This is a genomic window from Pseudomonas sp. NPDC098740, from assembly GCF_044760065.1.
Taxonomy (GTDB): domain Bacteria; phylum Pseudomonadota; class Gammaproteobacteria; order Pseudomonadales; family Pseudomonadaceae; genus Aquipseudomonas; species Aquipseudomonas rossensis.
Map to the genome: position 1 here is coordinate 8,848 of NZ_JBIWAM010000031.1, position 55,985 is coordinate 64,832.

Genomic DNA, 55,985 nt, shown 5'->3' on the forward strand with positions numbered 1-55,985 from the left:
CTGCCGGCGCGACCGTTGATGATCGCGGCGGTCGGGAAGTCCGGACCGGGGATGTATTGCATCAGCTCATCGATGGTCAACTCAGGGTTGTCGATGAGTGCCAGGCAACCGTCGATGACTTCACCGAGGTTGTGCGGCGGGATGTTGGTCGCCATGCCCACGGCGATACCGCTGGAGCCGTTGACCAACAGGTTGGGAATACGGGTCGGCATGACCGCCGGGATCATTTCGGTGCCGTCGTAGTTCGGCACCCAGTCCACGGTTTCTTTGTGCAGGTCAGCCAGCAGCTCGTGCGCCAGCTTGGTCATGCGCACTTCGGTGTATCGCATGGCGGCGGCGTTGTCGCCGTCCACGGAACCGAAGTTGCCTTGACCGTCTACCAGCAGGTAGCGCAGCGAGAATGGCTGCGCCATCCGAACGATGGTGTCGTACACCGCGGTATCACCGTGAGGGTGATACTTACCGATCACGTCACCGACAACACGGGCAGATTTCTTGTACGGCTTGTTGAAGTCGTTGCCCAGCTCGCTCATCGCGAACAGCACACGCCGGTGCACGGGCTTCAAGCCATCGCGCGCATCCGGCAGTGCCCGCCCGACAATTACGCTCATCGCGTAGTCGAGGTAGGACTGCTTCAGCTCGTCTTCGATATTGACCGGGAGGATTTCTTTGGCCAGTTCGCCCATGAGAAGCCTGATTCCTTTTTCTGGTGAAACTTCGTCACATCCATATGGGACGAACGAAGCTCGCCGCTGCAGGCTGAGTGCCATGCACCGACTTACGACAAATCAACGAGTTATGCCATGGATCTGCGCAGTAAAGGCAGCCACATCGGGCTACCTTGGAAACCGCCGGATGTTATCACAAGAGCCGCCACGCACCTATCCCCCTGATGCGCATGGAGCATAGTTAGTTGACCGGTGACAGGCTTGAAGGGGACGAGAGAGGCTTAGAGCCTTTTCGGATGAAGAATCAAGGCCTGAATCTGGCTGATTTGTTGACTTTCAGGGCCTCATCGCGAGCAAGCTCGCTCCCACAGGGGATTGCTGTATGTCTGAGATTTCCGGCAAAACGCAGATCCCTTGTGGGAGCGAGCTTGCTCCGCGATGGCAATCTATCTGACGCCAGAGATCATCAATGCAGACGCTTGCGACACATCAACTGCGCCATTTTCGCGGTGTCCGGGCGCTCGACGATGCCTTTTTCGGTGACGATCGCATCGATCAAATCCGCCGGGGTCACGTCGAACACCGGGTTGAACGCATCGACATCCGCCCCGACCCGCTTGCCGCCGACTTCCAGCAACTCGCGACCATCGCGTTCTTCAATCGGGATGTCATCACCGCTGGCCAGGTTCATGTCGATGGTCGAACTCGGCGCCACCACCATGAAACGCACGCCGTGGTGCATGGCGTTCACCGCCAGCTGATAAGTGCCGATCTTGTTGGCCACGTCGCCATTGGCGGTGATCCGGTCAGCGCCGACGATTACCCAGGTAATGCCCTTGGTCTTCATGATGTGGGCGGCGGCGGAGTCGGCATTGAGCGTCACGGGAATGCCTTCGTTGGCCAGCTCCCATGCAGTCAGCCGCGAACCTTGCAGCCATGGACGGGTTTCGTCGGCATAGACGCGCTCGACCATGCCTTCAATGAAAGCGCCACGAATGACGCCAAGTGCCGTGCCAAAGCCGCCGGTGGCCAGAGCGCCGGTGTTGCAGTGGGTCAGAATCGCCTGGGCGTTGCCCTGGTGCTTGCGAATCAGTTCCACGCCCAGTTGCGCCATGGTCAGGTTGGCTTCGCGATCACTCTCGTGAATGGCGATAGCTTCCGCCTCCAGCACCGCCAGCGGATCGGCGTGATGTTTCAGACGCTCAAGCCGGTCGCGCATGCGGCCCAGGGCCCAGAACAGGTTGACTGCGGTCGGACGAGAATCGGCCAGCAGCGCGAAATCCTCTTCCAGCGCCGCCTGCCAGTCACCGCCTTCGGCAAACCGCGCGCGGGCCGCCAGCACAACACCATAGGCGGCACTGATGCCAATCGCCGGCGCGCCGCGCACCACCATCGAACGAATGGCCTCGGCCACGCCAGCAGCGCTGGTGTAGGCGATCCAGGTTTCCTCGAACGGCAAAATACGCTGATCCAGCAGGTAAAGGGCGCCATCACGCCAATCGATGGCCTTCACCTTCTCCGCAGCCAACAGTCGATCGCGCATCCCTCACCCCGCACTCATGAACAAAAGCCGTCGATTATAGCGATCCCCCTGCGAAGACGCTCGGGTATACTTCGCCATCCTTTACAAAAGCTCTGGAACCGACTCTCGATGCCGAACACTGCCGCTGCGCTCGACTTGCTATTGCTGCCGACCTGGCTGGTACCCGTCGAACCCGCTGGCGTTGTCCTCAAAGAGCACGCCCTGGGCATCCGCGACGGACGCATCGTATTCATTGGCCCACGTTCGGCTGCGCTGAAGCTTGACGCAACCGAAGTCCGCGAACTGCCGGACATGTTGCTCTGCCCTGGCTTGATCAATGCCCACGGGCATGCGGCGATGACACTGTTCCGTGGCCTGGCCGATGATCTGCCCCTGATGACCTGGCTGGAAAACCACATCTGGCCGGCCGAAGCCAAGTGGGTCGATGAAGCTTTCGTACGTGATGGCACTGACCTGGCGATCGCCGAGCAGATCAAAGGTGGCATCACCTGCTTCTCTGACATGTATTTCTTCTCGAAGGTTGCCAGCGAGCGCGTCCATAACAGCGGCATTCGCGCGCAAATCGCCATTCCGATCCTCGATTTCCCGATTCCGGGCGCCAGCACGGCGGATGAAGCCATTCGTCAGGGCGTCGAACTGTTCAACGATCTCAAGCACCACGAGCGTATCAAAGTCACCTTCGGCCCCCATGCACCCTACACCGTGGGCGACGAGAACCTGGAGAAAATCCGGGTGATCGCCGAAGAACTGGACGCCTCGATCCATATGCACGTGCATGAAACGGCTTATGAAGTGCAGCAGTCCGTCGAGCAGCGCGGCGAACGCCCATTGGCCCGACTTGGGCGCCTGGGTTTGTTGGGGCCGCGCTTCCAGGCCGTCCACATGACTCAGATCAGCGACGAAGACCTGGTGTTGCTGGTAGAAAGCAACACCAACGTGATTCATTGCCCGGAATCCAACCTGAAGCTGGCCAGCGGGTTCTGCCCGGTGGAGCGCTTGTGGCAGGCTGGCGTCAATGTGGCGGTCGGCACCGATGGCTCGGCCAGCAACAATGACCTGGACCTGCTCGGCGAAACCCGCACCGCCGCCTTGCTGGCCAAAGCCGTCGCCGGCTCGGCCACTGCGCTGGATGCCCATCGCGCCCTGCGCATGGCCACGCTCAACGGTGCCCGTGCGCTGGGGATAGAGGCTGACGTCGGTTCGCTGGAAGTCGGCAAAGCCGCGGACATCGTGGCGTTCGACCTCTCCGGCCTGGCGCAGCAACCGGTCTACGACCCGGTTTCGCAGCTTATATATGCCACCGGCCGTGACTGCGTGAAACACCTTTGGGTCGCCGGCAAGCAACTGCTCGACGACCGTCGCCTGACTCGCCTGGATGAAGAACAGCTCTGCGCCACCGCCAAGGCCTGGGGCCAGCGCATCAGCGGCCATACCGAATCGTAAGCACCCCGGACTCACCACCGGGGCAACAGGATTTTTCAAGTTTTAGAGGACTTAACCATGAGCAACGTCGACTACGCCGAAATCGCCAAATTCGAAGCCCTGGCCCATCGCTGGTGGGACCGCGAAAGCGAGTTCAAACCGCTGCACGACATCAACCCGCTGCGGGTCAACTGGATTGACGAGCGGGTCAACCTGGCCGGCAAGAAAGTCCTCGACGTCGGTTGCGGCGGCGGCATCCTCAGCGAAGCCATGGCCCAGCGCGGTGCCACCGTGATGGGCATCGACATGGGCGAAGCGCCGTTGGCGGTCGCGCAACTGCATCAACTGGAATCCGGCGTGAGCGTCGAATACCGGCAGATCACCGCCGAAGCCCTGGCTGAAGAAATGCCCGAGCAGTTCGACGTGGTCACGTGCCTGGAAATGCTCGAGCACGTGCCGGACCCATCCTCGGTGATCCGCGCCTGTTTCCGCATGGTCAAACCCGGCGGCCAGGTGTTCTTCTCCACCATCAACCGCAACCCGAAGGCGTACCTGTTCGCCATCGTCGGCGCGGAATACATCATGAAGCTGCTGCCGCGCGGCACCCATGACTTCAAGAAATTCATCCGCCCGTCCGAGCTCGGCGCCTGGAGCCGCATGGCCGGCCTGACCGTCAAGGACATCATCGGCCTGACCTACAACCCGCTGACCAAGCACTACAAACTGGCCTCCGACGTGGACGTCAACTACATGATCCAGACCCTGCGGGAGGAGTAAGCCGATGCGTATCAGAGCAGTTCTTTTCGACATGGACGGCACCCTGCTCGACACCGCGCCGGACTTCATTGCGATCTGTCAGGCGATGCGTGCCGACCGCGGCCTGCCGCCAATGAACGACAAACACATTCGCGACGAGATTTCCGGTGGCGCCAAGGCGATGGTCGCCGTGACCTTCTCCATGGACCCGGAATCACCGGGTTTCGAGGAATTGCGCCTGGAGTTCCTGGAGCGCTACCTCGCCGGTTGTGCGGTTCACAGCAAACTCTTCGACGGCATGGGCGAACTGCTGGCCGACATCGAGAAGGCCAACCTGATCTGGGGCGTGGTCACCAACAAGCCGCTGCGGTTCGCTGAACCGATCATGCAACAGCTTGGCCTGGCCGAGCGCTCGGCGCTGTTGATCTGCCCGGACCATGTGAAGAACAGCAAACCGGACCCCGAGCCGTTGATCCTGGCGTGCAAGATGCTCGACCTGGACCCGGCCAGCGTGCTGTTTGTGGGTGATGACTTGCGTGATATCGAATCCGGTCGCGATGCCGGCACCAAGACGGCCGCCGTGACCTATGGCTACATTCATCCAGACGATAACCCGCGGCATTGGGGCGCGGATGTGGTGGTCGATCATCCGCTGGAGTTGCGCAAGGTGCTGGATAGTGCGCTGTGTGGGTGCTGAAAATCGATTTCAAGCTTCGGGTATGTGGCGTGAATGCTGACGCCTTCGCGGGCAAGCCCGCTCCCACAGGGTTCTGGTGGCGAATACAAATTGTGTAAACACCCTCGACTCTTGTGGGAGCGGGCTTGCCCGCGATTGGCCGCGCCGCGATCTGTCTTCTGTTTTTGTGAGGTTTCTTATGTTTGATTATTCCGCCCGCCCAGAATTGCTCAAGGACCGGGTCATCCTGGTCACCGGCGCTGGCCGTGGCATCGGCGCTGCCGCCGCAAAAACCTTCGCCGCACACGGCGCCACCGTGCTGCTGCTGGGCAAGACCGAAGCCAACCTGACTCAGATCTACGACGAAATCGAAGCCGCCGGCCATCCACAACCGGCCGTGATCCCGTTCAACCTGGAAACCGCCCTGCCCCATCAATACGATGAGCTGGCAGCGATGATCGAAACCGAATTCGGCCATCTCGACGGTTTGCTGCACAACGCGTCGATCATTGGCCCGCGTACGCCGATCGAGCAGCTGTCCGGCGAAAACTTCATGCGGGTCATGCAAGTCAACGTCAACGCCATGTTCATGCTCACCAGCACCCTGTTGCCGCTGCTCAAGCTGTCCCAGGACGCTTCGGTGGTGTTCACCTCCAGCAGCGTCGGCCGCAAGGGTCGTGCGTATTGGGGCGCTTACGGCGTGTCCAAGTTCGCCACCGAAGGTTTGATGCAAACCCTGGCCGACGAAGTCGACACCGTGGCACCGGTGCGTTCCAACAGCATCAACCCGGGCGCCACCCGCACCAGCATGCGCGCCCAGGCTTATCCCGGTGAAAACCCGCTGAACAACCCGACGCCCGAGGAGATCATGCCGGTCTACCTCTACCTGATGGGTCCGGACAGCACCGGCATCAACGGCCAGGCGTTCAACGCTCAGTAACGCCTGCGCATTGCTTTTGTGCTGCGACGGCTTCCCGTCGCGGCACTCAAAGTGCGCCACAACCACACTGATGCAAGTCAAACAACTGTCACCGCGTTCGGAAAAATATTTTAAACAACTATCAACCTATTGATTTATAACGCTTTATATTCGACTGAACTGAATGGCACGACTTTCGCTCTAAATTTGCTCAGACACGCAGTGTGAAAGCAATCGGGCGGACGCCATATGAAATCACCTTCCCAGACCAACGCAATTGACTTCGATGTTGCCAAATTGCAACGCCTGGGTCTTGGTCAGCAGCCTCCCCTTCGGGAGCGGCCTGTCAACGTCGCGCAACTGCGCCAGAAGCTGAGCCTGCAGCTGCAAACCAGTCTTGAGCCGCAACGCATTCTCGGGCTCTTCTTTCGTGAAATTCAGCGACTTGTACCGCTCGACACCTTGATCTATCAGCACAAGGCCAGCGACTTGCGCCTGGAGTTCGGCCAGCGCGGCCATCATTCGATCAGCTACAGCCTCAGCCATGAAGGCGAGCACCTGGGTGACTTGGTATTCCGCCGCAATCAGCGGTTCAGTGAACAGGAACAGTGCAACCTTGAGTCGCTGCTGTCCGCATTGATGTATCCGATGCGCAATGCCCTGCTCTACCGCGCCGCCACCCAAAGCGCCTTGCGCGATCCGCTCACGGACACCGGCAACCGCATCGCCATGGATCAGACCCTGCAACGGGAAATCGAGATGGCGCGTCGGCATCTGCAACCCTTGTCGCTGCTGATGCTGGACATCGATCACTTCAAACACATCAACGACAACCACGGACACAGCGCCGGCGATGACGTGCTCAAGGCCGTCGCAGCCTCGATCAAAAGCCAGTTGCGCAACGTGGACATGGTTTTCCGGTTTGGTGGCGAGGAGTTCCTGATCCTGCTGTCCAACACGAGTCGTGAGGCGGCAGCCATGGTCGGCGAACGGCTACGATTTGCAGTGCAGGCAGAGGAATATTCGGCCGACGGCCATGCGATCGATCTGACGGTCAGCCTTGGCTGCTCGACGCTACTGCCCGGCGAGTCTGCCGAGAGCCTGTTGCGACGGGCCGACAGTGCGTTGTATGTGGCCAAGCGCGAGGGACGTAACCGGTTGGCGATGGCGGGCTAACATGCGCCAGAGCGGGCTCGCTGGTGCAGCGGCCCGCAACGAATGGGGAATTAGCGGGTAGCGCCGCGTAGCTCCCCCACCAAACCTTGCAGTCTGGCCGGTTCTGCCACTTCAACCGACACCGCAGGCCCTGCCACCAGCGTCACCCGTGACCACAACCGGCGAAACACGCCCTTTTGCGGATCGCGGCTGAAGAAACTCCCCCACAAACCCTGCAATGCCAATGGAATCACCGGCACCGGCGTCTGTTCGAGAATCCGCGTCAGCCCGCCCTTGAACTCGTTGATCTCGCCATCCGCGGTCAATTTACCCTCAGGGAAGATGCACACCAACTCGCCGTCCTTCAGATACTGATCAATGCGCGTGAACGCTTTTTCGTAGATCTGAATGTCTTCCTGACGCCCCGCGATCGGAATGGTCCCGGCCGTGCGAAAGATAAAGTTCAGCACTGGCAAGTTGTAGATCTTGTAATACATCACAAAGCGAATCGGCCGACGCACCGCGCCGCCAATCAGCAAGGCATCGACGAAGGACACGTGATTACACACCAGCAACGCCGCGCCTTCATCGGGAATCAGCTGCAGATTGCGATGTTCCACGCGGTACATGGAATGGCTGAGCAGCCAGATCATGAAGCGCATGCTGAACTCGGGGACGATGCTGAAGATGTAGGCGTTGACGCCGATGTTCAGCAGCGACACCACCAGGAACAGCTGCGGGATCGACAGTTTGACCATGCTCAGCAAGACGATCGAGACAATCGCCGAGACCACCATGAACAGCGCGTTGAGAATATTGTTGGCGGCAATCACCCGCGCCCGCTCGTTCTCGGGAGTACGTGACTGAATCAGCGCGTACAGCGGCACGATGTAGAAACCGCCGAATACCCCAAGCCCCAGAATGTCGATCAACACCAGCCAGGCGTGGCCAAAACCCAGGACTTCGATCCAGCCATGGCCGGTAACGCTGTCCGGAATTCCACCGGAATGCCACCACAGCAGCAAACCAAACACCGTCAGACCGAAAGAGCCGAACGGCACCAGACCGATCTCGACTTTGCGGCCGGACAGTTTCTCGCAAAGCATCGAACCGAGCGCGATGCCGACCGAGAACACCGTAAGAATCAGCGTCACCACGGTTTCGTCGCCGTGCATCCACTCCTTGGCATAGGCCGGGATCTGCGTCAGATAAATCGCCCCGACAAACCAGAACCACGAGTTGCCGACAATCGAGCGTGACACCGCTGGCGTCTGCCCCAAGCCCAGTTTCAACGTGGCCCAGGACTGGCTGAAAATGTTCCAGTTCAGACGCATTTCCGGGGAGGCGGCCGCAGCCCGTGGAATGCTGCGGCTGGCCAGATAGCCGAGCACCGCAACACCGATGATCGCCGTGGAGACGATCGGCGCGTAATTACTGGAGGACATCATGATCCCGGCACCGATGGTCCCGGCGAGGATCGCCAGGAAGGTGCCCATTTCCACGAGGCCGTTGCCACCCACCAACTCTTCGTCACGCAAGGCCTGGGGCAGGATCGAGTATTTCACCGGCCCGAACAGCGCCGAGTGCGTGCCCATGGCAAACAGCGCCACCAGCATCAGCCACAGGTGATCGAACATGAAACCGACCGCACCTACCGCCATGATGGCGATTTCCCCGAGCTTGATCAGACGGATCAGCGCGTCCTTGGCGAACTTTTCACCGAACTGCCCGGCCAATGCCGAGAACAGGAAGAACGGCAGGATGAACAGTAGCGCACACAGGTTGACCCAAATCGAGCGGTCACCGTCGATAGTCAACTTGTAGAGAATGGCGAGAATCAGCGACTGCTTGAAGATGTTGTCGTTGAACGCCCCGAGCGACTGTGTGACGAAGAACGGCAGGAAGCGCCGGGTGCGAAGCAAGGTGAACTGTGAGGGGTGACTCATCTTCCATGTGTCCCTGATGTTGGGTAGAGAGTGGCTGGATGCAGTTATTGGAATATCGAACGACGATCCAGGCCACACATTACCTAAAACTTGCAGGTTATTTCTTTAATCCTGCAATGCACGGCGAGACAAACAACTCGCCCCGCCAGGCGCCCTGCACTGTCCGTTTGGCGACGATCAGCCACATCACCGTCAGCAACACCACCAGCACGCAGCCGACGGCACTGAAAAACGTCAGGTTCAAGGTGCTGGCCAGTTTCAACGTCGCAAGGGAATAGACGCCCAACGGGAAGGTGAAACCCCACCAGCCAAGATTGAACGGGATGCCGACGCGCAAGTAACGCAGGGTGATGAGCACCGCGATCAGCATCCACCACAGACCAAAACCCCACAGGGTGATCCCGGCCACCAACCCCAGCCCGGCGGCGATTTCACCGATGCCCGGCAGACCGTTGGCTGCAAAGATCGCCGGCGCGTCGGCGCCCAGCAGCAACATGCCCAGCGCCCCGGTGCCGATCGGGCCGAGCGCGAGCCAGCTGGAGGCGGCCATGTTTTCATGGGGCAATTTATGCAGCGCCATGCGCAGCAACAGAATGGTCAGAATGCTGAACGCCACCGGTAAGGAAAATGCCCAAAGCACGTAGCTGGTCACCAGCACCACCAGTTGCGAATGGGCATCGGCCAGGTGCGGCGCCAACAGACCACCGCTGGCGGCCGCCACTTCCGCCGCCACCACCGGCAACAGCCAGACGGCAGTCATCTGGTCGATGCTGTGTTCCTGACGGGTAAACATCATGTAGGGAATCAGCACGCCGCACGCCACAGACATCGCCACATCCAGCCACCACAGCACCTCGGCGACATGAATCACGCCCTCGCCCCAACGCGGCAAACCGAACAAGAGAACGCCATTAATGATGGTCGCCAGGCCCATGGGGATGGTGCCGAAAAACATCGAGACCGTGGAGTGGCCGAAAATCCGCCGTGCCTCGTGAAAAAAAAGCGCCCAACGCGCCGCGTATATCGCAGTGAACAAAACGAACAGGACGATATTGAACAGCCAAAGGGCTTCGGCAATCACGTGCAAACCGGCATTTGCGCCAGGCAGCTGCGCCAGTGCCAACGCCAGCACACCGGTGCCCATGGTGGCGGCGAACCAGTTCGGCGTGAACTGGCGGATGACTTCACGCGGATGCTGCAAATGACTGAAGGGTTTGAAACCGGCTGGGGCGGTGTTGGGGCATGTCATGGTGAACTCCTGTCCTCTGTTGAGGTGGAGCTCATGGTAGGTCCGAATCGAATATCGATATAACGGGTAATATCTCTAACTGTTATCTGTTTTGCAGATATGGCGTCAAACGCTGCCTTCAGTTTCGATCACCAGGATTCTTGCCGCACCCTGCGGATGGGCAACGTGTTCGGTACCGACGTCGGCATAGAAGATATCGCCTACACCCAACATCACTTCTTTCTCCTGACCTGCTTCGCGATAACGCATCTGCACTTGACCATCCAGCACCACGAACACTTCTTGCCCCTCATTGATGTGCCATTTATAGGGCTGATCGGTCCAGTGCAAACGCGTGGTGATGCCGTTCATGTTGGCGATATCCAAAGCGCCCCAGGCACGGTCAGCGGTGAAGGATTTGCTGCGGATGATTTTCATGCGTCGGTCCGTCGAAAGGTATGGCGGTGCCAAGGCTAGCGGTCATCGAACATCGACGCCACATACTTTCATGGACTGCTGACGCATCAACGCGAACAAAGCGCCGACCGAGAGAATAATCAGCACCGCGCCGTAACCATCGGTGGTGGCCACCAGCCCGAAGGTCCGGGTCAAGTTTCCGGCCAGCAACGACGGCAAGCAGAACGCCAGATAACTGAGCACGTAGTAAGCCGACATTAACCCTGCCCGCTCATGGGCCAAGGCCAGCGGCACGACGCTGCGCAACGCACCGAGGAAACCGGCACCGAAACCGCATCCGGCCACCAGCGTGCCGACGAAAAACAGAGTCAGGCTGGCGCTGTGCACCGCCATCAGAATCAGCGCGACGCCGGCGGGCAGCAGGCTGCCGCCTAATCGCAAAACCTTGTCGGCCGGCCGATCACGCAGGGTGTAGATCATCAACGCGCCGGTCACCGTCAACACCGCCACCGTCGCACCGCCAATCAGATTTGAGGGCGATCCGGTGGCCGTGCGCACCAGAGACGGCGCCAAAGAAGCGTAAAAACCACCGAGCGCCCAGACCGCGATGTTGATCGGCAGCACCAGCCACAACGCACGCCGCGCCTGGATCGGCACATGCAGGGTCGGGCGCAGCGAGGCCCAGGCTCCCGGCTGGGGACTGACGCTTTCCGGCAAACGCCAGACGAACAGCGCTTGCATCACGAACAGCGCGAACAACACCCAATAGGTCAATTGCAACGGCAGTGGTGCGAACTGGGCCAACAAGCCGCAGCCCATGGCACCCGCCGCCATGCCCAGCAACGGCGCGACACTGTTGACCAGCGAACCTTGCTGGCGATCGGTGTCCAACAGCGCCGCACTCAGTACAGCAGTGGCCATCCCCGTAGCAAAACCCTGAAGCACCCGTGCGCCGATCAACCAGGCGACACTGTCTGCATTGATAAACAGCAGCATCGCCAGCATGTTCAACATCACAGCGGTGAAGATCACCGGTTTGCGCCCCAGGTAATCCGAGAGCGAACCGACCGTGAGCAATGCCGCCAGCAAGCTGATGGCGTACACGCCGAAAATCAGGGTCAGGGTCGCTGCCGAGAACTGCAGGTGTTCCTGGTACAAGTGATACAACGGCGTCGGCGCGGTGGAAGCGGCAAGAAAACTGAGTAAGGTGATCGCCAGGAACCACAGGCTTGAACGATTAGACGTTGAACTGGACATGAATACACTCCGCAAAAGCTAAATTTTTGCTTTTGCGGAGTGTGCGACTGGCTGACGCTTAAAGCAAATTCTTTGTGTTAAGGTCCGATGCATGGCTATTAAAGAAGGTTTACGCCCCGGCGGACGCAGCGCCCGGGTGCAAGAGTCGGTTCACTCGGCAGTCCGCGATCTCCTCGAAGAGCAGGACCGCGCCACCGTGACCGTCCCGCAAATCGCCGCGCGAGCCGGCGTCACGCCGTCGACCATCTACCGGCGCTGGGGCGATTTGTCGGTGTTGTTGGCGGACGTCGCCCTCGCCCGCATGCGCCCCGAGAGCGAGCCGGCCAATACCGGCAGCCTGCGCGGTGACGTGCGCGCCTGGGCCGAGCAGTATCTGGACGAGATGAGCTCCGAGCCCGGCCGCAACATCTTGCGCGACGTGCAATGCAGCACCACACCAGCCCTCTGCGCGACGATCATTGGTGGGCAGCTGCAGACGATTCTGGATCGTTACCCCGATCAGCCGAAGCCGAACGTCGATCGGCTGATCAACATGGTGGCGGCGCCGACGGTGTTTCGTATCCTCTTTTCAGCGGCGCCGCTGGAGGTTGAGGAGCTGCATCGGTTGATCGAGATTGCGCTGAGTCAGTGATACCGCCATCGCGAGCAAGCTCGCTCCCACAGGGATTTGTGAACGACGCAGACCCAATGTGGGAGCGAGCTTGCTCCGGGCGGCGTTCCGACGATGAGGCCTGCACAAACACCAAAGATCCAACTGGCACGCACCCTGCGACACCCCGCCGCGCCGCGACCTTGGTCGACACTGACTAACCCCTGCCATCGTGCGAGACTGTCTGTCCGGGCGGGAGTCCCGGGTGTCTTTTGTCTGGAGTTCCCATGTCGCTGTCCAGCGGGCTGATCGCCGCCGTCGCCCTGGCCTATATGGCCATCTTGTTCGCCATCGCCTTCTACGGCGACCGTCGCAGCACACCGTTGCCGCCGCGAGTGCGCGCTTGGGTGTACAGCCTGTCGCTGGCCGTCTATTGCACCAGCTGGACCTTCTTTGGCGCCGTGGGCCAGGCCGCCGAACAGCTCTGGTCTTTCCTGCCGATCTACCTCGGGCCGATCCTGCTGCTGGTGTGCGCGCCGTGGGTCCTGCAAAAAATGGTGATGATCAGCAAGCAGGAGAACATCACCTCCATTGCCGACTTCATCGCCGCGCGTTATGGCAAATCCCAGTCGCTGGCCGTGGTGGTGGCGCTGATCTGCCTGGTCGGCGTGTTGCCCTACATCGCGCTGCAACTCAAGGGCATCGTGCTCGGGGTGAACTTGCTGATTGGCGCCGGTGCCGACGCCATGGGCACTCGCGCCCAGGACACGGCGCTGATCGTGTCGCTGGTGCTGGCGCTGTTCACCATCGTCTTCGGTACCCGCAACCTCGACGCCACGGAACACCACCGCGGCATGGTGCTGGCGATTGCGTTCGAATCGCTGGTCAAGCTGTTCGCTTTTCTCGCGGTCGGCGCGTTCGTGACCTACGGCCTGTACGACGGTTTCGAGGACCTGTTCGACCAGGCCATGCTCGCCCCACGTCTGGAAGAATACTGGAAGGAAACCATCAACTGGCCATCGATGGTGGTGCAGACCGGTGTGGCGATGATGGCAATCATCTGCTTGCCCCGGCAGTTCCACGTGACCGTGGTGGAAAACATCGACCCTCAGGATCTACGTCTGGCCAAATGGGTGTTTCCAGCCTATCTGGCGCTGGCGGCGCTGTTCGTCGTTCCTATCGCCCTCGCCGGTCAGATGCTGCTGCCGAGCTCGGTACTGCCGGACTCTTTTGTTATCAGTCTGCCGCTGGCCCAATCCCATCCTGCCCTGGCGATGCTGGCGTTTATCGGTGGCGCCTCGGCGGCGACCGGCATGGTGATTGTCGCCAGCGTGGCGTTGTCTACCATGGTCTCCAACGACATGCTGTTGCCTTGGTTGCTGAGGCGCAACAACGCCGAGCGGCCGTTCGAAGTGTTCCGCCAGTGGATGCTCTCGGTGCGCCGAGTGAGCATTGTGGTGATTCTGCTGCTGGCCTACGTCAGTTATCGCCTGCTCGGCTCGACGGCGAGCCTGGCGACCATCGGCCAGATCGCCTTCGCCGCCGTGACCCAACTGGCACCGGCCATGCTCGGCGCCCTGTACTGGAAACAGGCCAATCGTCGCGGTGTTTTCGCCGGTCTCGCCGCCGGGACGTTCCTGTGGTTCTACACCTTGATCCTGCCGATTGCCGCCAACAGCCTCGGCTTGTCGTTGAGCAGTTTCCCTGGCCTGGCATGGTTACACAGCAACCCGTTGCACCTGCCGATTACCCCGCTGACCCAAGGCGTGGTGCTGTCTCTTGCGGGCAACTTCACGTTGTTCGCCTGGGTGTCGGTGCTGTCGCGTACGAGGGTTTCGGAACATTGGCAGGCGGGTCGCTTCATCGGTCAGGAAATCAGCGCCCGTCCCAGCGCCCGTTCGATGCTGTCGGTGCAGATCGACGATTTGTTGCAGCTGGCCGCACGCTTCGTCGGCGAAGAACGCGCCCGTCAGAGTTTTATCCGCTTCGCCTACCGTCAGGGCAAAGGCTTCAACCCGAACCAGAACGCCGACGGTGAATGGATCGCCCACACTGAACGCTTGCTGGCCGGTGTGCTGGGTGCTTCTTCGACCCGGGCGGTGGTAAAAGCCGCCATCGAAGGCAGGGAAATGCAACTCGAGGACGTCGTCCGAATCGCCGACGAAGCCTCGGAAGTGCTGCAATTCAACCGCGCGCTGCTGCAAGGCGCGATCGAGAACATCACCCAAGGCATCAGTGTGGTCGACCAGTCGCTGAAACTGGTGGCCTGGAACCGGCGCTATCTGGAGCTGTTCAACTACCCGGATGGACTGATCAGGCTTGGCCGCCCGATTGCCGACATCATTCGCTACAACGCCGAGCGCGGCCTGTGCGGCCCCGGCGAAGCCGAAGTGCACGTCGCCCGCCGCTTGCACTGGATGCGTCAGGGCCGCGCCCACACATCTGAAAGACTTTTCCCAAATGGCCGTGTGATCGAGCTGATCGGCAACCCGATGCCGGGCGGCGGTTTTGTCATGAGTTTCACCGACATCACCGCGTTCCGTGAGGCTGAGCAAGCGCTGACCGAAGCCAACGAGGGCTTGGAGCGACGGGTCACCGAGCGGACCCACGAACTGTCGCAACTCAACGTCGCCCTGACCGACGCCAAAGGCACCGCGGAGTCGGCCAACCAGTCGAAAACCCGTTTCCTGGCGGCGGTCAGCCACGACTTGATGCAACCGTTGAACGCTGCGCGACTGTTCTCGGCCGCCCTTTCCCACCAAGACGACGGCTTATCCGGCGAGGCGCAGAAACTGGTCCATCACTTGGACAGTTCACTGCGCTCAGCCGAAGATTTGATCAGCGACCTGCTGGACATTTCCCGCCTGGAGAACGGCAAGATCAATCCTGATCCCAAGCCTTTTGTGCTCAATGAACTGTTCGACATCCTCGGTGCCGAGTTCAAGGCGCTGGCCCGCGACCAGGGGCTGAAATTCCGTGTCAGGGGCAGTACGTTGCGCGCCGACAGCGACATCAAACTGCTGCGACGAATCCTGCAGAACTTCCTGACCAATGCCTTCCGCTATGCCAAAGGCCCGGTGCTGCTAGGGGTTCGCCGACGCAAGGGCGAGCTGTGTCTGGAAGTCTGGGACCGTGGTCCGGGCATTCCGGTGGATAAACAGCAGGTCATTTTCGAAGAATTCAAACGCCTCGACAGCCACCAGACGCGTGCTGAGAAAGGCCTGGGGCTGGGCCTGGCGATCGCCGACGGGTTGTGTCGCGTGCTGGGTCATACCTTGCGCGTACGCTCCTGGCCGGGGCGCGGCAGCGTGTTCAGTGTCAGTGTGCCGTTGGCTCGGGCGCAGTCCGCGACCCCGACCCCGACCAAGGTCGCCGAACTCAATGGCAAATTGCTGAGCGGCGCGCAGGTACTGTGCATCGACAACGAAGACAGCATCCTGATCGGCATGAACAGTTTGCTCACGCGCTGGGGTTGTCAGGTCTGGACCGCGCGCAACCGCGATGAATGCGCGGCGCTGCTCAGCGACGGGATGCGACCTCAATTGGCCTTGGTGGATTACCACCTGGACGATGGCGAGACCGGGACCGAACTGATGGCATGGCTGCGAACCCGATTGGGTGAGCCAGTGCCAGGGGTAGTGATCAGCGCCGATGGGCGACCGGAGACGGTGGCCCAGGTGCATGCGGCGGGGCTGGACTACTTGGCTAAACCGGTGAAACCGGCGGCGTTGCGGGCGTTGCTGAGCCGGCATTTGCCGCTGTAGCGCGACAACAAAAAAGATCGCAGCCTGCGGCAGCTCCTACACGGAATTACGTACACCTGTAGGAGCTGCCGCAGGCTGCGATCTTTTGATGTTATTCAGGCAACTCGGCCAAACCATCGACATCCGTCATCGCCCGTTCCAGCAAGTCTGCCGGCAGGCTCTTGCTCGCCCGCGCGCCAAGCAACTTGAGCTGCTCGCTACGACTAACCAGATTGCCGCGGCCCTCCGTCAGCTTATTGCGCGCAGAGCTGTAGGCTTTGTCCAATTGTTGTAAGCGATTGCCGACTTCATCCAGATCCTGGATGAACAACACGAACTTGTCGTACAGCCACCCGGCCCGCTCGGCGATTTCCCGGGCGTTCTGGCTCTGGCGTTCCTGCTTCCACAGGCTGTCGATGACACGCAGGGTCGCCAGCAACGTGGTCGGGCTGACGATCACGATGTTGCGGTCGAAGGCCTCCTGGAACAGCGTCGGCTCAGCCTGCAATGCGGCGGAAAACGCCGCTTCGATCGGTACGAAAAGCAGGACGAAATCCAGGCTGTGCAAACCGTCGAGACGCTTGTAATCCTTGCCGGCCAGCCCTTTGACGTGAGTGCGCAGGGACAGCACGTGCTGTTTGATGGCGATCTGGCCGATGGCATCGTCTTCGGCCGCGACGTATTGCTGATAGGCCGTGAGGCTGACCTTGGAGTCGACCACCACCTGTTTGTCGCCCGGCAGATAAATGATCACGTCCGGCTGGAAACGCTCACCGTCCGGGCCCTTGAGGTTGACCTGGGTCTGGTACTCGCGCCCCTTTTCCAGGCCCGCGTGTTCAAGCACCCGTTCAAGAATCAACTCACCCCAGTTGCCTTGGGTTTTCTGCCCTTTCAAGGCGCGGGTCAGGTTGGTGGCTTCGTCGCTCAGGCGCAGGTTCAGCTGTTGCAGCCGCTCCAGTTCCTTGGCCAGGGAAAAACGTTCGCGGGCTTCTGCCTGATAACTTTCTTCGACGCGTTTTTCGAAGGACTGGATGCGTTCCTTCAACGGATCGAGCAACTGACCGAGGCGTTGTTGGCTGGTTTCGGCAAAGCGCTGCTCGCGCTCGTCGAAGATCTTGCCAGCCAGCTCCGCGAACTGCGCTCGCAGCTCGTCTCGCGAGCCCTGCAGGTCGTTAAGGCGCTGCTGATGGCTTTCCTGCTGCTCACGTAGCTCGGCGTTGAGCGAAGCGGCCTGGGCGTCCAGACGACGCAACTCAGCCTCTTTGCCGGCGCGTTCCAGATTCCAGGCGTGGGCGGCATCGCGGGCGTCGTCACGTTCGATCTGCAGCAGTTCGACTTCACGGCGCACAGCGGCCAGGTCTGCTTGTTTGGCGGCGTTGGCCTGGCCCAGATCACCCATTTCATCGCGACAGGCTTCGAGTTGCGCGTTCAATCCATCCTGAGCCAGATGGGCTGTGGCCAGACGCTCTTCCAGCAGTGCAACTTCTGACTGTGTGGCGCTCGCTCGCCGCTGAAGTTGCCAGGCCAGTACCAGTAACGGCAGCGCAGCGCCCGCCAGACCGAGCAATGCGCTGGTCAAGTCCATAGCCATAGCCACTCCTGCCAATGAAATAAAGCTTGAAGGTTAACCAAGGCGTCAGGTCTTGGACAGCTCAGTCTTCGATCAGCCCAAGTTCTTGCTGGGCGCGCCGATCCCCTGCCCGCGCGGCCGAACGCAGAAGGTCCTGACCGATACGGCGATCCCGGGCATTCCCGCATTCACGGCACATCAGTTGACCGAGTCGGCTTTGCGCGGCCACGACCCCTTCACGGGCTGGCTGCTTGAGCAAACGTCCGGCGAAGTGTTTGACGTTGGGGTTTTCGCCCAGACGCGGGCTGTCCAGCAGCCACTCGGCCACACGCATCGAAAAGCGCTTGGGCGGGGTTACGCTGGGAGGTGTGGAGGTTGCAGAGACTGATACTGAGCGAAACTTCATAAAGCACTGTGGGGCAGATCGGAAGGCGCGCCACTCTACTCTTTTTTTCTTACAGGTAAAGCCTAAAAAAACCCGGTACGCCCGTCCTAGAGCAAGCGCTCGGGACAATCCACAGAAGCTGTGGATAACTCAGTGGACAACCGCCCTTGAACTCTCGCAAAGCCCTATGGAATGGGGCCCGCAGTCAAACTGACGATTTTTTCACCAGCAAAAAAAAGCGATGTTTTTCATTGACTTAAATTTTGGTTACAGGCACCCACTGCGTTTGAAGGGAAGATGACAGCGGCGTGACACCCTCCGTGACTTATGTGCACAAGTATCTTCGAGGCAGTTATATCGATGCGCTTTTTCGGCGCATTTTTCGCCTGCACCTGGGGATAAACCTTGGCAAACCCATGATCCAGGCTGGTCCTGGCCCGATGAGCCGTGACTACCAATAGTCGGAATTTGTGCTATTACAGGGCAAGTCTGCGGGTCATGGCTTTTTCCGAGCGCCAATCCGGACGTTGAATGAGGGCGTTCAGAGAACTTTTTTCTAACACACTTCCCTTCTGCAATTCAATCCGTTAGTATCCGCGGCGTTAGTACCAAGCTGAAAGTCAATTCTGGTCGAACAAATCCCCCCGGTCAGCCTTCCCAAAGGAAGTCTCACCGACAAGGCGGGATCGACCACCTCGATGGTTTCCAGGTAAACCTTGCGTCAACACAGCCTTTGAATCGAAAGCAAAGGGTGTTGCGAAGCTCACTTACTCTGACCGAACCAGCCTGCAAATTGATCAGGATCTTCACCCCGGGCCCAGAACCTTTGCCCTTGATGTGTTGCCTGCCCTCCTAAGTACCTACCTGCCAGCCCAAGCGCGCCAATTTATCAGCGCTTCAAACTGGCTGCTTTGTTCCAGTCGGGTTCTTCGTTCGACCAATGGTGGTCGTCGTCACTGGAACGTTTTAATTTTGCACGGTTCTTATCCGTGTCGCTTGTAGGAACACCCAATGACTATGTCTACTCAAATCCACACCCAGGATGCCATTCGCACCCTAACCAATGCTTTTGCACCAATGAACTGCCTGATCATGGCTGCTCGCAAAGGCTGCTTCAGCTTCACTCTGGTCAACGAACACGGCATCGCTCGTCACAGCGAACGCCTGTACCCCGATCAATACTCCAGCGCCGAGCCGCTGCAGGCCGTGATCGAGCGTACCCGTCAGGCACTGGTTGCCTGATACGCCAGAAAGACTGAAAACCTCAAAAGCCTCGCTCAAAAAGCGGGGCTTTTTATTGCCCGATATTTCTCTTTTCGCTGCCACCGCCTAAGCACAAACCGATATAACGGTTATAACTCCCAGCCGGAAATATTTTAAAAACAGGCCTTTACGGCGCGAATATGACACTACACTTCAACTCAAGCGGCTTGAGCCGCTTCCGGCGAGCCTGAGTCGATTCACCCGCTGCCAAGGCCCCTTCAGGTATCGCCGACCATTTCATGTTTCGAGGGCTTTATGGGTATCGCTGCCAGCGAACTGTGCCGTTATGTGATCCGTCCGACATTGATTTATCTCGGGCGCCATAGCGCAACTGCCGAATCCCTGCTGCTGGGCGTCGCCGCCAGCCAGTCAGCCCTTGGTACTGCCCTGCATGACCGCCGTGGACACGGCCTGTACCGAATCGCCGAACCCCGCCATCAAGCACTTTGGGACCACTACCTGGCACTTGACCCGGAACGCGCAAGCCTGGTTCGCGGCCTGGCCAGCCAACATGCGTTCCTGAGTGGTCCGCACCTCGAATTGACCGTCAACCTGCGTTACGCCACAGCCATCGCCTGGCTGCTGGTAGAAGAACAGAACACCCCCCTCCCCGAAGCAGACGACCTACTGGGAATGGCCCGCATCTGGCGCCAGACCTTCCAGCCTCAAGGACGCCTGAGAGACTTCACCTGCGCCTGGCAAACCTGTGTCTCACCGCTGAATCAGGTCGCCTGCTGATCTGCTGTTTCCACAAGATCGCGCAACTGCTGCGATTTTGGTCGGATTGTCCTACAAAACCGCTCTAAATCAAGCCTCACAGCCTATAGCGCTGGGACGAAAATGTTGGTAATTTTCGCCCCGGTGATCACCAGGAGTTCTAATAATGAAAAAAGTAATGCTCAAAACCACCCTTAGCCTCGCCGTTGCCTTTGCATCCACCCAGATCTTCGCAAGTGGCTTTGCCCTCAACGAACAAAGCATCAGCGGGATGGGGACAGGTTTTGCCGGGCGATCTTCATCTGCCGACGACGCATCCACAGTTTTTGGTAACCCTGCCGGCATGTCTCGCCTCAAGCGCGAACAAGTGACCGGTGGTGTTGCATTTATCGACGCGCACACTGATATCAGTGATGCGAGCTCCAGTCCGAATAGTGGTACCAACAAAGGTGACATGGTCCCTTTCATGGGCGTCCCCATGGGCTACTACGTAAAGCCAATCGATGACCAGTGGGCAGTCGGTTTCGGCGTCTACGCTCCATTCGGCCTGGTGACCGACTACGAGAACGGCTTCGCCGGCAAATACTTCGGCAGCAAGAGCGAAGTCAAAATCGTGACTCTCCAGCCAACCGTCAGCTACGCCTTCAACGACAAGGTGTCGATCGGTTTCGGTCCGACCATCAACCGCATTGACGGCACGCTGGAATCGAACGTGTCGCTGGTGCAGGGCCCAGCGGACGGCAAAGTCAAGATCAAGGGTGACGACACCGCGCTGGGTTACAACATCGGCATCATGGTTCAAGCCCTCGAAAGCACTCGCCTCGGCCTGACCTATCACTCGAAAGTGAAGTACAAGCTCGAAGGTGACACCAAGGTCAACTACGGCGTGCTCGCGGCGCTGGGCCAGAACCCGAACCAGAAGTTCGACGCTTCGCTGGACATCACCACGCCTGAGTCGGTGGACTTCTCGGTCACTCACCAGCTGAACGATCAGTGGACCCTCTACGCAGGCAGCACCTGGACTCGCTGGAGCCGCCTGAAAGAAATCTCCGTCGAGAACGAAGGCGTTCCTGCCGCCCTGGCCGCACGCGGCTTTGGCACCATCACTGAAGAGCAGAACTGGCACGACACCTGGGCTCACGCCATCGGTGCTTCGTACCAGCTGAACAAGCAGTGGGTGCTGCGTACCGGCCTGTCGGTTGACCAGTCGCCGACCAACAACGAAAACCGCTCTCCACGCATCCCGACTGGCGATCGCAAGATTTTCAGCCTGGGCGCCGGCTGGAGCCCGACCGACGACCTGACCATCGACGTAGCGTATTCGTACCTGCGCGAAGAGTCGGTCAAGGTCAACAACAGCAACGGCCGTCAGAACTACAGCGCAGAGTATGAAAACTATGCGAACGGTTTCGGTGTTGGCGCGACCTACCGCTTCTGATGATTCACGGCGAGCCTGAACCTCTGGCCGCCTGAATTGAAAAAGCCCCGCCCTCTTGTACAGAGGCGGGGCTTTTTAACGGGTGTCGATCAGGGTTGCGAGGCCAGGGCTTTCTCCACCGCAGCGATGAACTCGGGATCGTCAGGCGTGGTCAGGCTGGAGAAATTGGCGATCACCTTGCCCTTGCGATCGACCACGTACTTGTAGAAGTTCCACTTCGGCGCGGTGCTCTGCTTGGCGATGATCTTGAACAAATGAGTCGCATCATCACCGCGGACTTTCTGCGGTTCAGTCATGGTGAACGTCACACCGTAGTTCACGTAGCAGACCTTGGCAGTCTCTTCGCCATCCTTGGACTCTTGCTTGAAGTCATTGGACGGAACACCGATCACCTCGAGCCCCTGATCCTTGTAACGCTGATTCAGCGCCTCAAGGCTTTTGAACTGCGGGGCGAAACCACAGAAGCTGGCGGTATTGACCACCACCAGCGGTTTGCCGGCGAAGCGCTGGCACAGGTCGATGGATTCCTTGGCGCGTAACTTGGGCAACGAGCCTTGCAAAAGGTCCGGGCACTCGGCCGCTTGAGCCAATCCACTAAACGCTACCAGTAACGCGGAAACTGCGAGCCAGCGCATCATCATGTCAGTGCATCCTAGAGAAATCGTCAACAACGAAGTTACTCGCCCTCACATCCTGCTAGCAAGCACCCATGCCCAGTTGCATCAACGCCAGCCCGCCCTGATGCCAGCCCCACCACGACAGGGCCAGCAGCAAGGCGCATACAGCGACGACAGCGATCCGCGGCCAGAGGCTGTTCATATCGCACTCATCTGTGTTTGCAGGCGCGCCACCGGCCGCTCACGCACCGGCCAGTTCAGGGCGGCGGCCAACAGACTCAAGAGAATCGCCACTTGCCAGATCAAGTCATAGCTCCCGGTTCGGTCGTACACCACCCCGCCCAACCAGCCGCCGAGGAACGATCCGAGCTGGTGAAACAGGAAAACAATCCCACCGAGCATGGACAGATTTCGTACGCCGAACAAGGTCGCGACGGTGCCGTTGGTCAAGGGCACCGTCGACAGCCACAGGAAGCCCATCGCCATGCCGAACAGGTACGCGGTGGTCGTCGTGACGGGCGCCCACAGGAACAGCCCGATCACCACTGCCCGCAGCAGATACAAGCCGGTGAGCAAACGCGGTTTGGACATCCGCCCGCCGAGCCAGCCCGCTGTGTAGGTACCGAAAATATTGAACAGCCCGATCAACGCCAGCACTGTCGTACCGACGCTCGCCGGGAGGTGCTGATCCACCAGATAAGCCGGCAAGTGCACGCCGATGAATACCACCTGGAAGCCGCAAACAAAAAAGCCGAACGCCAGCAGCCAGAACCCCGAATGGGAACAGGCCTCGCGCAGGGCTTCGGACAGTGTTTGCTCATGACCGAACACCGGTAGCGGCTTGTCCTTGAGCATGCTCACCAACGGCACGATCAGCGCCACCAACAGGCCCAACACCAGCAATGCCGCGGACCAGCCGAGCCAGCCGATCAACCCCAGCGTACCGGGCAACATGGCGAATTGACCGAAAGAGCCGGCTGCGCTGGCAATGCCCATGCCCATGCTGCGTTTCTCTGGCGGCACCGCGCGACCGACCACGCCAAGGATCACCGAGAACGAAGTGCCCGACAGGCCGATACCGATCAACAGGCCAGCGCTCAAGGACAAGGTCACGGCGGAATCCGACAGGCCCATGAACACCAGACCCAACGCATACAGGACACCGCCGATCAGCACCACTTTCGCGGCGCCAAAGCGGTCGGCCAGCGCGCCGGTGAAGGGCTGCGCCAGGCCCCAGATCAGGTTCTGCAAGGCAATGGCGAAGGCAAACGTCTCACGCCCCCAGCCGAATTCGGCACTCATTGGCGCCAGAAACAGCCCGAAGCCGTGTCTGACGCCCAAGGACAACGCGAGAATCAGCGCACTCCCCAACAAAACCCAACCGCACGTACGCCACATCGAGGTCATTCTTATTCTCCGGTAGCGGGTATATACCCGCTTAAGATCGGAAAAACCGGCATCACGCCAGTTCGTCCAGCAGTCGCAGCAAGGTTTCGCGTTTCTCGGCACCCAGACGGTCAATCAACCGCTGTTGCGCCGCTTCCCAAGCCGGCAAGGCCGCTTTCAGGCGTTCAACACCCGCCTCGGTGAGCATGACGATGCGATTGCGCATGTCTTCGCCCTCGACCAGCATCAGCAGGCCTTCGCCTTCCAGCACCCGTAAATTGCGCCCCAAGGTGCTGCGATCCAGCCCCATGGCCTCGGCCAACGTGGAAATACTCGGTTTATCCAGACGCTGCAGATTACACAGCAGAGAATACTGGGCAACGTTGATCCCGAAGCCGTCGAGAGCGCCGTCGTAGTGCCTGCTGACGCCACGGGCGGCGCGACGCAGGTTGATGCATAAACATTGGGAATCGAGCATGGTGCGTGTATATACCCGCGGTTGTGTTAAATCAAGTTACATGATGTGGGAAGTTCAGGAGATCGCCAATCCCACCAGCACCGCGACCTCAAGGATTTCCAGCAACGCCCCCGCCGTATCGCCCGTCGTGCCGCACAATCGGCGCAGCATCACTTGCCGCAACCAGACAAACACCAGCGCCGCCAGCACAACTGCCAACACGCCGCTGAGACCGGCAATCAAAACACACGCCAACGCACTCACCGCCAACACCTGCTTGCCCGCCAGACGTGGCAGATGATCGGCCAGCGCTTGCCCCAAGCCACCGGCACGCACATAAGGCGTGGTCAGGAACAAGCCCAGCATTGCGCTGCGTCCAATCAACGGAACAATGATCAGGACAACGGCGTGTTGCTGCTCGATCAATGCCAGCAACGCGGCGAATTTGAGCAGCAACACCAGCACCAGCGTCACCACCGCGATCGGCCCGCTGCGCGGGTCCTTCATGATCGTCAACGTGCGCTCGCGATCGCCGAACCCACCGAGCCACGCATCGGCGCTGTCGGCCAGGCCGTCCAGGTGCAACGCACCGCTGAGCAATACCCAAACCGTCAGCAACAGCGCTGCATGAAGCAACAACGGAGTGCCGAGCAACAGCCAGTTGAACGCCCACAAAATCCCGCCAAACAGCAGGCCGACCAGCGGATAAAACAGCAGCGATCGCCCCAATTCCTGTGGCGCCGGCATGCCTGGCAGACGAATCGGCAGACTGCTCAAAAATTGCAGGGCGATCCAGAACGGCAACATGGTCAGCTCGCTTCCCTTAACAACACGCCGGATTCGACCGACAGCGAAAACAACGCGCCATGCCCGACTTCGACATTGAGCAACTGCTCACGAGGCAATCCCCGCGCCTGAGCCAGCAACAAGCGCATGACCCCGCCGTGACTGATCAGCAACACCCGCTCGCCGGCGTAGGCAGCCTGCAAGCGCTCAACAGCTGCCAACACCCGCGTCGCAAAATCCACCACCGGCTCACCCTGAGGCGGCGTAAACGAATAAGGGTCGGCCCAGAACAATCCCAACGCCTCGGCATCGGTGTCCATCAGCGCGGCGGCGCTCTGCCCTTCCCAGGCGCCGAAGTGCAGCTCTTGCAGGTCTTTATCCAATTGCACCGGCAAACCCAGCTGTGCGCCGAGTTCTTCGGCGAACCGCGCACACCGCTGCAACGGCGAGCTGACCAAACGATCCCAAGGCCCCTGCTCGACCACCGCCGCGCGCATCTGCGCCCAGCCCTTTTCGGTCAACGCATCGTCGAGGCTGCCGCGCAAACCGCCACCGAGTTCGGTTTCACCGTGGCGCAACAGGTCCAGGTGCAAGGTCATGCCGGACGATCCGCTACGGCGGCCTCGGCGAAAGTCGCCATCTGCCCATGAAGGTCGCACGCCAAGCGCAGCAACGGCACGGCCAACGCCGCGCCGCTGCCCTCGCCCAGACGCAGGCCGAGGTCCAGCAGCGGTTCGGCGTTCAGGGTTTCCAGTACATGACGATGGCCCGGCTCGGCGCCGCGATGACCGAACAACAGCCACTGACGGCATTCAGGATTCAAGCGCACCGCGACCAATGCCGCGACACTGCAAATAAAACCGTCCACCAGCACCGCGATGCCTTCCTGGGCACACGCCAGATACGCGCCGACCAGTGCCGCGATCTCAAAACCGCCGAGGTTGAACAGGGTTTGCAGCGCATCGCCACGCTGAGCGCTGTGCAATGCCAAAGCGCGCTCGATAACCTGGGCTTTATGACTGACACCCGCCGCGTTCAAACCCGTGCCCGGCCCGGCCAGATGCACCACCGGGCAATCGAGCAAGGCACAGGCCAACGCGCTGGCCGCGGTGGTGTTGCCAATGCCCATCTCACCACCGATAAACAACTGCGCACCCGCCACGATGGCGCGCTGCACGCTGTCGCGGCCGGCCTGCAAAGCAAGTTCGCCTTGAGCCGGCGTCATGGCCGAACCTTCGACGAAATTCGCCGTGCCCGGACCGATGTTCAAGTGACGCACACCCGGTAAATTCAACGACGGCGTCACCGTGCCGAGGTCGACGACTTCCAGGGAGGCCCCGAGTTGCCGCGCCAACACGCTGATCGCCGCCCCACCACTGACGAAGTTGAGCAGCATCTGCCCGGTGACTTCCTGGGGAAACGCCGACACTCCTTCGGCGACCACGCCATGGTCACCGGCAAAAATCGCGATCCACAGCTGATCCAGTCTCGGCTTGACCTGCCCCTGCATCCCGGCCAATTGCACGGCCACCGACTCAAGCCGACCGAGGGAGCCGGCCGGTTTGGTCAGCTGCTGTTGACGGGCCTGCGCCTGCTCGACCGCTTGAGCATCGATCGGTTTACACGGGTTAAGCCACCAGGATTGAGTCATAACGCAGTTCCTTTCAAAGTCAGGGGCAGGCCGGCGACGGTCAGGACGACGCGTTGACAGCGCTCGGCCAACGTTTGATGCAGCCAACCGGCTTCATCGACATAGCGGCGGGTCAATTCGCCCAGCGGCACGACACCCATTCCGGTCTCGTTGCTGACAAAAATGATTTCACCCGGCAACGACGCCAGGCAGTCCAGCAATGCATCACGTTCGGCCGACAGCCGCTCGGCGTCGTCGCGCATCAGCAGGTTGGTCAGCCACAGGGTCAGGCAATCCACCAGCAGGCAACGTTCGGCACTGGCGGTTTCGCGCAGGACGCGGGCGAGTTCCACAGGTTCTTCGATCAACGCCCATTCGGCTGGACGACGGGCGCGGTGATGGGCCACCCGCTCGTTCATTTCACCGTCGAGGGGTTGGCTGGTGGCGATGTAAGTCACCGCCAGACCGCTGTCGGAGGCGAGTTTTTCGGCCAGGCGACTTTTGCCGGATCGGGCGCCGCCGAGGATCAGTTGCAGCATGGTTCATTCCTTCAAATTGGCGGTGTGGCGACGGGCCTCATCGCGAGCAAGCTCGCTCCCACAGTTGACCGCATTCCAATGTGGGAGCGAGCTTGGTCCGGGCGGCGTTCCGACGAAGAGGCCATCAAATTCACCCTAAAACCCGCAGAGCTCACGCAACAGTCGGGTATCCAGATGCTGCTCCACCAGATCCGCCAGCCGCTCGATATCGCGCTCACGCAATGCGTGATAATCCACGTCCTGCACAGCCTGCAAACCTGCCCAGCGCAACAGCGCACTGCACGCCGCGGGCGATTCAAACAGCCCATGCAGATAGGTGCCGAATATCTGCCCGTCCACACTTTGCGCACCGTCGCAGCGACCGTCGTCCAGCTGCACCGCGGCGTTTTCCAATGCCGGCCCGGTGGTGACGCCGGCATGAATTTCGTAACCGCTGACCGGCGCGTCTTCGAGCGCCAGACGCCCGCGCACATTGCGCAATTGCTTCTCTTCTTCGAGCTGGGTTTCGAACGCCAACAAGCCCAAACCGGCGCTGGAGCCCGGTGCGCCTTCGAGGCCCAGCGGATCGTGTACCTGCTCGCCGAGCATTTGCAGGCCACCGCAAATGCCCAGCACTTTGCCGCCATAACGCAGATGGCGACTGATCGCGGTGTCCCAGCCATTGGCGCGCAGATACGCGAGGTCACTGCGCACGCTTTTCGAACCGGGGAGAATAATCAGGTCGGCCGGCGGAATCGCCTGACCGGGGCCGATGAATTGCAGATCCACCTGCGGATGCAGGCGCAGCGGATCGAAATCGGTGTGGTTGCTGATGCGCGGCAGTACCGGCACCAGCACTTTCAGCACCTGGTCGGCCTTGTCGGTCTGACGCTGATCGATGCCATCCTCGGCTTCCAGGTGCAGGTCCATCACGTAAGGCAGAACGCCGATTACCGGTTTGCCGGTGCGCGCTTCCAGCCAGTCCAGCCCCGGTTGCAGCAAAGCGATATCGCCGCGAAACCGGTTGATGATGAAGCCTTTGACTCGCGCCTGCTCGCTGGGCGACAGCAGTTCCAGCGTGCCCACCAGATGCGCAAAAACCCCGCCGCGATTGATGTCGGCGATCAACACCACCGGACAATCCACGGCCTCGGCAAAGCCCATGTTGGCGATGTCACCGGCACGCAGATTGATCTCGGCCGGCGAGCCCGCGCCTTCGACCATGACCACTGGATACGCTGCGCTCAGCCGTTCATGGGAGGCCAGCACCGCTTGCATGGCGATAGCTTTGTAGTCGTGATACGCAACGGCGTTCATCGTCGTGACCGCGCGGCCATGGATGATCACTTGGGCGCCGGTATCGCTGTTGGGCTTGAGCAGCACCGGGTTCATGTCGGTGTGCGGCTCAAGGTTGGCGGCCTGAGCTTGCACCGCTTGCGCGCGACCGATCTCGCCACCGTCGGCGGTCACGGCACTGTTGAGCGCCATGTTCTGTGGCTTGAACGGCACGACGCTGACGCCCTGACGCCTGACCCAGCGGCACAACGCCGTCACCAGCGTACTTTTACCGGCGTCGGAAGTGGTGCCTTGCACCATCAACGTAGTCATTGGGTTTCCTTGGCGTAGGCTTCGAACGCTTGCGCGAGACGTGTCCAGTCAGCTTCATCGGCGGGCAAGCCGAAACGCAGGCTGCTGTTGTTCGTGAACAACCGCAGCAGAATGCCGCGCCGGGCCATGAACTCATGCAGGGCTTCGGCGCGGTCGGTGATCAGCCATTGAAACAAGGCGCAACCGCCCTGGGGCTCGAAGCTGTGCTGTTCAAGCAGCAGCGCCAGACGCTCGCTGGCCTCTTCAGCGCGAACCCGTTGCCGGGCATGCCCTTCGGTATCCAGCAGGCAGGCCTGACCCAGCACCCGCGTCGGCCCGCTGACCGCCCACGGTCCCACTTGCTCGGCCAGCAACTTGAGCAACTTGCGCTCGGCCAGCACGAAACCCAGCCGCACACCGGCCAGGCCGAAAAACTTTCCGAAAGAACGCAGCACGATCAACCCGACCTGATTGGCAAAAGGTGCCAGGCTCAGCTGCGGTGTGTTGTCCATGAACGCCTCGTCCACCACCAGCCAGCCACCACGCTGGGCCAGCCGCGAATGCCAGTCGAGCAGCCGACTTGGTGTCAGGCTCAGGCCGGTAGGATTGTTCGGGTTGACCACCACCAGCACGTCGAGGCTGTCGAGAAAGAAGTCGACTTCCTGCTCCAGCACTTCACGCACGATGTAGCCATTACGGCGCCACGCTTCAGCGTGTTCGGCGTAACTCGGCGAGAGCACGCCGACCTTGCCGGCCCGGCGCAAACGCGGCAGCAACTGGATCGCCATTTGCGAGCCGGCCACCGGCAGAACCTGAGCGGCGCCGTAATAATCACAGGCCGCCTGCTCCAGACCGTCATCGGTTTCCGGCAAACGCGCCCAAGCCCGCAACGGAATTTCCGGAACCGGAAACGGCCAGGGCGCGAGGCCGCTGGACAGGTCGAGCCAATCGGTTTCGGCGATGCCGTAATCGAGCGCCGCCTTGCGTAACCGACCACCGTGCTCAAGCATAAAATTCAGCCCCCACGCAGAGAATCAGCAACCATAACCATACCCCGCGCTGCACCAATTGCCAGCCGCGGTCGATGGAGTCGGCGTCCGCCGGTTCGCCTTCGCCTAACGGCGGACGCTGATGCAGTTCGCCGTGATAAATCGCCGCCCCGCCCAACTCGACACCGAGCGCTCCGGCACCGGCCGCCATCACCGGACCGGCATTCGGGCTGTCCCAGGTCGGACCCTGGGTGCGCCAGCATTTCAGCGCCAGTCGGGTTTTGCCCAGCAGCGCGTAGGTCAATGCCACCAGGCGTGCAGGAATATAGTTGAGGACGTCGTCGATCTTTGCCGCGGCCCAGCCGAAACGCTCGAAGCGTTCATTGCGGTAACCCCACATCGCATCCAGCGTGTTGCTCAAACGGTAGAGCACCACGCCAGGCGCGCCGGCCACAGCAAACCAGAACAGCGCAGCGAATACCGCATCGCTACCGTTCTCCAATACGGATTCGGTGGCGGCGCGGGCGACTTCGGTTTTATCCAGTTCGCTGGTCTGGCGACTGACCAGATAACTGACCCGTTTGCGCGCCTCGTCCAGATCATCGCTGCGCAGCGCCTTGGCCACCGGCTCGACGTGTTCACCAAGGCTGCGCATGCCGAGGGCGCAATAGAGCACGAGAATCTCGACGATCCAGCCGACATAGGGCGCCCAGGAAAACGCCGTGGCCAGCAGGGTCAGCGGCAACACCGCGATGACCCAGGCAGTGACGCCATGGCTGCGCCAGCCACGACCTTCACCATTGAAACGTTGCTCGATGCGGTCGGCAAAACGGCCGAACGCCACCAGCGGATGCCAGCGTTTGGGTTCACCCAGCAGCGCATCCAGCGCAACCGCGGCGACACTCAACAACGCCACACTCATTGACTCACTCCCCAATAATTTTCATACAGCAGCTCACTGAGCGGACGCGCCTGCGCCCAGCCTTCGAGTACCAGCATCGGCGCCGGATAGAATTCCTTGACCGGGCCGAGACAAAGAACGGCCAACGGCTTGGCTCCGGCGGGCAACCCCAGCAAGTCCGCCAGCGCTTGCGGCTCGAACAGCGAGACCCAGCCCATGCCCAATCCTTCAGCGCGGGAGGCCAGCCAGAGGTTCTGGATCGCGCAGGACAACGAGGCCATGTCCATTTCCGGCATCGTGCGACGGCCGAAAATGTGGCGCTCTCGATCGTCCATCAGCGCAGCGACCAGCACCTCGGCGCAATCGTTGATGCCTTCGACTTTCAGCTTCATGAATTCGTCGGTGCGCTCGCCGAGGGCTTCGGCGGTGCGGATGCGTTCTTCTTCCACCAGTAACTGGATCTTGCCGCGCAAGGCTCGATCGCTGATGCGGATGAACCGCCAAGGCTGCATCAGGCCGACACTCGGCGCCTGATGCGCAGCTTCGAGCAGGCGCCGCAGTAACTCGGGCTCGACGGTGCCGCCGCTGAAATGACGCATGTCGCGGCGTTCGCCGATGGCTCGGTAGACCGCCGCGCGCTCAGCTTCGGAAAAGGCGTTGTCAGTCATGGCCTCTTCGCGAGCAGGCTCGCTCCCACATTGGAAGGTGTGCTGCCTGAAGAAACGCGGTCCCCTGTGGGAGCGACGGTGCGACGATTCGACTTGCTCGCGATGGCGGCTTCAAAGTCAGGCGCAAACAATGCGGCTACAGCGGTGGGATTGGACGGAAAATAGAAATGCACATAAGAAGCCGTCATCCGCCCCTCACGATAAACCGCTTCCGCCCCACGCCCACCGTTAGGGCTCAGGCCACGAGCGATGGGCTCAAGCTCGGTACTGGTCAGCGAGTGGTGATAGGTGTGCCCGCGCAATGAACCTTCCGGCAACTCGACCGCCTGCAACGCCAACGCGGCCAGACGCTTTTGCATCACCGCATCACCGGCCAGCAAGCCGACCAGTTCAGCGCGGGTACCTTCGACATCCGTCAGAGAGTCGAGCAGATACAGCATGCCGCCGCACTCGGCCAACAACGGTTTCCCCGCCGCATGGTGAGCGCGGATTGCGGCCAGCATCGTGGTGTTCTGTGAGAGCGCCACATGGTGCAATTCGGGATAACCGCCCGGCAGATAGAGGCTGTCTGCCTCCGGCAATTGCGTGTCACGGATCGGCGAGAAAAACGACAACTCGGCGCCCATGGCTCGCAGCAAATCCAGGCTTGCACCGTAGGTGAAGGCAAACGCTTCGTCACGGGCCACGGCGATACGCACGCCGGCCAGCAACAGTTCCGCAGCGATCACATCGGGAGCGGCGAATTCCACCGCCGGTGGCAGCGCGACCTCGCAGCTGCTGGCCAGTGCATCGGCCGCCGCATCGAGGCGCTGATCGAGATCGTTCAACTCACTGGCCTGAACCAGACCCAAATGGCGACTCGGCAATTCGATCCCGGTTTCCCGGGACAAGGCGCCGTACCAGCGCAAGCCTTCAGTCAGGCTGCCTTCGAGCAATTGCGCGTGTCGCAACGTGCCCACACGATTGGCCAACACGCCAGCAAACGGCAAGTCCGGCTGATAACGCGCCAGCCCCAGGGCCAGTGCGCCAAAGGTCTGGGCCATGGCAGTGCCGTCGATCACACCGAGCACCGGCACACCGAAGTGTCGCGCCAGATCAGCGCTGGACGGCGTACCGTCGAACAGTCCCATGACGCCTTCGATGAGGATCAGATCCGCTTCGCCGGCGGCTTCCCACAACAGTCGACGACTTTCCTGCTCCCCGACCATCCACATGTCCAGTTGATACACCCGCGCACCGCTGGCGCGCTCGAGAATCATCGGGTCGAGAAAATCCGGGCCGCATTTGAACACGCGAACCTTGCGCCCTTGATTGCGATGCAAACGGGCCAGCGCAGCGGTGACGGTGGTCTTGCCCTGACCGGAGGCCGGCGCGGCAATCAATACCGCCGGGCAATGACGTGGCTGACTCACAATTCGACGCCTTTTTGCGCTTTGATCCCGGCCTGGAACGCGTGCTTGATCACACCCATTTCGGTGACGGTGTCGGCCAGTTCGATCATCTCCGGCTTGGCGCCGCGACCGGTGACCACCACGTGCTGCATCGGCGGACGGGCCTGCAAGTCGCTGAGCACTTGATCGAGATCCAGATAACCGTGCTTGAGCGCAATGTTCAATTCATCCAGCACCACCAGGCCGATCGACGGATCACGCAGCAATTCGCGGGACACCGCCCACGCGGCTTCAGCGGCGGCGATGTCGCGCTGACGATCCTGGGTTTCCCAGGTGAAGCCCTCGCCCATCACATGAAAACGCACCTGTTCCGGAAAGCGCCGGAAGAACAGTTCTTCGCCGGTGCTGCTGCGCCCTTTAATGAACTGCACCACGCCACACTGCATGCCGTGGCCCATGGACCGGGCGAGCATGCCGAAGGCCGAGCTGCTTTTGCCTTTGCCGTTGCCGGTCAGCACCAGCAGCAGGCCGCATTCATTCGGGGAGTTGGCGATGCGTTCATCGATCACGGCTTTTTTGCGCAGCATGCGCGCCAGATGACGTTCGTCACGATCGGGGGTATCAGTCATGGGGGAGCTCTCCGTTGAGGCTGGATAACGGCGGGCAGGCACAAGAATAGACGGCAAAAAGCCTGGCATCGCCCACCGTGATGCCGCTGGATGGATCAGGCCGGTCTCCGGGCTCATGAGCGGCATTTTTTGCCTGACTGCGCGCCTTCCCATGTTGATATCAACACAGTGGCTCAAGGCGCAGCCTTCACTCATTTACCGTTGCGGGGGCAGCGCCGGGATCATGGCTCTTCGTCGCTTGAAGAGAGTCACTCACCGGCTTCCCTGTTTCACTCTGTCGACCAAGGTCACAGAGCACCTGAAACAAGCCGCGAAGGTTAGAGGGTTGGGGATGGAGCGTCAATTGAAGACGGGCGGCCTGCGAGCGAATAACTGCCGTCGATCAATTATCTGACGCCAATCTTGTGCCACACTCTCAGCAGTGATATCAAAGAGCCACAATCTCACAACACAATAACAAGGGTGAGCCACATGCAAGGCATGATCATCAGCAATCCGAAGCTGGAATTCCTGCGCCCGGTGCTGGAACGCTGGTTTGACTGTATCGACCGCTACAACGCCGTGCGCGGCGATAACGACACGCCTTACTGGTTCGACGAAAAAGCCAACCTGAGCCTGCTTTCCGCCGCGGCCTGGATGGCGGAAATGGTCACGCTGCAACAAACACCGACCCGTAAGCAGACCGAAGAAGGCGAACGCAATGGCCGCGCCGATCTGTTTATCGCGACCAGCGAAGAACGCGCTTACCTTCAAGCGACCCAGCGCTGGCCACGCGTCAACAGCCTGAACCTGACTCAAGCATTGCAGGACATCACCAGCGATGCCAAACGCATCAGCTACGCCAGCGACCTGAAACTCGGCTGCCTGTTCGTTGCGCCGCAAAAAGCCCAACAAAGCGCCACCCCGGAAGAACTCCAGGACATGGTCGACGATCTGCAAAAGGAACACACCTGCGCGGTGGCCTGGTACTTCCCCTATGCCTATCGCAAGTTGCGCAACGAAGCCGGCAACTATCACCCCGGCATTGCCGTGCTGTTCAAAGAAGCCCGCGGCTGAGCGGTTGAACCATCGCGCACCTGCGCTTCTCTATTGATTAGGTCAATGCATTCATAGGGAAGATCAGCATGCGCAAGCCCCCGCTCGTTCTCGTCATCGTGCTCGCCGGAGGGCTTGCCGCCTGCGGTGAAACCTCCAGACTGCAAGTCTCCGACGGCACCGGCCCGTCACCCAAGCTACCAGAACCGAACAAAACCCTGATCCCGACGGTGAACATCGCCCCGGCGATTGGCTGGCCGGACGGCGCGAAGCCTATCGCCGCGACAGGGACTCAGGTGGCGGCTTTTGCCGAAGGCCTCGATCACCCGCGCTGGCTTTACGTGTTGCCTAACGGCGATGTGCTGGTGGCCGAAACCAACGCACCACCCAAACCCGATGACGGCAAAGGTATTCGGGGCTGGGTCATGGGCAAAGTCATGGGCCGTGCCGGCGCCGGCGTACCGAGCCCAAACCGCATCACGCTGCTGCGGGACAAGGACCACGACGGCATCGCCGAAACCCGCACGGTGTTCCTGGAAAACCTCAACTCGCCCTTCGGTATGACCCTGGTCGGCAATGACCTGTACGTCGCCGACACAGACCGCTTGCTGCGCTTCCACTATGAAAACGGCGAGACGGCGATCAAGTCGCAGCCTATGAAGGTGATCGACCTGCCGGGCGGTACGCTGAATCACCACTGGACCAAAAACGTCATCGCCAGCAAGGACGGCAGCAAGCTGTACGTCACGGTGGGTTCCAACAGCAACGTGGCCGAAAACGGCATGGACAAGGAAGAAGGTCGCGCGGCGATCTGGGAAGTGGATCGCGCCACCGGCAACCATCGAATCTTCGCCTCGGGGATTCGTAATCCAAACGGTCTGGCCTGGGAACCTCAGAGCGGCGCACTGTGGACGGCAGTCAACGAGCGCGACGAAATCGGTAGCGATCTGGTGCCGGACTACATCACTTCAGTGAAGGACGGCGGGTTCTACGGCTGGCCTTACAGTTATTACGGTCAGCACGTCGACATCCGCGTCGAGCCGCAAAACCCCGACCTGGTGGCCAAGGCCATCGCTCCGGACTACGCGGTCGGCCCGCATACCGCCTCGTTGGGCCTGACGTTTGCTGAAGGCAACAGACTGCCGGCGCAATTCAAGGAAGGGGCATTCGTCGGCCAGCACGGCTCATGGAACCGTAAACCGCACAGTGGCTACAAAGTGATTTTCGTACCGTTCAGCGCAGGGAAACCGACCGGGCAGCCGATTGATGTACTCACCGGTTTCCTCAATGACGAGGAAAAAGCCATGGGCCGTCCGGTAGGCGTGGTGATTGACCAGCAGGGTGATTTGTTGGTGGCGGATGACGTGGGCAACAAGGTGTGGCGCGTGTCGGCGGCCAAGTAAACGTCAAAAGATCGCAGCCTTCGGCAGCTCCTACAGGGTGTACACCATCCACTGTAGGAGCTGCCGAAGGCTGCGATCTTTTTCAATAGTCGCCTACCTTTTGCGGCACAAGGTTAATCCATCGCCCAACGGCAACAGCGACAGGTCCACACGCGAGTCATCCTTCAAGGCGCGATTGAGCGCCTGGATGGCTCGGGTGTCTTCGCTCTCGGGATTCTCCTCAAGCACCCGGCCGCTCCACAGCGTGTTATCGAACACCGCCAGACCGCCGACGCGCAGCAGACGTAATGCGTGCTCCAGATAGCGTGGGTAGTTGGCTTTGTCGGCATCGATGAAGATCAGGTCGAATGGCTCTTGTTGATCCAGCTGAGCCAGGGTTTCCAGCGCGGGTGCCAGACGCAGATCGATCCGCTCGGCAAGCCCCGCTTCCTGCCAGTAAAGGCGCGCGGTGGCGTTGTAGTCACCGGGTATGTCACAGCAGATCAGCGAACCGTCATCCGGCAATGCAGCCGCCATGCACAAGGCGCTGTAACCGGTAAAGGTGCCCACTTCCAGCAGACGCTTGGCGCCGGTGAGTTTCACCAATAGCGCGAGGAACTGACCTTGCTCGGGCGCCACCTGCCAGCGAGCCATGGGCAGCGCCTGGGTTTCGTCACGCAAACGCTTGAGCAGCGGCGTTTCGCGCAGGGAAACGTCCAGCAGGTATTGATACAGGGAATCGTCGAGATTGAGTGTGCGAGCGGTCATGACAACCTCTGCCATTTAGGGGTTGCGTGCCAAGTGCTCAGGTTGCAAGACGCGCTTGGCACTCAGATAGGCTTTCTGCCAGTAAGCTTTGGACAAGCTGTCGAGCTTCACCGTGCCGCCGGTGGCCGGTGCATGGACGAAGCGACCTTCGCCGACGTAGATCCCGGCGTGACTGACCTGAGAACCGCCATTGGTGGCGAAGAAGATCAGGTCACCGGTTTGCAGGCCTTCCTTGCCCACACTGGCCGCCTGCATGCTGATCATCTCGCGCGTGGTACGCGGCAGAGAAATGCCGGCGACGTCACGGTAGACATAACCGATCAGCCCGCTGCAATCGAAACCCGAATCCGGCGTGTTGCCACCCCAGCGATACGGCGTGCCCACCAGGCCGAGCGCGCGAAACAAGACGTCTTCTGCCTCAGGGGAGAATGCTTGGGAGGAACCGAAAACAATGGGCGCGCGAACCACCGGTGCAGGTGGCGGTGTACGGCTGGCGCAGGCGCTGAGCAGCGCTGCGAAGAACATGATTGCGAGGCGGGCCGACGTCGACATAGGCAGAGCATCCTGATCTGGCTGCGGCTTTTTCTGCAGGGGGCGCAGAAAAGAAAACCGCCTGCGCAGGACGCAGGCGGTTTGCCATCAATAATAGATCAGGATTCTAGCTGCTACGTGGCAAACTTCAAGTAAGACTTTAAGTTAACCTTACAAAAAGTCCGCTTACTTGCGCGCCGTGACGATTGTCGGGGCCGCAGTCGGTGCCATCGCGAGTGCGCGCTTTGCTTCGATGAAGGTTTTGCTCCAGTAGCTGTCGCCCAGGCTATCGATCCGGACACCACCGCTGCGGCGGCTGCTGGAATGGATGAACTGGTTGTCACCCAGGTAGATCCCGGCGTGACTGACGCGGCCGCGACGGCCATTGGTGGCGAAAAACAGCAAGTCGCCCGGCTCCAGTTTGCTGCGAGAAACCAGCGGAGCGTCGACGTTGATCATTTCGCGAGTGGAGCGTGGCAGGCTCAGGCCGGCTTCTTCACGAAACAGGTAACCGATGAAGCCGCTGCAATCAAAGCCAGCTTCGGAGGTGCCACCGAAACGGTAACGGGTACCAATCAGGGACATGCCCCGTTCGAGGATGCTGTCAGCCAGAACCGGAAGCTGGTACGACTTGCCGCCGGCGAAGTCTGCCAGTTCTTTTTCGGTGGCCGCTTCTTCCTGCTCAAGCGCTTGCTGATAAAGAACGGAAGATTGGTCGGTAGCAGAATTTTTAACCTGCTGTTGTTGCTCTTGCTGGGACACTGGAGAGTGAGCAGCGCAACCGAACAACAGGGTGACGAGTGCGAGGGGCACGAGGGGTGCAAAGCGATTTAGCATGGGCACGACCGTGGCTGATAGTTGTAAAGAAGGCGAGACTATGCCCGCTATCAACCTCATTTGCAAATTCAATCGATCTTGATGTGACTTATCGGTTTCTCGTTTACATCTAAGCGCTTAAGCCCGTTTTAGACGTTCGCGCAGCCTGCAACCCTGTAGGAAAGCGGATTTCTTGACGCCTGAAATATGCCGAAACCCGCTAGGGCCTTGGCTTTACCAGGCTTTTGTTACCAGCCAAGCGTTTCTTTCAGAAAGGGAATTGTCAGCTTGCGCTGAGCTTGGAGGGAGGCCTGATCGAGACGCTCAAGCAGCTCGAAAAGTGCACTCATGCTGCGCGTACCGCGGGTCAAAATAAAATGCCCGACTTCATCGGTCAGGTGCAGACCGCGACGAGATGCGCGCAGTTGCAAGGCACGCAATTTGTCTTCGTCGGAGAGCGGACGCATCTGAAAGATCAACGCCAACGTCAGACGGGATTTGAGGTCCGCCAGTTTCACCGGCAGTTCACGCGGGGATGTCGACGCGGCGATCAGCAGGCGTCGACCGCTGTCACGCAGACGGTTGAATAGATGGAACAGCGCCTCTTCCCAATCCGCCCGACCAGCCACCGCCTGCAAATCATCCAGGCAGACCAGTTCGTACTGTTCGAGGTTGTCGAGGATGGCGATGCCGCGATCAAGCAGTTCGGCCAACGGCAAATACACCGCCGGCTCCCCCAGTTGCTCGAAGCGCAGGCAGGCCGCCTGCAACAAGTGCGTACGCCCTACCCCGTCCTTGCCCCAGAGATAAATCAGGCTTTCGGTCCAGCCGGCGTCGGCTTCGCATAGCCGCTCGACATAGCCGAGTGCAGCGGCATTGGCGCCTGGATAGTAATTGATAAAGGTAGCGTCATCACGCAGACGCACACCTAGGGGCAGCTGAATCGGTTTCATGCTGACTGAACAGTTCCAAAGGAACCGTTAGTGGCCTCTGTGTAAAGTTTGCGAAGTTTATACCCGTGAGGCGGGTCGCACAATGCGACAGACCACAAGCAAAATCAAAGGTTTGCGTTAACACCCTGGTTTTATGACAGTTTCTTTGGCGGCGCATGTGACAGCCGCACGAGGGATCCGGGTCAGCCTGGCATGGAACCAGGCTGCCCGCGATGCTTGATCAGGCCCTCTTAAATCTCGGGCTCATCAACACCGCTGTACATACCCGAATCTTTATACAAATCATGCATATGGCGCACCAGCACCATGATCACCGCCGCCACCGGCAGTGCCAGCAGCACACCGGTAAATCCGAACAGCTCGCCCCCTGCCAGAATCGCGAAGATCACCGCCACCGGGTGTAGACCGATCTTGTCCCCCACCAGCAATGGCGTCAGCACCATGCCTTCCAGCGCCTGCCCCACCATGAACACCGCGACGATACCGAACATGGGATACAGATCGCCGCCGAACTGGAACAGCCCGGCAATCAAGGCCGCACCGATCCCGATAACGAACCCCATGTACGGCACGATCGCCGCCAGACCGGCAATCAACCCGATCAACAGCCCTAACTCCAGCCCGACCAACATCAGGCCGGCCGCGTAGATCACGCCCAATGCCACCATGACCAGCAACTGGCCGCGCACGAATGCACCCAGCACTTCATGGCATTCACCTGCCAGGGTCATAACACGCTCTTCGCGATCACGGGGCAGGAGGCTGCGGATCTTGGCCATCATCAGGTCCCAGTCCCGCAGCAAATAGAAGACCACCACCGGGATCAGCACCAGATTCGCCAGCAAGCCAATCAATGCGAGGCCGGAGGCCGTTGCCTGACTCAGCACCACACCGACAATGTCAGTGGTTTGACCCATATGCTCACTGATCGCAGCCTTGAGCTTGTCGAACTTCCAGAAATTATCCGACAGACCAAATTTCGATTGCGCCCACGGCAGCGCGGTGTGCTGCAACCAGTCGAGCATCTGCGGCGTCAGTTCGTACAAACGAAACAACTGCTTGGCGAGCATCGGTATCAACACCAGCAGCAAGGTCGTGAAGATCAGGGTGAACAGCGCAAACACCGCCACCACGCCCCAGGTCCGAGACAGGCCAGCCTTCTCCAGCCGATCCACCAGCGGGTCGAACAGATAGGCCAGCAGCAACGCGATCAGGAACGGGGTCAGAATCGGATGCAACAACCAGACAAACACGCAGAGCAGGATCACCCCACCCAACCAGAACCAACGCCGCGTATCGGCCATTTACAACTCCCTATGCATCTATATAAAGAAAGAAAACCGTTACCAACGGAATCGCAGCTGCGGCACAGGTGCCGGAGCGGGCGCTACTACTGGTGCCGAACCCTCGGCCGGCTGAACCGGTGCGACGGGTGCAGGCGCTTCACCCGCTGGAACTTCCTGCAATTTGGCCAGCGACAATTGCGCCTTCAACTGTTCGGCGCTGCCATTGACCCGGTAGAGAATCCGGTCGCCGTCGACACTTTGCAGGCGCGCACCAAACGGCTCCAGCAAGCGCCCAAGTGCGGCATAGCGCTCCAGGTTCATGCTCTGCACTTCGAGCAATTGTTCGCCCGAAGCACCTGGCTTGACCACAAACCGAGGCGCCAACCGTTGACTGACCGCCAGCATCACTGCATCGGCTACAGCAGCCTGATCCGCACCCTGAACACTGCCCGCCTCCTTCTTGTCGCCCAGCCACAACTGCCACTTGGCCTGCCACTGGCCGCCCTCTTCACGAGCATGCACCGCGAGCAAGGCGTCAGCGTTGTAACGCTCCGATGCCCCGCGCAGTGGCGTCGCGTCCGTACCTTCCAGATTCGGTGCCGTGGCGACGATCTGCTCACTCAGATCTGCCAGCGGCAGGCGCAGCGGCAAACCACGGTGTTGCGCTGCTCGGCGCAGCGGTGCAGCACTGGCCTGGCCATCACCGACGAGGCTCGAACCCTCGGTGGAATCGTTCAACCACCAGCCGAGGATCGAAGGCCGGTTCGCCCCCCACAACGACAGCCCGGCACGGCGCAACGCTTGCTCGGTGGTGGCCGGGTCGAAATCGACCTTCAGCACTTCCGGCGGACCAGCGTCAAAGCCGTACTGACTGATGATTTGCTGCGGGTCCTTGCGCAGTGCCGCCAACCCCGGGTTTTGCGCAGCCTTGGGATCGCCGGTCAGACGCAACACCAACGTATCCAGCGCTTGCTGGGTCGCTTGATCACGCACTTCCGGGGTTTGACCACTGACAGGCTGACGCACCTGATACAGATTTTTGACGGTTTCGGCATGACTCGCCAGGCTGACCAATGACATACAGCCCGCAAACAAAAATCTAGAAAAAAAACGCATGGAGGATTCCTGACGACAAGAGCGGCTGGAACAGGCCGCGTGAACCGGATTGAGCAAGGCTGTGACCACGCCCCCAAGCAAAACATTCACCTGACCCTGGTAAGTTTTTGCACTGTGCTAACGATAGACGGTTAATAGCGATACCTTATACAGCCATGAAGGATGCAGCCAACACGGGTAATGAAGGTTTTTTTAAGCTGATATGCCCCTGCCGTCGGCCTGAGGATGGCCGCTGCCCCTCAAGCCTGATAAAATCGCGCGCCTTCGCAGACCGGCAACAGCCGGGCACCCTGAAATTCGCGGATGGCAATCGCCTTCGTCAGTTTCGGTGGTCCCACTGGACTCGGTCGTTACCCCTGAATCCCCCCTAAAGGCCTGGATCATGAGCAAGCAACCCTCCCTGAGCTACAAGGACGCCGGTGTAGACATCGACGCCGGTGAAGCATTGGTCGAACGCATCAAGAGCGTCGCCAAGCGCACTGCGCGCCCGGAAGTCATGGGCGGCCTGGGCGGTTTCGGCGCCCTCTGCGAAATCCCGGCCGGCTACAAGCAGCCCGTGCTGGTTTCCGGCACCGACGGCGTCGGCACCAAGCTGCGTCTGGCGCTGAACCTGAACAAGCACGACAGCATCGGCATCGACCTGGTTGCCATGTGCGTGAACGACCTGGTGGTCTGCGGTGCCGAGCCGCTGTTCTTCCTCGACTACTATGCCACCGGCAAACTCAACGTCGAAACCGCGACCCAGGTCGTGACCGGCATTGGCGCTGGCTGTGAATTGTCCGGCTGCTCCCTGGTTGGCGGCGAAACCGCTGAAATGCCTGGCATGTACGAAGGCGAAGACTACGACCTGGCCGGCTTCTGCGTCGGCGTCGTGGAAAAATCCGAAATCATCGACGGTTCCAAAGTCGCTGCCGGCGATGCCCTGCTCGCCCTGCCGTCTTCCGGCCCGCACTCCAACGGCTACTCGCTGATCCGCAAGATCATCGAAGTGTCCGGTGCCGACATCGAAAACATCCAGCTCGACGGCAAACCGCTGACCGACCTGCTGATGGCCCCGACCCGTATCTACGTGAAGCCGCTGCTCAAGCTGATCAAGGAAACCGGCGCGGTCAAAGCCATGGCCCACATCACCGGTGGTGGCCTGCTGGACAACATCCCGCGCGTTCTGCCAAAAGGCGCACAAGCCGTGGTTGACGTCGCGAGCTGGACCCGTCCTGCCGTGTTCGACTGGCTGCAAGAGAAAGGCAACGTTGACGAAAACGAAATGCACCGCGTGCTGAACTGCGGCGTGGGCATGGTCATCTGCGTTGCTCAAGAGCACGTCGAAACCGCCCTGAACGTCCTGCGCGAAGCCGGCGAGCAGCCTTGGGTCATCGGTCAGATCTCCACCGCTGCCGAAGGCGCGGCTCAGGTTGAACTAAAGAACCTCAAGGCACACTGATGCAAGAGCGGATGTCCCAGACCTGTGATGTGGTGGTGCTGTTGTCCGGCACCGGCAGTAACTTGCAGGCCTTGATCGACAGCACGCGGACCGGCGACAGCCCGGCCCGCATCGCTGCGGTGATTTCCAACCGCGCCGACGCCTACGGCCTGCAACGCGCCAGGGACGCAGGTATCGACACCCGCACCCTGGATCACAAGGCGTTCGAAGGCCGCGAGGCCTTCGATGCCGCGCTGATCGAACAGATCGACGCGTTCAACCCCAAACTCGTGGTACTGGCCGGTTTCATGCGCATTCTCAGCGCTGACTTCGTGCGCCACTACGCGGGTCGCCTGCTCAACATCCACCCCTCGCTGCTACCAAAATACAAAGGGTTACACACTCATCAGCGCGCACTGGAAGCCGGCGACACCGAGCACGGCTGCTCCGTGCATTTCGTCACCGAGGAACTCGATGGCGGGCCACTGGTCGTACAGGCAGTAATACCGGTAGAGTTGCACGATTCGCCGCAGAGTCTGGCGCAGCGAGTTCATACCCAGGAACACCTGATTTTCCCGTTGGCTGTACGCTGGTTTGCCGAAGGTCGTTTATCACTCGGCGAGCAAGGTGCTTTACTGGATGGAAAGTTACTCGCGGCCAGCGGCCACTTGATTCGAACCTAGGAGATTTTATGCGTCGCGCCCTGCTCTTCGCTTGCGCTCTGCTCGCACTGCCATTTGCGCAGGCTGCAGAACTTCAACCTTTCTCCGCCAGCTACACCGCTGACTGGAAGCAGTTGCCCATGAGCGGCACCGCTGAACGCAGCCTGACCAAGCAAGCCAACGGCGCCTGGAAGCTCAGCTTCAAGGCCTCGATGATGATCGCCAGCCTGACCGAAGAAAGCACCCTGACCCTGGACAAGGACACGCTGCTGCCGCAGTCCTACCACTTCGAACGTGGCGGCCTGGGTAAAGCCAAGAAGGCTGACCTGGATTTCGACTGGACCAACAAAATGGTCACCGGCACCGATCGCGGTGACCCGGTCAAGATCCCGCTCAACCGCGGCATGGTCGACAAATCCACTTATCAGCTGGCCCTGCAGCACGACGTGGCCGCAGGCAAGAAAAGCATGAGCTATCAAGTCGTCGACGATGGTGAAGTCGATACCTATGATTTCCGCGTGCTGGGTTCGGAAAAGGTCGACACCAAAGCTGGCCAGATCGAAGCAATCAAGGTCGAGCGCGTGCGCGACCCGACACAAAGCAAGCGCATCACCGTCCTGTGGTTCGCCAAGGACTGGGATTACCTGCTGGTTCGTCTGCAACAGGTTGAAACCGACGGCAAGGAGTACAACATCATGCTCCTCGACGGTACGGTCAACGGCAAGGCAGTCAAAGGCAGCTGATCCGGCTCGACACAAAAATCCGGAATCCGATAAGGGTTCCGGATTTTTTTTGCCTGCTGAAATTCAGATCCGCGCCAGCGCCTGTGCCAGGTCAGCGCGCAGGTCTTCGACATCCTCGACCCCCACGGACAACCGCACCAACGCATCGCCGATGCCGAGTTGCGCACGAGTATCCGCGGGGATGCTGGCGTGGGTCATGATCGCCGGGTGCTCGATCAGGCTTTCCACCCCGCCCAGGCTCTCGGCCAAGGCAAAGATCCGCACACTCTCGAGGAAGCGCGTGGCACCGGCCAGGTCGCTGTTCAAGTCGAGGGATATCATCCCGCCGAAACCGCGCATCTGCCGCTGCGCCAGTTCGTGCTGCGGGTGCGACGGCAGGCCCGGATAATAGACACGCGCCACCTGCGGTTGACGCTCCAGCCATTGCGCCAGGTCCAGCGCGTTGTTGCAGTGGCGTTCCATGCGCAGCGCCAGGGTCTTCACGCCACGCAGGGTGAGGAAAGCGTCGAACGGCCCGGCGATCGCGCCCACCGCGTTCTGCAGAAAACCCAGACGCTCCGCCAGGTCTGCGTTTTGTCCGACCACCGCGATGCCGCCGATCACGTCGGAGTGGCCGTTCAGGTACTTGGTAGTCGAGTGCAGCACGATGTCGAAGCCCAGCTCCAGCGGGCGCTGTATCCAGGGGCTGGCAAAGGTGTTGTCGGCGACACAGATGATGCCTCGCTGGCGACAGATGCGCGCGATGGCAACGAGGTCGGTAAGGCGCAGCAAAGGATTGCTCGGCGTCTCGACCATGACCATCCGCGTGTCGTCCTGCAGCGCTGCTTCGAATGCCGACACATCAGTCAGGTCGACGAAGCTGAAGCGATGCCCGGCGCTGCGTCGGCGCACCTTGTCGAACAGGCGGAAAGTACCGCCGTACAGGTCGTTGCCGGAGACGATGTGCGAATCAGCATCGAGCAATTCGAGCACGGTGGAAATCGTCGCCAGCCCGGACGCGAACGCGAAGGCCTGGGTGCCGCCTTCGAGGTCTGCAACGCAACGCTCCAGCGCAAAGCGCGTCGGGTTGTGCGAGCGCCCGTAGTCGAAGCCCTTGTGCACACCGGGGCTCTGCTGCAAATAGGTGGAGTTGGCGTAAATCGGCGGCATCAGCGCCCCGGTGGAAGGGTCGGGCGTTTGCCCGGCATGGATCACACGGGTGGCGAAGGCACGTGGCACAGCGTTTTCATCGTGTTGACTCATGTAAGGGATCTCCGTAGGTGAATGAGCATGTCGACTCGAGTAATCAAGCCGTAGAAGCCCGAAGCGTCGGCGATGATCGCCACCAGCCCACGGTCGAGCTCCGCGCGTAGTTCAGCCAGACTGGCGCTTGGAGGCAGGGTTTGCAGCTTATCGGTCATCGCGCTGGCCACGCTCGCGCGAAAGTGCGAAGCATCTTCTTGCATGCCAAGCAGAATGTCGGACTCGTCGATCACGCCGACCAGCCGCTGCCCGCCCTCCAGCACCGGCAGTTGCGACACATCAGCCAGGCGCATGCGCTGGAACGCGGTGAGCAGCGTATCGTCCGGGCCCACGCTGATCACCCGGCCATCCTCGAAGCGCCGTGAGATCAGGTCGCGCAGATCGCCGTAATGTTTGTACTGCAGCAGGCCCTGATCGTTCATCCACTGGTCGTTGTAGACCTTTGACAGATAGCGCGTGCCGGTGTCGCAGACGAAGCTGACGACCCGCTTCGGCTCGGTCTGCTCGCGGCAGTAGCGCAATGCTGCCGCAAACAAAGTGCCGGTCGAAGAGCCGCCGAGTATGCCTTCGGCGCGCAGCAGTTGGCGGGCATGATCGAAGCTTTCCTCGTCGCTGATCGAGTAGGCGTGGCGCACGCTGGACAGGTCGGCAATCGACGGAATGAAGTCCTCGCCGATGCCCTCCACCGCCCAGGAGCCGGGCGTGCTCATGGTGCCGCTGCGGCTGTATTCGGCCATCACCGAGCCTACCGGATCGGCCAGCACCATGACCAGGTCCGGTTGCACGCGGCGAAAGAAGCGGGTAAGCCCTGTCAGCGTGCCGGCCGAGCCGACGCCGACGACGATCGCGTCCAGATCATGCTGAGTCTGCGCCCAGATCTCCGGCGCGGTGCTGCATTCGTGGGCCAGCGGGTTGGCCGGGTTGTTGAATTGATCGGCGAAGAAGGCGTCGGGAATTTCCTGCGCCAGCCGCGCCGCAACGTCCTGGTAGTAATCGGGGTGGCCCTTGCCGACGTCGGAGCGGGTGATGTGCACCTCGGCCCCCATCGCCTTGAGGTGCAAAACCTTCTCGGTGGACATCTTGTCCGGTACCACCAACACCACTCGGTAGCCCTTGGCACGGCCGACCAGGGCCAGACCAAGACCGGTGTTGCCGGCGGTGGCCTCGACGATGGTGCCGCCGGGTCGCAGGCTGCCATCGCGCTCGGCGGCGTCGATCATCGCCAGGCCGATGCGATCCTTGATCGAACCGCCGGGGTTCTGCGACTCGAGCTTGAGGAACAGCGTGCACGGGCCGGTATCGAAACGGCTGACGCGCACCAGCGGCGTATTGCCGATCAGTTCGAGCACGGCGGGTCGGGAGTCGGTGGGCATGTCGTCACCTCGCTACGCAAATCAGCACTGGATGGACAGCAACCGACGGCGAGTCATCGCGCGCCAGTCACGGCAAAGTATCGCTTGGACCATAGGCCGGGATGGCGCCACCCGCAACCTTGCACAGCCAGCCGGTAGTGTCACGGGGGCGACAAATCCGCTCGGCGTTCAGACCGAAAACCGCGCCACCATCGTATTCAGATCGACCGCCAACCGAGACAGCTCCTGACTCGCCGCACTGGTTTGATTCGCCCCGGCCGACGTCTGCAACGCAAGATCGCGAATATTCATCAGGTTGCGATCCACCTCGCGCGCGACAGCCGCTTGTTCCTCTGAGGCGCTGGCGATCACCAGGTTGCGCTCATTGATCAGGGTAAACGCCGTGGCGATTTCTTCCAGCGCCGTGCCCGCCGCTTTCGCCACTTCCAGGGTCGAACGCGCCCGCGTGTTGCTCTGCTGCATCGAACTGACCGCAGCATCGGTGCCTTGCTGGATGCCAGTAATCATCTGCTCGATTTCCTGGGTCGATTGCTGAGTCCGGTGCGCCAGCGCCCGCACTTCATCGGCCACCACCGCAAAGCCGCGCCCGGCACTCCCGGCCCGCGCCGCTTCGATGGCCGCGTTCAGGGCCAGCAAGTTCGTCTGCTCGGCAATCGAGCGAATCACATCCAGGACTTTGCTGATGCCATAAACCTTCTGCGCCAGGTCCTCGACCTGGGTCGCATTGGCCGTGACATCGTCGGCCAGGGATTCGATGGACAACACGGTCTGATGCACCTGCTCGCGACCGTGCTGGGCTATCCGGTCGGACTCCCGAGACGCTTCGGACGTGGCCACCGCATTGCTCGCAACCTCCTCGACCGCCGCGGTCATCTGATTCACCGCCGTGGCGGCCTGGTCGATTTCCAGGCTCTGCTGATGCAGGCCCCGGGTGGCCTCTTCGGTCACACAACTGAGCTCTTCCGAGGCCGAGGCCAATTGGCTGGACGAGTCGGAAATACGCCGCAGGGTTTCGCGCAAACTCCCCTGCATGCTCTTGAGTGCGTGCAACAGCCGCGCCGGCTCGTCCTTGCCGCTGATGCTGATATCACCGGTGAGATCGCCGCCAGCCACCCCTTCAGCCACCTTCAACGATTGGGAAAGCGGCACGACGATGCTGCGGGTCAGCAGCAGCGCCAGGCCGATGGTCATCAGCGCCGTCAGGCCGATCATCACCCCGACCCCGACCCGCGAATGGTTGAACACTTGGCGCCCCGCCTCCGTCGCCAGGTTAACGTTGTGCTTGTTCAGTTCGAGCAATGACTTGAGGGTGACGGCGATTTCATCGGCCAACGGACTCATCTCGCCATTGAGGATGGCGGACGCCTCTTCCACCCGTCCCTGAGCAGACAGCGTCATCACCTGAGTCTGGAACTGCAGGTAGTGTTGCTCCGAGGCTTTGAAGCGGTCGAACAGCACACGCTCTTCGGGCAACACGATCAGCGCGTCATAACGCTGCTGAGGCTCACCCAGGATGCCTTTGAGCTCGTTGAGTTTGCTGACGTTTTGCGCCAGCGCCTGCGGGTCCCGATTGATCAGCAGGCGCATGGTCAATGCCCGCAGCCGCAGCATGTCCTGATTCATCTCCCCGACCGCCATCACGCTGGGCAACCAGTTGTCATCGACCTGATCGGACTGCGCGCGCATGTTCGACATTTGCAGCAGGGCGAACGCCCCCAATCCAAACACCATCAACGCCAGCAGGCCAAAACCCAGGCCCGCGCGCGGCGCAATATTGAGACTTCTGATACTCATTAATCTGGTTCCTTCCAAAAGTGCCGCCTCAATCCTGCAGCGGGTTGCCTTAGAAGGTATCGGCCCTGAGAGATTTTGCGTAAGACGAAAAAGTGATATCAAAACGCCTTGCTACTTCGATCGTCGGGCGGTAACGATTCAGCGCACGGCAATGGGCGAGTGAGAAAGTGGAACGCGTCATGGGAGGAATGCTCTATACCTTCAAGGTCTTTTTTGACCGAATGACTTTTTCCTGTTGCCTGCGAGGTTTCCCATGACTGTCACCGTCAATACCGTTTCCGCCGAAGGTTTTCGTCACAGCGTACAGATCGATGATCACGAACTCTTTGCCGACGTACCGACACTCGCCGGCGGCGAAGGCTCGGCGCCCGAGCCGCACGATTACTTCGACGCGGCCCTGGGTGCCTGCAAGGCCCTGACCCTGAAGATGTACGCGAAGAAGAAAGACATCCCGCTGACCGGTGTCACTGTCGAAGTCAAACGTGACAACAGCGAAGAGCAGAAAGGTAAATATGCCCTGCACGTCAAATTGACCCTCAAGGGTGTGCTCACCGACGCTCAGCGCGATGAGCTGCACCGCGTGGCCGACCGTTGCCCGGTCCACAAGTTGATGACCACCACCGACGTCAGCATCGAAACACACCTGTCTGAAGGTGCCTTCAGCCAATAGCGGCAAGGGCTGCGCAAGCGGGTTATGCTCCACGCATTACCCGCTCAGCCTGGAATGCAGCATGAACACTCCGCTCGTGATTCGTCCCCGCGCCGAAGATGTCGAAGGCCAGCCAATTCTTCGCCCGCTGCCGTCAGCCAAATGCCGCAGCGTCGGGCCTTTCGTGTTTTTCGACCACATGCTCGAAACCCGTTATGAGGCGGGAAAAGGCATGAACATCCGTCAGCATCCGCACATTGGTCTGTCGACTCTCACGTACTTGTTCGAAGGAAAAATCCAGCACAAGGACAGCCTCGGCTCCGATCAGGTGGTGGAGGCCGGTGATGTCAGCTGGATGACGGCGGGCAGCGCGATTGCCCACGTCGAACGCACGCCTGACGCCTTGAAGGACAGCGGTTTCACCCTGCACGGTTTGCAGATTTGGCTGGCCTCACCGAAAGAGCAAGAGCACGGTCCCGGACACTACAGTCACCATCCGGCGGCCACGCTGCCGGTCAGCGATAACCTGGGGGTGAAGATCCGGATGATTGCCGGGTCAGGCTTTTGCCTGGAGTCACCGGTCCCGGTGCTTTCTCCTACCTTGTATGCCGAATTGAACCTGCAAACGGCGACCACATTGCTGATTCCAACCGAGCATGAAGAGCGGGCGTTGTATGTGCTGGACGGCGAGGTGCAACTGGATGGCGAGCTGATAGATCCGCATTCGCTGGTGGTGTTGCCGGCCGGGGAAGAGATGACGCTGTTCGCTGAGAGCGATTGTCATGCCGTGCTGTTTGGCGGAGCGCCGCTGGATGGGCCGCGGCGGATCAACTGGAACTTCGTGGCGAGCGATCCGGCGTTGATCGATGAGGCGCGGCGACGCTGGGCGGCCGGGGATTGGCCGACGGTGCCAGGGGAAAGAGAGCGGATCGAATTGCCTTAGGGCAAAAATCAAAAGATCGCAGCCTTCGGCAGCTCCTACATGTAAATGCATTCCCCTGTAGGAGCTGGCGCAGCCTGCGATCTTTTGATCTTGAGGCAATCAGCCTTTAAACACTTCATCCAGCAAGTTGTGCATCGACGTAAACGCACGACTTGCCGTCTTCGCGTCATACATCATCATGCCCGGCACTTTGGCGTGCGGATCGGTGAAGGAATGCACCGCGCCGCCGTAGCTCAGCCGTTGCCAATCCACGCCTGCCGCGTTCATCTCATCTTCAAACGCCGGCAGTTGCTCTTTCGGCACCAATGGGTCGGATGCACCGTGCAGCACCAACACCGAACCCTTGATATTCCTGGCATCAGCCGGATTCGGCGAATCCAGCGTTCCGTGGAACGACACCGCCGCTTTCACCGGCGCTCCGGTGCGCGCCAGATCCAGCGCGCAGCAACCACCGAAGCAGAAACCAAAGGTCGCCAGTTTCGAGCTATCGACCGCCGCTTCGTTCTGGATTTGCAGCTGATCGAACGCTGCTTGCATGCGTTTGCGCAACAACGGCCGGTCATGCTTGAGCGGCGTCATGGCTGCACCCGCCTCGTCGCCGTTCTGCGGACGGACCGACTGACCGTAGAGGTCCGCGATCAGCACCAAATAAAAGACGTCAGAATAAAAAAACCCGCCGAAGCGGGTTTTTGTACAACGCAGTTAAACCGACAGTTCAACCAGCAGCTTGTTGAGACGGCGCACGTAGGCGGCCGGGTCTTTCAAGCTGTCGCCGGCGGCCAGGGCCGCCTGATCGAAGAGAATGTGCGACAGGTCGCCGAAGCGTTCGTCGCTCTGCTCGTTGTCGAGCTTCTCGATCAGCGGGTGAGCCGGGTTGAATTCGAAGATCGGCTTCGATTCAGGAACCTTCTGACCGCTGGCTTCCAGGATCTGACGCATCTGCATGCCCAGGTCCTGCTCGCCGATGGCCAGAATCGCCGGGGAATCGGTCAGACGATGGGAAACCCGCACTTCAGCAACGGAGTCGCCCAGTGCAGTTTTCAGTCGCTCAACCAGACCTTCTTTGGACTTGGCGACTTCTTCCGCAGCTTTCTTGTCTTCTTCCGAATCCAGGTTGCCCAGGTCCAGGTCACCCCGCGCCACGTCGACAAAGCTCTTGCCGTCGAAGTCGCTGAGGTAGCTCATCAGCCACTCGTCGATGCGGTCGGTCAACAGCAGCACTTCGATGCCTTTCTTGCGGAAGACTTCCAGGTGCGGGCTGTTCTTGACTTGCGCGTAGGTTTCGCCGGTCAGGTAGTAGATCTTGTCCTGACCTTCCTTGGCGCGAGCCAGGTATTCGGCCAGACCCACCACTTGCTCGCCTTCATCACCGCTGGTTGATGCGAAACGCAGCAGGCCAGCGATTTTCTCTTTGTTGGCGAAGTCTTCTGCCGGGCCTTCTTTCATGACCTGGCCAAAGTTTTTCCAGAAGCTCTTGTATTGCTCAGGCTCGTTCTTCGCCAGCTTTTCCAGCATGTCGAGAACGCGCTTGGTCAGCGCCGACTTCATGGAATCGATGATCGGATCTTTCTGCAGGATTTCCCGCGACACGTTCAGCGACAAGTCGTTGGAATCGACCACGCCTTTGATGAAGCGCAGGTACAGCGGCAGGAACGACTCTGCCTGATCCATCACGAACACGCGCTGCACGTACAGCTTCAGGCCTTTTGGCGCTTCACGCTGGTACAGATCGAATGGAGCACGGGCCGGCACGTAGAGCAGCGAGCTGTATTCGAGCTTGCCTTCGACCTTGTTGTGGCTCCAGCTCAGCGGGTTTTCGAAGTCATGAGCGACGTGTTTGTAGAACTCCTGGTATTCCTCGTCCTTGATCTCGGTACGCGGACGGGTCCACAGGGCGCTGGCGCGGTTGACGGTTTCCCATTCAACGGCCGGTTGCTCTTCGCCTTCAACGGCTGCCACTTCTTTCGGCAACTCGATCGGCAGAGCGATGTGGTCGGAGTACTTCTTGATGACGTTGCGCAGACGCCAGCCATCGGCGAATTCGTCTTCACCGGATTTCAGGTGCAGGACGATACGGGTGCCGCGCTCGGCTTTATCAACGGTGGCAACTTCAAAATCGCCTTCACCCTTGGACGACCAGTGCACGCCTTCGCTGGCAGCAGCACCGGCACGACGGCTAAACACGTCGACTTTATCGGCGACGATGAATGCAGAGTAGAAACCCACACCGAATTGACCGATCAGGTGCGAGTCTTTTTTCTGATCGCCAGACAGGTGTTTCATGAAATCGGCAGTGCCGGATTTGGCGATGGTACCCAGGTGGGTGATCGCATCTTCACGGCTCATGCCGATGCCGTTGTCTTCGAGGGTGACGGTTTTAGCGTCCTTGTCGAAGCTCACACGGATTTTCAGTTCGGCGCCACCTTCCAGCAACTCAGGCTTGGACAGGGCTTCGAAACGTAATTTGTCGACAGCGTCAGAGGCGTTCGAGATCAATTCGCGAAGGAAAATTTCCTTGTTGGAATACAGCGAATGGATCATGAGGTGCAGCAGCTGCTTCACCTCGGTCTGGAAGCCCAGGGTTTCCTTTTGAGTTTCCACACTCATGGTCATCAAACTCCAATCAGATGGCAGTGGCCGCGACCTGAAGGGTCGGCGGCGGGTTGTCATCAAAGTTGGGGGCTGAGTTCAGGATTTCAAGGGCTCTTCAATTTTGAAATGGGCGCGGGCTGTGGCAATCGGTTCGGCTTCAGTGCTTTGCCAGGCCGTAATCGCGACGTTGGCGACCCGGCGACCCTGCCGGCAAACCTGGCATCTGGCCCAGGTGTCGCGAAACTGCCCGGCGCGCAGATAGTCGAGGGAGAAATCGATGATCTTCGGCACACCAGGCGAACCGGTGAAAATCAGCAGGTGCAGCGCTGCGGACAACTCCATGAACCCGGCGATCACGCCACCATGAATCGCCGGCAATAAAGGGTTACCAATGTTGTCCTTGTTGGCCGGCAATCGAAACAGCAGATCATCCCCCACCCGCGAACATTCGATGCCGATCAATTTGGCGTAGGGAATCAGGTGCAGCAGCGAAGCGTAGTCGCCCTGCTCATGTGCCTGCTGAAGTTGTTCCTTGAAGGAATCGGTCATTTCGCACCTCCTGCGATGACGCCGCCAAAGCCTTTGGTGCCTTTGATCGCTTTGCCCATACGCATGAAGGTGCCCACTACATGGGCGATGGGCTGCTCAGGATCGTCCTGATAGGCGAAACCGCGAGCAAAGATCACATCCGTGGTCACCCGGTAGCACTGGGCAAAACCGTAGACATCTTTATGCGGCTCGGCGGCGTGCATGTAGTCGATGCGCAGGTCGAGGGTCGGACAAACCTCGAACTCGGGCAGCACGCAGAGGGTGGACATGCCGCACGCAGTGTCCATCAGCGAGGTCAGCGCCCCGCCATGAATCACGCCGGTTTGCGGGTTGCCAACAATTTTAGGACTGTACGGCAAGATGACCGTCAGGCCTTCGCTACTGGCGCTGTGAACCCGCAGCCCAAGTACCTGACAATGTCGCAGCGCCGATAGAAATCGTGTAGCGCGCTCAAAAACGGGGTTTTCGGCCATTTTGATAAAACTCTTCTTAGTGTTCAGGTAACGCACTAGGCGTTTCAGTAAAAGTTCCCGTCGGAATAAACTTATATATCTGTATGATTTGAGGAACTTAACGCTATGGGCTGTGCTCTTAAGGTCAGTAGATATTTTCCATAAGGAGAAACACCCCATGCGTAAGACTTTAGCTGTTGCCTTGATGTTGACCGCTTCCCTCGGTCTCGCAGCCTGCGATAAAAAATCCGAGGACAAAGCTCAAGATGCTGCCAAACATGCTGAGCAAGCTCAGCAAGACATGAGCAAAGCTCAGGATAAAGTGAACGACGCTGCGAAAGAAAACGCCGAAGCCGCCAAAGCTCAGGCTGAATCGGATGCAGCGGCAGCAAAAGAAGCACCTAAAAACTAAAACGGTTTTTAGCGTGATAAAGAAAACCCGCCAAGTGCGGGTTTTCTTTTGCCTGATTTTTTTGTTTGCAAAGCAGGCGTTACAGCAAAATAGTTTTAAAAGTCGGACTAATCATCAGCAGCAACGAACACACTAGTCCGACGAACCATACCAGGCTCCGCTGCCACGCCAGATCAACCCAATAGCACAGCAAATAAATGACTCGCGTAATCACGAAGATGATTGCCAGCAAGTCGATCAGCCACCCCGCTGTCTGCGTGGTGTGAGCCATCAACACCCCCACCGCGAACAGAATGAACGCCTCAAAACAGTTTTGATGAGCCGCCAACGCACGAGCACCAAAGCCTGTCAGTTGCGCCTGTTGCTGACGTGGCAAGTGGTTGTCGTAACCACCCTGGTCATTCATCGCCTTGGCCACGGGAATTTTTGCCACAAAAATCAGCAAGGCACTGATAAACACACACCAGAACGGAATACTCATCAAACAGCCTCTTTAATCGCCTCGGGCAATGGCGCCTCTGTAGGTGTATAGACCATCACGTCGAGAACGTCGGAATGAAACTCCCGGCGGTACAACACCAGCACCACGCCGGCACTCATCAACATGAACAACCACGGGCTGACGAACCAGGCCAGCATGGTCATGCCGAAGTAGTAAGAGCGCAGTCCGAAGTTGAACTGGTTGGCGGCCATGGAAATGACGCGGGCCGCCCGGGCAGCAAAGGCTTTGCGCTCTTGTTCGGAAACGTGACGCTCACCGACCATAGGCGCCGAGCCCACCAGAATGGCCGCAAAGTTGTACTGGCGCATGCACCAGCTGAACGTAAAGAACGCATAGACAAACACCAGCGCCAGGCACAGCAACTTGATCTCCGACATTCCCTGGGACGCCTGTTGCACCATCGGGATATCCGCCAACAACGACACTGCCCGTTCGGAGGCTCCGAGCACCGTGAGAATGCCGGCCAGGATAATCAGTGTGCTGGAGGCGAAGAACGAGGCGTTGCGCTCCAGGTTACCGATCACGCTGGCGTCAGCGATGCGGTTGTCGCGCAACAGCATGCGACGCATCCAGTCTTCGCGATAAAGGTGCAGCACGCTGGCCAGGCACGCGGTGTCGCGGCCTTTCCACGTCGCATAACGGGTGTAGCCGCCCCAGCAGATGGCGAACCAGAGCGCTGCGAGGATGTGGATCATGTTGGCGTGGATGAACGACATGCAGGTCCTTGTGATGTGTTTGGTAAAAGCAAGTAGTGCTTCGACGTTAGCTCAAGGAAAAAGACACTGCACCACCTCCAAAAAAAATGCCCCGTATCGATTGATACGGGGCATTTCCATGTGTGCTCGATGCCCGCTTGTGGCGGGCCATGAAGCGGCTTAAGCCAGTGCTTCTTCGCGCTTGCCCAGCATACGATCGCAAACCACCGCGACAACCAGGGTCATGACCGACGGCACCAGCCAGGCCAGGCCTTGCTCGCTCAGCGGCAGGTGGGACAACTGAGTCGGCATCCAGTCCGCCAGACCCGCGCCCTTGAGGGCGTCGATCAAACCGAAGATGAACGACACCAGCATCACCGGACCGACGATGCGGCCCTGCTCATGCCAGAAGTCCTTGCAGAAGCTCAGGGCGACCAGGGCAATGCACGGCGGGTAGATCGCGGTCAGCACCGGGATCGAGAACGCAATCAGCTTGGTGAGGCCCAGGTTGGACACCAGCAGGGAGAACGCGGCCAGGATGATGACCAATGTCTTGTAGGACAGCGGCAGCACACGGCTGAAGTATTCGGCGCAGGCACATGTCAGACCCACCGCCGTCACCAGGCAGGCAAGGGAGATCAGCACCGCCAGAAAACCGCTGCCCAGAGAGCCGAAGGTGTGTTGCACGTAAGCGTGCAACACCGCCGCGCCGTTGGTGGCACCCGCGGCCACTTCATGGCTGCCCGAACCGAGACGGAACAGGCTGACGTAAACCAGCGCCAGACCCACGCCGGCAATCAGCCCGGCGATGATCGCGTA

55 protein-coding genes, 1 pseudogene and 1 riboswitch (1 of these 57 running past the window's edge) are annotated in these 55,985 nt (G+C 60.1%); of the genes and pseudogenes, 18 read left to right on the forward strand and 38 right to left on the reverse strand.

Annotated elements, in window-relative coordinates:
- Both ACIQU2_RS25805 and mtnA read right to left on the reverse strand, forming a co-directional pair.
- Positions 1-686: DNA gyrase subunit A (locus tag ACIQU2_RS25805; RefSeq protein ID WP_403144953.1), on the reverse strand; the 686-nt coding region annotated here is incomplete at its 3' end.
- Positions 687-1,134: 448 nt separating this feature from the next.
- Positions 1,135-2,211: an S-methyl-5-thioribose-1-phosphate isomerase gene (gene mtnA / locus ACIQU2_RS25810; RefSeq protein WP_347802764.1), complete on the reverse strand. Its 1,077-nt coding sequence runs from the start codon at positions 2,209-2,211 to the stop codon at positions 1,135-1,137.
- 108 nt (positions 2,212-2,319) lie between these two features.
- On the opposite strand from mtnA, the gene ACIQU2_RS25815 reads away from it, so the two are divergent.
- The 5 genes from ACIQU2_RS25815 to ACIQU2_RS25835 all read left to right on the forward strand — a co-directional run bounded on the left by ACIQU2_RS25815 (position 2,320) and on the right by ACIQU2_RS25835 (position 7,160).
- Positions 2,320-3,654: a TRZ/ATZ family hydrolase gene (locus ACIQU2_RS25815; RefSeq protein ID WP_347802765.1), complete on the forward strand. Its 1,335-nt coding sequence runs from the start codon at positions 2,320-2,322 to the stop codon at positions 3,652-3,654.
- 57 nt (positions 3,655-3,711) lie between these two features.
- On the forward strand, positions 3,712-4,410 hold the full coding sequence (gene ubiG / locus ACIQU2_RS25820; RefSeq protein ID WP_033055822.1) for a bifunctional 2-polyprenyl-6-hydroxyphenol methylase/3-demethylubiquinol 3-O-methyltransferase UbiG: 699 nt from the start codon (positions 3,712-3,714) through the stop codon (positions 4,408-4,410).
- 4 nt (positions 4,411-4,414) lie between these two features.
- Positions 4,415-5,086 (forward strand): N-acetylmuramic acid 6-phosphate phosphatase MupP, encoded by a 672-nt coding sequence (gene mupP / locus ACIQU2_RS25825; protein WP_033055824.1) that lies wholly within the window; start codon positions 4,415-4,417, stop codon positions 5,084-5,086.
- A 178-nt stretch (positions 5,087-5,264) separates the two neighbouring features.
- Positions 5,265-6,005 carry a YciK family oxidoreductase gene (locus tag ACIQU2_RS25830; RefSeq protein ID WP_403144956.1) on the forward strand — a complete coding sequence of 247 codons (741 nt, stop codon included), beginning with the start codon at positions 5,265-5,267 and terminating at the stop codon, positions 6,003-6,005.
- 228 nt (positions 6,006-6,233) lie between these two features.
- The gene (locus ACIQU2_RS25835) at positions 6,234-7,160 is read left to right on the forward strand and encodes a GGDEF domain-containing protein (RefSeq protein ID WP_403144957.1); all 927 of its coding nucleotides are present in this window, start codon (positions 6,234-6,236) and stop codon (positions 7,158-7,160) included.
- Positions 7,161-7,210: 50 nt separating this feature from the next.
- Here ACIQU2_RS25835 and ACIQU2_RS25840 read toward each other — a convergent pair whose 3' ends face one another.
- The 4 genes from ACIQU2_RS25840 to ACIQU2_RS25855 all read right to left on the reverse strand — a co-directional run bounded on the left by ACIQU2_RS25840 (position 7,211) and on the right by ACIQU2_RS25855 (position 11,987).
- Entirely contained in the window at positions 7,211-9,085 is a 1,875-nt protein-coding gene (locus tag ACIQU2_RS25840) for an MFS transporter (protein ID WP_403144960.1), read from the reverse strand.
- 97 nt (positions 9,086-9,182) lie between these two features.
- Positions 9,183-10,334 carry a TDT family transporter gene (locus tag ACIQU2_RS25845; protein ID WP_403144962.1) on the reverse strand — a complete coding sequence of 384 codons (1,152 nt, stop codon included), beginning with the start codon at positions 10,332-10,334 and terminating at the stop codon, positions 9,183-9,185.
- A gap of 105 nt (positions 10,335-10,439) precedes the next feature.
- Positions 10,440-10,751 carry a cupin domain-containing protein gene (locus tag ACIQU2_RS25850; RefSeq protein ID WP_403144963.1) on the reverse strand — a complete coding sequence of 104 codons (312 nt, stop codon included), beginning with the start codon at positions 10,749-10,751 and terminating at the stop codon, positions 10,440-10,442.
- A 42-nt stretch (positions 10,752-10,793) separates the two neighbouring features.
- Entirely contained in the window at positions 10,794-11,987 is a 1,194-nt protein-coding gene (locus tag ACIQU2_RS25855) for an MFS transporter (RefSeq protein WP_403144966.1), read from the reverse strand.
- 91 nt (positions 11,988-12,078) lie between these two features.
- On the opposite strand from ACIQU2_RS25855, the gene ACIQU2_RS25860 reads away from it, so the two are divergent.
- Complete coding sequence (locus tag ACIQU2_RS25860; protein WP_129442373.1) at positions 12,079-12,618, forward strand: TetR/AcrR family transcriptional regulator; 540 nt, start codon at positions 12,079-12,081, stop codon at positions 12,616-12,618.
- Between the two features lie 245 nt (positions 12,619-12,863).
- Entirely contained in the window at positions 12,864-16,340 is a 3,477-nt protein-coding gene (locus tag ACIQU2_RS25865) for a NahK/ErcS family hybrid sensor histidine kinase/response regulator (protein ID WP_403144969.1), read from the forward strand.
- A 91-nt stretch (positions 16,341-16,431) separates the two neighbouring features.
- Here the strand turns inward: ACIQU2_RS25865 and rmuC are convergent, their stop codons facing one another.
- Positions 16,432-17,796, reverse strand: coding sequence for a DNA recombination protein RmuC (gene rmuC, locus ACIQU2_RS25870; RefSeq protein ID WP_283184536.1), 1,365 nt, complete (start codon positions 17,794-17,796; stop codon positions 16,432-16,434).
- Positions 17,797-17,971: 175 nt separating this feature from the next.
- The gene (locus ACIQU2_RS25875; RefSeq protein WP_080931979.1) at positions 17,972-18,295 is read right to left on the reverse strand and encodes a sel1 repeat family protein; all 324 of its coding nucleotides are present in this window, start codon (positions 18,293-18,295) and stop codon (positions 17,972-17,974) included.
- Positions 18,296-19,291: 996 nt separating this feature from the next.
- Between ACIQU2_RS25875 and ACIQU2_RS25880 the strand changes: the two genes are divergently transcribed.
- The 3 genes from ACIQU2_RS25880 (at position 19,292) to ACIQU2_RS25890 (ending at position 21,692) form a co-directional block, all read left to right on the forward strand.
- Positions 19,292-19,516, forward strand: a complete 225-nt coding sequence (locus tag ACIQU2_RS25880) for a hypothetical protein (protein WP_007898912.1) — start codon at positions 19,292-19,294, stop codon at positions 19,514-19,516.
- Between the two features lie 276 nt (positions 19,517-19,792).
- Positions 19,793-20,275 (forward strand): hypothetical protein, encoded by a 483-nt coding sequence (locus ACIQU2_RS25885; RefSeq protein WP_074874727.1) that lies wholly within the window; start codon positions 19,793-19,795, stop codon positions 20,273-20,275.
- A 145-nt stretch (positions 20,276-20,420) separates the two neighbouring features.
- Positions 20,421-21,692, forward strand: coding sequence for an OmpP1/FadL family transporter (locus ACIQU2_RS25890; protein ID WP_403144973.1), 1,272 nt, complete (start codon positions 20,421-20,423; stop codon positions 21,690-21,692).
- Between the two features lie 89 nt (positions 21,693-21,781).
- Here ACIQU2_RS25890 and ACIQU2_RS25895 read toward each other — a convergent pair whose 3' ends face one another.
- The 14 genes from ACIQU2_RS25895 to cobO form a co-directional block, all read right to left on the reverse strand.
- Entirely contained in the window at positions 21,782-22,333 is a 552-nt protein-coding gene (locus ACIQU2_RS25895; RefSeq protein WP_347802774.1) for a glutathione peroxidase, read from the reverse strand.
- A gap of 55 nt (positions 22,334-22,388) precedes the next feature.
- Positions 22,389-22,511 (reverse strand): hypothetical protein, encoded by a 123-nt coding sequence (locus ACIQU2_RS25900; RefSeq protein WP_008148682.1) that lies wholly within the window; start codon positions 22,509-22,511, stop codon positions 22,389-22,391.
- The gene (locus tag ACIQU2_RS25905) at positions 22,508-23,716 is read right to left on the reverse strand and encodes an MFS transporter (protein WP_403144977.1); all 1,209 of its coding nucleotides are present in this window, start codon (positions 23,714-23,716) and stop codon (positions 22,508-22,510) included. The genes ACIQU2_RS25900 and ACIQU2_RS25905 overlap by 4 nt, the downstream gene beginning before the upstream one ends.
- 52 nt (positions 23,717-23,768) lie before the next feature.
- Positions 23,769-24,173 (reverse strand): MarR family winged helix-turn-helix transcriptional regulator, encoded by a 405-nt coding sequence (locus tag ACIQU2_RS25910; protein WP_033055842.1) that lies wholly within the window; start codon positions 24,171-24,173, stop codon positions 23,769-23,771.
- A gap of 54 nt (positions 24,174-24,227) precedes the next feature.
- A complete protein-coding gene (locus ACIQU2_RS25915; protein ID WP_403144980.1) occupies positions 24,228-24,959 on the reverse strand; it encodes an adenosylcobinamide-GDP ribazoletransferase in 732 nt (243 codons plus the stop codon).
- Positions 24,960-24,961: 2 nt separating this feature from the next.
- Entirely contained in the window at positions 24,962-25,537 is a 576-nt protein-coding gene (gene cobC / locus ACIQU2_RS25920; protein WP_403144982.1) for an alpha-ribazole phosphatase family protein, read from the reverse strand.
- A complete protein-coding gene (gene cobT, locus ACIQU2_RS25925) occupies positions 25,534-26,589 on the reverse strand; it encodes a nicotinate-nucleotide--dimethylbenzimidazole phosphoribosyltransferase (protein WP_403144984.1) in 1,056 nt (351 codons plus the stop codon). Before cobT ends, cobC begins: the two co-directional genes overlap by 4 nt.
- Positions 26,586-27,107, reverse strand: coding sequence for a bifunctional adenosylcobinamide kinase/adenosylcobinamide-phosphate guanylyltransferase (gene cobU / locus ACIQU2_RS25930; RefSeq protein WP_403144985.1), 522 nt, complete (start codon positions 27,105-27,107; stop codon positions 26,586-26,588). The genes cobT and cobU overlap by 4 nt, the downstream gene beginning before the upstream one ends.
- Before the next feature lie 135 nt (positions 27,108-27,242).
- The gene (locus ACIQU2_RS25935; protein ID WP_403144986.1) at positions 27,243-28,694 is read right to left on the reverse strand and encodes a cobyric acid synthase; all 1,452 of its coding nucleotides are present in this window, start codon (positions 28,692-28,694) and stop codon (positions 27,243-27,245) included.
- Positions 28,691-29,683 (reverse strand): threonine-phosphate decarboxylase CobD, encoded by a 993-nt coding sequence (gene cobD / locus ACIQU2_RS25940; protein ID WP_347802782.1) that lies wholly within the window; start codon positions 29,681-29,683, stop codon positions 28,691-28,693. The genes ACIQU2_RS25935 and cobD overlap by 4 nt, the downstream gene beginning before the upstream one ends.
- Positions 29,676-30,584, reverse strand: coding sequence for an adenosylcobinamide-phosphate synthase CbiB (gene cbiB / locus ACIQU2_RS25945; protein WP_403144989.1), 909 nt, complete (start codon positions 30,582-30,584; stop codon positions 29,676-29,678). Before cbiB ends, cobD begins: the two co-directional genes overlap by 8 nt.
- Positions 30,581-31,231, reverse strand: coding sequence for a 5,6-dimethylbenzimidazole synthase (bluB, locus tag ACIQU2_RS25950; RefSeq protein WP_046048015.1), 651 nt, complete (start codon positions 31,229-31,231; stop codon positions 30,581-30,583). The genes cbiB and bluB overlap by 4 nt, the downstream gene beginning before the upstream one ends.
- Entirely contained in the window at positions 31,228-32,643 is a 1,416-nt protein-coding gene (locus tag ACIQU2_RS25955) for a cobyrinate a,c-diamide synthase (RefSeq protein WP_403144993.1), read from the reverse strand. Before ACIQU2_RS25955 ends, bluB begins: the two co-directional genes overlap by 4 nt.
- The gene (gene cobO / locus ACIQU2_RS25960) at positions 32,640-33,251 is read right to left on the reverse strand and encodes a cob(I)yrinic acid a,c-diamide adenosyltransferase (protein WP_046048017.1); all 612 of its coding nucleotides are present in this window, start codon (positions 33,249-33,251) and stop codon (positions 32,640-32,642) included. The genes ACIQU2_RS25955 and cobO overlap by 4 nt, the downstream gene beginning before the upstream one ends.
- Positions 33,252-33,331: 80 nt before the next feature.
- A riboswitch (cobalamin riboswitch) is annotated at positions 33,332-33,568 on the reverse strand.
- Between the two features lie 154 nt (positions 33,569-33,722).
- Here cobO and ACIQU2_RS25965 point away from each other — a divergent pair.
- Entirely contained in the window at positions 33,723-34,307 is a 585-nt protein-coding gene (locus ACIQU2_RS25965; RefSeq protein WP_309678127.1) for a hypothetical protein, read from the forward strand.
- A 68-nt stretch (positions 34,308-34,375) separates the two neighbouring features.
- Positions 34,376-35,689, forward strand: a complete 1,314-nt coding sequence (locus ACIQU2_RS25970) for a sorbosone dehydrogenase family protein (RefSeq protein WP_347802785.1) — start codon at positions 34,376-34,378, stop codon at positions 35,687-35,689.
- A 93-nt stretch (positions 35,690-35,782) separates the two neighbouring features.
- Here ACIQU2_RS25970 and ACIQU2_RS25975 read toward each other — a convergent pair whose 3' ends face one another.
- From ACIQU2_RS25975 to ACIQU2_RS26000, 6 genes are all read right to left on the reverse strand, one after another.
- A complete protein-coding gene (locus ACIQU2_RS25975; RefSeq protein WP_403144999.1) occupies positions 35,783-36,436 on the reverse strand; it encodes an O-methyltransferase in 654 nt (217 codons plus the stop codon).
- Positions 36,437-36,451: 15 nt separating this feature from the next.
- Positions 36,452-36,988 carry a C40 family peptidase gene (locus ACIQU2_RS25980; RefSeq protein ID WP_123364619.1) on the reverse strand — a complete coding sequence of 179 codons (537 nt, stop codon included), beginning with the start codon at positions 36,986-36,988 and terminating at the stop codon, positions 36,452-36,454.
- Positions 36,989-37,153: 165 nt separating this feature from the next.
- On the reverse strand, positions 37,154-37,804 hold the full coding sequence (locus ACIQU2_RS25985) for an NlpC/P60 family protein (protein ID WP_347802787.1): 651 nt from the start codon (positions 37,802-37,804) through the stop codon (positions 37,154-37,156).
- 227 nt (positions 37,805-38,031) lie between these two features.
- Positions 38,032-38,736, reverse strand: coding sequence for a DnaA regulatory inactivator Hda (gene hda / locus ACIQU2_RS25990; protein WP_008148645.1), 705 nt, complete (start codon positions 38,734-38,736; stop codon positions 38,032-38,034).
- A 230-nt stretch (positions 38,737-38,966) separates the two neighbouring features.
- Positions 38,967-40,040: an AI-2E family transporter gene (locus ACIQU2_RS25995; RefSeq protein ID WP_347802788.1), complete on the reverse strand. Its 1,074-nt coding sequence runs from the start codon at positions 40,038-40,040 to the stop codon at positions 38,967-38,969.
- A 39-nt stretch (positions 40,041-40,079) separates the two neighbouring features.
- On the reverse strand, positions 40,080-41,138 hold the full coding sequence (locus ACIQU2_RS26000) for a DUF2066 domain-containing protein (protein WP_347802789.1): 1,059 nt from the start codon (positions 41,136-41,138) through the stop codon (positions 40,080-40,082).
- 382 nt (positions 41,139-41,520) lie between these two features.
- On the opposite strand from ACIQU2_RS26000, the gene purM reads away from it, so the two are divergent.
- Genes purM through ACIQU2_RS26015 form a run of 3 tightly spaced genes read left to right on the forward strand, consistent with a single transcriptional unit; the run spans position 41,521 to position 43,963 of the window.
- On the forward strand, positions 41,521-42,579 hold the full coding sequence (gene purM, locus ACIQU2_RS26005; RefSeq protein ID WP_008148639.1) for a phosphoribosylformylglycinamidine cyclo-ligase: 1,059 nt from the start codon (positions 41,521-41,523) through the stop codon (positions 42,577-42,579).
- A gap of 11 nt (positions 42,580-42,590) precedes the next feature.
- On the forward strand, positions 42,591-43,241 hold the full coding sequence (gene purN, locus ACIQU2_RS26010; protein WP_403145006.1) for a phosphoribosylglycinamide formyltransferase: 651 nt from the start codon (positions 42,591-42,593) through the stop codon (positions 43,239-43,241).
- Positions 43,242-43,249: 8 nt separating this feature from the next.
- Positions 43,250-43,963: a DUF3108 domain-containing protein gene (locus tag ACIQU2_RS26015; protein ID WP_102614662.1), complete on the forward strand. Its 714-nt coding sequence runs from the start codon at positions 43,250-43,252 to the stop codon at positions 43,961-43,963.
- Positions 43,964-44,026: 63 nt separating this feature from the next.
- Here ACIQU2_RS26015 and ACIQU2_RS26020 read toward each other — a convergent pair whose 3' ends face one another.
- From ACIQU2_RS26020 to ACIQU2_RS26030, 3 genes are all read right to left on the reverse strand, one after another.
- Entirely contained in the window at positions 44,027-45,205 is a 1,179-nt protein-coding gene (locus ACIQU2_RS26020) for a trans-sulfuration enzyme family protein (protein ID WP_403145009.1), read from the reverse strand.
- Positions 45,202-46,578, reverse strand: coding sequence for a pyridoxal-phosphate dependent enzyme (locus tag ACIQU2_RS26025; RefSeq protein ID WP_403145011.1), 1,377 nt, complete (start codon positions 46,576-46,578; stop codon positions 45,202-45,204). The genes ACIQU2_RS26020 and ACIQU2_RS26025 overlap by 4 nt, the downstream gene beginning before the upstream one ends.
- Positions 46,579-46,746: 168 nt before the next feature.
- On the reverse strand, positions 46,747-48,372 hold the full coding sequence (locus ACIQU2_RS26030) for a methyl-accepting chemotaxis protein (RefSeq protein ID WP_347802792.1): 1,626 nt from the start codon (positions 48,370-48,372) through the stop codon (positions 46,747-46,749).
- Between the two features lie 253 nt (positions 48,373-48,625).
- On the opposite strand from ACIQU2_RS26030, the gene ACIQU2_RS26035 reads away from it, so the two are divergent.
- Together ACIQU2_RS26035 and ACIQU2_RS26040 are read left to right on the forward strand one after the other, a co-directional pair.
- The gene (locus ACIQU2_RS26035; RefSeq protein WP_129442309.1) at positions 48,626-49,042 is read left to right on the forward strand and encodes an OsmC family protein; all 417 of its coding nucleotides are present in this window, start codon (positions 48,626-48,628) and stop codon (positions 49,040-49,042) included.
- A gap of 61 nt (positions 49,043-49,103) precedes the next feature.
- Entirely contained in the window at positions 49,104-49,964 is an 861-nt protein-coding gene (locus tag ACIQU2_RS26040; RefSeq protein WP_347802794.1) for a pirin family protein, read from the forward strand.
- 99 nt (positions 49,965-50,063) lie between these two features.
- Here the strand turns inward: ACIQU2_RS26040 and ACIQU2_RS26045 are convergent.
- From ACIQU2_RS26045 to ACIQU2_RS26060, 4 genes and pseudogenes are all read right to left on the reverse strand, one after another.
- A pseudogene (locus ACIQU2_RS26045) lies at positions 50,064-50,615 on the reverse strand (dienelactone hydrolase family protein); the annotation flags it as partial.
- Positions 50,616-50,666: 51 nt separating this feature from the next.
- Positions 50,667-52,571, reverse strand: a complete 1,905-nt coding sequence (gene htpG / locus ACIQU2_RS26050) for a molecular chaperone HtpG (RefSeq protein WP_347802795.1) — start codon at positions 52,569-52,571, stop codon at positions 50,667-50,669.
- Between the two features lie 81 nt (positions 52,572-52,652).
- On the reverse strand, positions 52,653-53,105 hold the full coding sequence (locus ACIQU2_RS26055) for a PaaI family thioesterase (RefSeq protein WP_033055881.1): 453 nt from the start codon (positions 53,103-53,105) through the stop codon (positions 52,653-52,655).
- The gene (locus tag ACIQU2_RS26060; RefSeq protein WP_347802796.1) at positions 53,102-53,578 is read right to left on the reverse strand and encodes a PaaI family thioesterase; all 477 of its coding nucleotides are present in this window, start codon (positions 53,576-53,578) and stop codon (positions 53,102-53,104) included. Before ACIQU2_RS26060 ends, ACIQU2_RS26055 begins: the two co-directional genes overlap by 4 nt.
- A 157-nt stretch (positions 53,579-53,735) precedes the next feature.
- Here ACIQU2_RS26060 and ACIQU2_RS26065 point away from each other — a divergent pair, with 157 nt between their 5' ends.
- Positions 53,736-53,969, forward strand: coding sequence for a hypothetical protein (locus ACIQU2_RS26065; protein ID WP_283183615.1), 234 nt, complete (start codon positions 53,736-53,738; stop codon positions 53,967-53,969).
- Between the two features lie 79 nt (positions 53,970-54,048).
- Here ACIQU2_RS26065 and ACIQU2_RS26070 read toward each other — a convergent pair whose 3' ends face one another.
- The 3 genes from ACIQU2_RS26070 to brnQ all read right to left on the reverse strand — a co-directional run.
- Entirely contained in the window at positions 54,049-54,450 is a 402-nt protein-coding gene (locus ACIQU2_RS26070) for an MAPEG family protein (RefSeq protein WP_403145018.1), read from the reverse strand.
- Positions 54,450-55,187 (reverse strand): DUF599 domain-containing protein, encoded by a 738-nt coding sequence (locus ACIQU2_RS26075; RefSeq protein WP_008148609.1) that lies wholly within the window; start codon positions 55,185-55,187, stop codon positions 54,450-54,452. The genes ACIQU2_RS26070 and ACIQU2_RS26075 overlap by 1 nt, the downstream gene beginning before the upstream one ends.
- Before the next feature lie 159 nt (positions 55,188-55,346).
- Positions 55,347-55,985 carry the 3' portion of a branched-chain amino acid transport system II carrier protein gene (gene brnQ / locus ACIQU2_RS26080; RefSeq protein WP_347802797.1) on the reverse strand. The gene runs 675 nt beyond the window's last position, so the window shows 639 of its 1,314 coding nt (coding positions 676-1,314); its start codon lies off the right edge, out of view — the gene reads right to left on this strand; the stop codon is at positions 55,347-55,349.

Bases quoted from the DNA above. Each gene is read 5' to 3' on its own strand.
- ACIQU2_RS25965 (WP_309678127.1), top strand. From the start codon at position 33,723: ATGCAAGGCATGATCATCAGCAATCCGAAGCTGGAATTCCTGCGCCCG.
- ACIQU2_RS26020 (WP_403145009.1), bottom strand. From the start codon at position 45,205: ATGAGTCAACACGATGAAAACGCTGTGCCACGTGCCTTCGCCACCCGT.
- mtnA (WP_347802764.1), bottom strand. From the start codon at position 2,211: ATGCGCGATCGACTGTTGGCTGCGGAGAAGGTGAAGGCCATCGATTGG.
- ACIQU2_RS25860 (WP_129442373.1), top strand. From the start codon at position 12,079: ATGGCTATTAAAGAAGGTTTACGCCCCGGCGGACGCAGCGCCCGGGTG.
- ACIQU2_RS25880 (WP_007898912.1), top strand. From the start codon at position 19,292: ATGTCTACTCAAATCCACACCCAGGATGCCATTCGCACCCTAACCAAT.
- ACIQU2_RS25830 (WP_403144956.1), top strand. From the start codon at position 5,265: ATGTTTGATTATTCCGCCCGCCCAGAATTGCTCAAGGACCGGGTCATC.
- ACIQU2_RS25995 (WP_347802788.1), bottom strand. From the start codon at position 40,040: ATGGCCGATACGCGGCGTTGGTTCTGGTTGGGTGGGGTGATCCTGCTC.
- cbiB (WP_403144989.1), bottom strand. From the start codon at position 30,584: ATGAGTGTGGCGTTGTTGAGTGTCGCCGCGGTTGCGCTGGATGCGCTG.
- ACIQU2_RS25835 (WP_403144957.1), top strand. From the start codon at position 6,234: ATGAAATCACCTTCCCAGACCAACGCAATTGACTTCGATGTTGCCAAA.
- ACIQU2_RS26065 (WP_283183615.1), top strand. From the start codon at position 53,736: ATGCGTAAGACTTTAGCTGTTGCCTTGATGTTGACCGCTTCCCTCGGT.
- ACIQU2_RS25910 (WP_033055842.1), bottom strand. From the start codon at position 24,173: ATGCTCGATTCCCAATGTTTATGCATCAACCTGCGTCGCGCCGCCCGT.
- ACIQU2_RS25900 (WP_008148682.1), bottom strand. From the start codon at position 22,511: ATGAACAGCCTCTGGCCGCGGATCGCTGTCGTCGCTGTATGCGCCTTG.
- cobT (WP_403144984.1), bottom strand. From the start codon at position 26,589: ATGACTCAATCCTGGTGGCTTAACCCGTGTAAACCGATCGATGCTCAA.
- cobU (WP_403144985.1), bottom strand. From the start codon at position 27,107: ATGCTGCAACTGATCCTCGGCGGCGCCCGATCCGGCAAAAGTCGCCTG.
- ACIQU2_RS25895 (WP_347802774.1), bottom strand. From the start codon at position 22,333: ATGATGATGCGCTGGCTCGCAGTTTCCGCGTTACTGGTAGCGTTTAGT.
- ACIQU2_RS25980 (WP_123364619.1), bottom strand. From the start codon at position 36,988: ATGTCGACGTCGGCCCGCCTCGCAATCATGTTCTTCGCAGCGCTGCTC.
- ACIQU2_RS26075 (WP_008148609.1), bottom strand. From the start codon at position 55,187: ATGTCGTTCATCCACGCCAACATGATCCACATCCTCGCAGCGCTCTGG.
- ACIQU2_RS25875 (WP_080931979.1), bottom strand. From the start codon at position 18,295: ATGAAGTTTCGCTCAGTATCAGTCTCTGCAACCTCCACACCTCCCAGC.
- cobC (WP_403144982.1), bottom strand. From the start codon at position 25,537: ATGACCTTGCACCTGGACCTGTTGCGCCACGGTGAAACCGAACTCGGT.
- ACIQU2_RS25885 (WP_074874727.1), top strand. From the start codon at position 19,793: ATGGGTATCGCTGCCAGCGAACTGTGCCGTTATGTGATCCGTCCGACA.
- ACIQU2_RS25905 (WP_403144977.1), bottom strand. From the start codon at position 23,716: ATGACCTCGATGTGGCGTACGTGCGGTTGGGTTTTGTTGGGGAGTGCG.
- bluB (WP_046048015.1), bottom strand. From the start codon at position 31,231: ATGACTGACAACGCCTTTTCCGAAGCTGAGCGCGCGGCGGTCTACCGA.
- purN (WP_403145006.1), top strand. From the start codon at position 42,591: ATGTCCCAGACCTGTGATGTGGTGGTGCTGTTGTCCGGCACCGGCAGT.
- ACIQU2_RS26040 (WP_347802794.1), top strand. From the start codon at position 49,104: ATGAACACTCCGCTCGTGATTCGTCCCCGCGCCGAAGATGTCGAAGGC.
- ACIQU2_RS25975 (WP_403144999.1), bottom strand. From the start codon at position 36,436: ATGACCGCTCGCACACTCAATCTCGACGATTCCCTGTATCAATACCTG.
- ACIQU2_RS26000 (WP_347802789.1), bottom strand. From the start codon at position 41,138: ATGCGTTTTTTTTCTAGATTTTTGTTTGCGGGCTGTATGTCATTGGTC.
- ubiG (WP_033055822.1), top strand. From the start codon at position 3,712: ATGAGCAACGTCGACTACGCCGAAATCGCCAAATTCGAAGCCCTGGCC.
- ACIQU2_RS25815 (WP_347802765.1), top strand. From the start codon at position 2,320: ATGCCGAACACTGCCGCTGCGCTCGACTTGCTATTGCTGCCGACCTGG.
- ACIQU2_RS25865 (WP_403144969.1), top strand. From the start codon at position 12,864: ATGTCGCTGTCCAGCGGGCTGATCGCCGCCGTCGCCCTGGCCTATATG.
- ACIQU2_RS26025 (WP_403145011.1), bottom strand. From the start codon at position 46,578: ATGCCCACCGACTCCCGACCCGCCGTGCTCGAACTGATCGGCAATACG.
- ACIQU2_RS26060 (WP_347802796.1), bottom strand. From the start codon at position 53,578: ATGGCCGAAAACCCCGTTTTTGAGCGCGCTACACGATTTCTATCGGCG.
- mupP (WP_033055824.1), top strand. From the start codon at position 4,415: ATGCGTATCAGAGCAGTTCTTTTCGACATGGACGGCACCCTGCTCGAC.
- ACIQU2_RS25985 (WP_347802787.1), bottom strand. From the start codon at position 37,804: ATGCTAAATCGCTTTGCACCCCTCGTGCCCCTCGCACTCGTCACCCTG.
- ACIQU2_RS25855 (WP_403144966.1), bottom strand. From the start codon at position 11,987: ATGTCCAGTTCAACGTCTAATCGTTCAAGCCTGTGGTTCCTGGCGATC.
- ACIQU2_RS25840 (WP_403144960.1), bottom strand. From the start codon at position 9,085: ATGAGTCACCCCTCACAGTTCACCTTGCTTCGCACCCGGCGCTTCCTG.
- purM (WP_008148639.1), top strand. From the start codon at position 41,521: ATGAGCAAGCAACCCTCCCTGAGCTACAAGGACGCCGGTGTAGACATC.
- cobO (WP_046048017.1), bottom strand. From the start codon at position 33,251: ATGACTGATACCCCCGATCGTGACGAACGTCATCTGGCGCGCATGCTG.
- cobD (WP_347802782.1), bottom strand. From the start codon at position 29,683: ATGCTTGAGCACGGTGGTCGGTTACGCAAGGCGGCGCTCGATTACGGC.
- ACIQU2_RS26055 (WP_033055881.1), bottom strand. From the start codon at position 53,105: ATGACCGATTCCTTCAAGGAACAACTTCAGCAGGCACATGAGCAGGGC.
- ACIQU2_RS25915 (WP_403144980.1), bottom strand. From the start codon at position 24,959: ATGTTGCCGTTCTGGATCGCCCTGCAATTTTTGAGCAGTCTGCCGATT.
- ACIQU2_RS25850 (WP_403144963.1), bottom strand. From the start codon at position 10,751: ATGAAAATCATCCGCAGCAAATCCTTCACCGCTGACCGTGCCTGGGGC.
- ACIQU2_RS26015 (WP_102614662.1), top strand. From the start codon at position 43,250: ATGCGTCGCGCCCTGCTCTTCGCTTGCGCTCTGCTCGCACTGCCATTT.
- ACIQU2_RS25845 (WP_403144962.1), bottom strand. From the start codon at position 10,334: ATGACATGCCCCAACACCGCCCCAGCCGGTTTCAAACCCTTCAGTCAT.
- ACIQU2_RS26035 (WP_129442309.1), top strand. From the start codon at position 48,626: ATGACTGTCACCGTCAATACCGTTTCCGCCGAAGGTTTTCGTCACAGC.
- ACIQU2_RS26030 (WP_347802792.1), bottom strand. From the start codon at position 48,372: ATGAGTATCAGAAGTCTCAATATTGCGCCGCGCGCGGGCCTGGGTTTT.
- hda (WP_008148645.1), bottom strand. From the start codon at position 38,736: ATGAAACCGATTCAGCTGCCCCTAGGTGTGCGTCTGCGTGATGACGCT.
- ACIQU2_RS25935 (WP_403144986.1), bottom strand. From the start codon at position 28,694: ATGACTACGTTGATGGTGCAAGGCACCACTTCCGACGCCGGTAAAAGT.
- ACIQU2_RS25970 (WP_347802785.1), top strand. From the start codon at position 34,376: ATGCGCAAGCCCCCGCTCGTTCTCGTCATCGTGCTCGCCGGAGGGCTT.
- ACIQU2_RS26070 (WP_403145018.1), bottom strand. From the start codon at position 54,450: ATGAGTATTCCGTTCTGGTGTGTGTTTATCAGTGCCTTGCTGATTTTT.
- htpG (WP_347802795.1), bottom strand. From the start codon at position 52,571: ATGAGTGTGGAAACTCAAAAGGAAACCCTGGGCTTCCAGACCGAGGTG.
- ACIQU2_RS25890 (WP_403144973.1), top strand. From the start codon at position 20,421: ATGAAAAAAGTAATGCTCAAAACCACCCTTAGCCTCGCCGTTGCCTTT.